The sequence below is a fragment of the Stenotrophomonas sp. Steno-Z10-BAI genome (assembly GCF_056393115.1).
Map to the genome: position 1 here is coordinate 57,672 of NZ_JBWJOZ010000009.1, position 56,066 is coordinate 113,737.

General features: G+C 68.0%; 57 protein-coding genes (2 of these 57 cut by a window edge). 47 read left to right on the top strand and 10 right to left on the bottom strand.

All coding sequences use genetic code 11. From position 1 onward, the window contains the following. From AC06E9_RS18020 to AC06E9_RS18070, 11 genes are all read left to right on the top strand, one after another. Positions 1–462, top strand: the 3' portion of a protein-coding gene (locus tag AC06E9_RS18020; RefSeq protein ID WP_019185613.1) for a ParA family protein. The gene continues 336 nt to the left of window position 1, outside the view; only the last 462 of its 798 coding nucleotides appear in the window; the start codon falls outside the window, past its left edge; it ends in the stop codon at positions 460–462. After that, the gene (locus tag AC06E9_RS18025) at positions 462–1,385 is read left to right on the top strand and encodes a ParB/RepB/Spo0J family partition protein (protein ID WP_121040956.1); all 924 of its coding nucleotides are present in this window, start codon (positions 462–464) and stop codon (positions 1,383–1,385) included. The genes AC06E9_RS18020 and AC06E9_RS18025 overlap by 1 nt, the downstream gene beginning before the upstream one ends. A 35-nt stretch (positions 1,386–1,420) precedes the next feature. Next, complete coding sequence (locus AC06E9_RS18030) at positions 1,421–1,729, top strand: helix-hairpin-helix domain-containing protein (protein WP_019185615.1); 309 nt, start codon at positions 1,421–1,423, stop codon at positions 1,727–1,729. A gap of 86 nt (positions 1,730–1,815) precedes the next feature. Further along, positions 1,816–2,781: an SDR family NAD(P)-dependent oxidoreductase gene (locus AC06E9_RS18035; RefSeq protein ID WP_121040953.1), complete on the top strand. Its 966-nt coding sequence runs from the start codon at positions 1,816–1,818 to the stop codon at positions 2,779–2,781. Positions 2,782–2,868: 87 nt separating this feature from the next. Continuing rightward, a complete protein-coding gene (locus AC06E9_RS18040) occupies positions 2,869–3,591 on the top strand; it encodes a glycosyltransferase family 2 protein (protein ID WP_152152068.1) in 723 nt (240 codons plus the stop codon). Next, a complete protein-coding gene (locus AC06E9_RS18045; protein ID WP_121040949.1) occupies positions 3,591–3,932 on the top strand; it encodes a lipid-A-disaccharide synthase N-terminal domain-containing protein in 342 nt (113 codons plus the stop codon). The genes AC06E9_RS18040 and AC06E9_RS18045 overlap by 1 nt, the downstream gene beginning before the upstream one ends. Before the next feature lie 84 nt (positions 3,933–4,016). Further along, complete coding sequence (locus AC06E9_RS18050; protein ID WP_121041343.1) at positions 4,017–5,804, top strand: DUF885 domain-containing protein; 1,788 nt, start codon at positions 4,017–4,019, stop codon at positions 5,802–5,804. Between the two features lie 99 nt (positions 5,805–5,903). Further along, the gene (locus AC06E9_RS18055) at positions 5,904–6,284 is read left to right on the top strand and encodes a DUF2946 family protein (RefSeq protein WP_121040947.1); all 381 of its coding nucleotides are present in this window, start codon (positions 5,904–5,906) and stop codon (positions 6,282–6,284) included. Between the two features lie 54 nt (positions 6,285–6,338). Continuing rightward, complete coding sequence (locus AC06E9_RS18060; protein WP_478056552.1) at positions 6,339–7,619, top strand: TolC family protein; 1,281 nt, start codon at positions 6,339–6,341, stop codon at positions 7,617–7,619. After that, on the top strand, positions 7,616–8,605 hold the full coding sequence (locus AC06E9_RS18065) for an efflux RND transporter periplasmic adaptor subunit (protein WP_121040943.1): 990 nt from the start codon (positions 7,616–7,618) through the stop codon (positions 8,603–8,605). The genes AC06E9_RS18060 and AC06E9_RS18065 overlap by 4 nt, the downstream gene beginning before the upstream one ends. A gap of 35 nt (positions 8,606–8,640) precedes the next feature. Then, positions 8,641–11,823 (top strand): efflux RND transporter permease subunit, encoded by a 3,183-nt coding sequence (locus tag AC06E9_RS18070; protein ID WP_478056553.1) that lies wholly within the window; start codon positions 8,641–8,643, stop codon positions 11,821–11,823. Positions 11,824–11,907: 84 nt separating this feature from the next. Here the strand turns inward: AC06E9_RS18070 and AC06E9_RS18075 are convergent, their stop codons facing one another. Next, complete coding sequence (locus AC06E9_RS18075; protein ID WP_478056554.1) at positions 11,908–13,122, bottom strand: glycosyltransferase; 1,215 nt, start codon at positions 13,120–13,122, stop codon at positions 11,908–11,910. Positions 13,123–13,319: 197 nt separating this feature from the next. On the opposite strand from AC06E9_RS18075, the gene AC06E9_RS18080 reads away from it, so the two are divergent. From AC06E9_RS18080 to AC06E9_RS18145, 14 genes are all read left to right on the top strand, one after another. Further along, positions 13,320–13,805 (top strand): hypothetical protein, encoded by a 486-nt coding sequence (locus AC06E9_RS18080; RefSeq protein ID WP_121040937.1) that lies wholly within the window; start codon positions 13,320–13,322, stop codon positions 13,803–13,805. Further along, complete coding sequence (locus AC06E9_RS18085) at positions 13,802–15,529, top strand: hypothetical protein (RefSeq protein ID WP_121040935.1); 1,728 nt, start codon at positions 13,802–13,804, stop codon at positions 15,527–15,529. The genes AC06E9_RS18080 and AC06E9_RS18085 overlap by 4 nt, the downstream gene beginning before the upstream one ends. Continuing rightward, positions 15,526–15,729 carry a hypothetical protein gene (locus AC06E9_RS18090; protein ID WP_121040933.1) on the top strand — a complete coding sequence of 68 codons (204 nt, stop codon included), beginning with the start codon at positions 15,526–15,528 and terminating at the stop codon, positions 15,727–15,729. The genes AC06E9_RS18085 and AC06E9_RS18090 overlap by 4 nt, the downstream gene beginning before the upstream one ends. Beyond that, positions 15,726–16,274: a hypothetical protein gene (locus tag AC06E9_RS18095; protein ID WP_282262203.1), complete on the top strand. Its 549-nt coding sequence runs from the start codon at positions 15,726–15,728 to the stop codon at positions 16,272–16,274. The genes AC06E9_RS18090 and AC06E9_RS18095 overlap by 4 nt, the downstream gene beginning before the upstream one ends. Before the next feature lie 4 nt (positions 16,275–16,278). Then, positions 16,279–17,835 carry an AAA family ATPase gene (locus tag AC06E9_RS18100; protein WP_121040929.1) on the top strand — a complete coding sequence of 519 codons (1,557 nt, stop codon included), beginning with the start codon at positions 16,279–16,281 and terminating at the stop codon, positions 17,833–17,835. Positions 17,836–18,062: 227 nt separating this feature from the next. Next, complete coding sequence (gene rpmB, locus AC06E9_RS18105; protein ID WP_019185625.1) at positions 18,063–18,299, top strand: 50S ribosomal protein L28; 237 nt, start codon at positions 18,063–18,065, stop codon at positions 18,297–18,299. Positions 18,300–18,309: 10 nt separating this feature from the next. Further along, on the top strand, positions 18,310–18,477 hold the full coding sequence (rpmG, locus tag AC06E9_RS18110; RefSeq protein ID WP_172407465.1) for a 50S ribosomal protein L33: 168 nt from the start codon (positions 18,310–18,312) through the stop codon (positions 18,475–18,477). 161 nt (positions 18,478–18,638) lie between these two features. After that, positions 18,639–20,057: a cardiolipin synthase gene (gene cls / locus AC06E9_RS18115; RefSeq protein ID WP_121040927.1), complete on the top strand. Its 1,419-nt coding sequence runs from the start codon at positions 18,639–18,641 to the stop codon at positions 20,055–20,057. 36 nt (positions 20,058–20,093) lie between these two features. Further along, a complete protein-coding gene (locus tag AC06E9_RS18120; protein WP_478056568.1) occupies positions 20,094–21,485 on the top strand; it encodes an FAD/NAD(P)-binding protein in 1,392 nt (463 codons plus the stop codon). 63 nt (positions 21,486–21,548) lie between these two features. After that, entirely contained in the window at positions 21,549–23,738 is a 2,190-nt protein-coding gene (gene uvrD / locus AC06E9_RS18125) for a DNA helicase II (RefSeq protein WP_478056555.1), read from the top strand. A 120-nt stretch (positions 23,739–23,858) separates the two neighbouring features. Further along, complete coding sequence (locus AC06E9_RS18130; RefSeq protein ID WP_478056556.1) at positions 23,859–24,413, top strand: hypothetical protein; 555 nt, start codon at positions 23,859–23,861, stop codon at positions 24,411–24,413. A 330-nt stretch (positions 24,414–24,743) separates the two neighbouring features. Further along, positions 24,744–25,001: a hypothetical protein gene (locus tag AC06E9_RS18135; protein ID WP_282264097.1), complete on the top strand. Its 258-nt coding sequence runs from the start codon at positions 24,744–24,746 to the stop codon at positions 24,999–25,001. A gap of 49 nt (positions 25,002–25,050) precedes the next feature. Further along, positions 25,051–25,620 carry a sugar O-acetyltransferase gene (locus AC06E9_RS18140; RefSeq protein WP_121040917.1) on the top strand — a complete coding sequence of 190 codons (570 nt, stop codon included), beginning with the start codon at positions 25,051–25,053 and terminating at the stop codon, positions 25,618–25,620. Between the two features lie 75 nt (positions 25,621–25,695). Beyond that, the gene (locus AC06E9_RS18145; RefSeq protein WP_121040915.1) at positions 25,696–26,142 is read left to right on the top strand and encodes a universal stress protein; all 447 of its coding nucleotides are present in this window, start codon (positions 25,696–25,698) and stop codon (positions 26,140–26,142) included. A gap of 40 nt (positions 26,143–26,182) precedes the next feature. Here the strand turns inward: AC06E9_RS18145 and AC06E9_RS18150 are convergent, their stop codons facing one another. Together AC06E9_RS18150 and AC06E9_RS18155 are read right to left on the bottom strand one after the other, a co-directional pair. Next, entirely contained in the window at positions 26,183–26,422 is a 240-nt protein-coding gene (locus AC06E9_RS18150; RefSeq protein WP_282264101.1) for a hypothetical protein, read from the bottom strand. Positions 26,423–26,505: 83 nt separating this feature from the next. Beyond that, on the bottom strand, positions 26,506–26,787 hold the full coding sequence (locus AC06E9_RS18155) for a DUF2782 domain-containing protein (protein ID WP_070470027.1): 282 nt from the start codon (positions 26,785–26,787) through the stop codon (positions 26,506–26,508). A 97-nt stretch (positions 26,788–26,884) separates the two neighbouring features. Between AC06E9_RS18155 and polA the strand changes: the two genes are divergently transcribed. Together polA and AC06E9_RS18165 are read left to right on the top strand one after the other, a co-directional pair. After that, the gene (polA, locus tag AC06E9_RS18160) at positions 26,885–29,659 is read left to right on the top strand and encodes a DNA polymerase I (RefSeq protein WP_478056557.1); all 2,775 of its coding nucleotides are present in this window, start codon (positions 26,885–26,887) and stop codon (positions 29,657–29,659) included. 358 nt (positions 29,660–30,017) lie between these two features. Further along, positions 30,018–30,491 (top strand): DUF421 domain-containing protein, encoded by a 474-nt coding sequence (locus AC06E9_RS18165; RefSeq protein ID WP_176987812.1) that lies wholly within the window; start codon positions 30,018–30,020, stop codon positions 30,489–30,491. A gap of 48 nt (positions 30,492–30,539) precedes the next feature. On the opposite strand, the gene hemF is transcribed toward AC06E9_RS18165, so the two are convergent. The 6 genes from hemF to AC06E9_RS18195 form a co-directional block, all read right to left on the bottom strand. Then, complete coding sequence (gene hemF, locus AC06E9_RS18170; protein WP_121040905.1) at positions 30,540–31,436, bottom strand: oxygen-dependent coproporphyrinogen oxidase; 897 nt, start codon at positions 31,434–31,436, stop codon at positions 30,540–30,542. Between the two features lie 52 nt (positions 31,437–31,488). Continuing rightward, a complete protein-coding gene (locus AC06E9_RS18175; protein ID WP_478056558.1) occupies positions 31,489–32,175 on the bottom strand; it encodes a hypothetical protein in 687 nt (228 codons plus the stop codon). A gap of 6 nt (positions 32,176–32,181) precedes the next feature. Beyond that, a complete protein-coding gene (locus AC06E9_RS18180) occupies positions 32,182–33,126 on the bottom strand; it encodes a hypothetical protein (protein WP_478056559.1) in 945 nt (314 codons plus the stop codon). 51 nt (positions 33,127–33,177) lie between these two features. Continuing rightward, on the bottom strand, positions 33,178–33,684 hold the full coding sequence (locus AC06E9_RS18185) for a hypothetical protein (protein ID WP_121040901.1): 507 nt from the start codon (positions 33,682–33,684) through the stop codon (positions 33,178–33,180). Between the two features lie 123 nt (positions 33,685–33,807). Then, a complete protein-coding gene (locus AC06E9_RS18190; RefSeq protein WP_478056569.1) occupies positions 33,808–34,227 on the bottom strand; it encodes an NUDIX hydrolase in 420 nt (139 codons plus the stop codon). Between the two features lie 28 nt (positions 34,228–34,255). Further along, positions 34,256–36,622 (bottom strand): S9 family peptidase, encoded by a 2,367-nt coding sequence (locus AC06E9_RS18195; RefSeq protein ID WP_478056560.1) that lies wholly within the window; start codon positions 36,620–36,622, stop codon positions 34,256–34,258. A gap of 438 nt (positions 36,623–37,060) precedes the next feature. Between AC06E9_RS18195 and AC06E9_RS18200 the strand changes: the two genes are divergently transcribed. After that, positions 37,061–38,458: a cytochrome ubiquinol oxidase subunit I gene (locus AC06E9_RS18200; RefSeq protein WP_152152101.1), complete on the top strand. Its 1,398-nt coding sequence runs from the start codon at positions 37,061–37,063 to the stop codon at positions 38,456–38,458. Between the two features lies 1 nt (position 38,459). Then, positions 38,460–39,473, top strand: a complete 1,014-nt coding sequence (gene cydB / locus AC06E9_RS18205) for a cytochrome d ubiquinol oxidase subunit II (RefSeq protein ID WP_478056561.1) — start codon at positions 38,460–38,462, stop codon at positions 39,471–39,473. Positions 39,474–39,738: 265 nt separating this feature from the next. On the opposite strand, the gene AC06E9_RS18210 is transcribed toward cydB, so the two are convergent. Next, complete coding sequence (locus tag AC06E9_RS18210; protein ID WP_478056570.1) at positions 39,739–40,752, bottom strand: chorismate transformation FkbO/Hyg5 family protein; 1,014 nt, start codon at positions 40,750–40,752, stop codon at positions 39,739–39,741. 135 nt (positions 40,753–40,887) lie between these two features. Here AC06E9_RS18210 and AC06E9_RS18215 point away from each other — a divergent pair, with 135 nt between their 5' ends. The 18 genes in view from AC06E9_RS18215 to AC06E9_RS18300 are tightly spaced (at most 42 nt apart) and all read left to right on the top strand, a layout consistent with a single transcriptional unit that may run on beyond the window. After that, positions 40,888–41,622, top strand: coding sequence for a beta-ketoacyl synthase chain length factor (locus tag AC06E9_RS18215; protein ID WP_461769688.1), 735 nt, complete (start codon positions 40,888–40,890; stop codon positions 41,620–41,622). Next, the gene (locus AC06E9_RS18220) at positions 41,615–42,418 is read left to right on the top strand and encodes a lysophospholipid acyltransferase family protein (RefSeq protein WP_121041337.1); all 804 of its coding nucleotides are present in this window, start codon (positions 41,615–41,617) and stop codon (positions 42,416–42,418) included. Before AC06E9_RS18215 ends, AC06E9_RS18220 begins: the two co-directional genes overlap by 8 nt. Continuing rightward, positions 42,405–42,665 carry a phosphopantetheine-binding protein gene (locus AC06E9_RS18225; protein ID WP_019185497.1) on the top strand — a complete coding sequence of 87 codons (261 nt, stop codon included), beginning with the start codon at positions 42,405–42,407 and terminating at the stop codon, positions 42,663–42,665. Before AC06E9_RS18220 ends, AC06E9_RS18225 begins: the two co-directional genes overlap by 14 nt. A 20-nt stretch (positions 42,666–42,685) precedes the next feature. Then, entirely contained in the window at positions 42,686–42,943 is a 258-nt protein-coding gene (locus AC06E9_RS18230) for an acyl carrier protein (RefSeq protein ID WP_019185496.1), read from the top strand. Positions 42,944–42,965: 22 nt separating this feature from the next. Next, positions 42,966–43,517: a COG4648 family protein gene (locus AC06E9_RS18235; RefSeq protein ID WP_152152108.1), complete on the top strand. Its 552-nt coding sequence runs from the start codon at positions 42,966–42,968 to the stop codon at positions 43,515–43,517. Next, the gene (locus AC06E9_RS18240; RefSeq protein WP_121040887.1) at positions 43,510–45,195 is read left to right on the top strand and encodes an ApeI family dehydratase; all 1,686 of its coding nucleotides are present in this window, start codon (positions 43,510–43,512) and stop codon (positions 45,193–45,195) included. The genes AC06E9_RS18235 and AC06E9_RS18240 overlap by 8 nt, the downstream gene beginning before the upstream one ends. Beyond that, positions 45,188–45,973 carry a glycosyltransferase family 2 protein gene (locus AC06E9_RS18245; protein ID WP_121040885.1) on the top strand — a complete coding sequence of 262 codons (786 nt, stop codon included), beginning with the start codon at positions 45,188–45,190 and terminating at the stop codon, positions 45,971–45,973. Before AC06E9_RS18240 ends, AC06E9_RS18245 begins: the two co-directional genes overlap by 8 nt. Beyond that, positions 45,970–46,917 carry an LpxL/LpxP family acyltransferase gene (locus tag AC06E9_RS18250; protein ID WP_121040883.1) on the top strand — a complete coding sequence of 316 codons (948 nt, stop codon included), beginning with the start codon at positions 45,970–45,972 and terminating at the stop codon, positions 46,915–46,917. Before AC06E9_RS18245 ends, AC06E9_RS18250 begins: the two co-directional genes overlap by 4 nt. Continuing rightward, positions 46,907–48,463, top strand: a complete 1,557-nt coding sequence (locus AC06E9_RS18255) for an HAL/PAL/TAL family ammonia-lyase (RefSeq protein WP_478056562.1) — start codon at positions 46,907–46,909, stop codon at positions 48,461–48,463. The genes AC06E9_RS18250 and AC06E9_RS18255 overlap by 11 nt, the downstream gene beginning before the upstream one ends. Beyond that, positions 48,450–48,872 carry an acyl-CoA thioesterase gene (locus AC06E9_RS18260; RefSeq protein ID WP_121040879.1) on the top strand — a complete coding sequence of 141 codons (423 nt, stop codon included), beginning with the start codon at positions 48,450–48,452 and terminating at the stop codon, positions 48,870–48,872. The genes AC06E9_RS18255 and AC06E9_RS18260 overlap by 14 nt, the downstream gene beginning before the upstream one ends. Further along, positions 48,869–49,489: a LolA family protein gene (locus AC06E9_RS18265; RefSeq protein ID WP_121040877.1), complete on the top strand. Its 621-nt coding sequence runs from the start codon at positions 48,869–48,871 to the stop codon at positions 49,487–49,489. Before AC06E9_RS18260 ends, AC06E9_RS18265 begins: the two co-directional genes overlap by 4 nt. Beyond that, on the top strand, positions 49,482–51,827 hold the full coding sequence (locus AC06E9_RS18270; protein ID WP_478056563.1) for an MMPL family transporter: 2,346 nt from the start codon (positions 49,482–49,484) through the stop codon (positions 51,825–51,827). The genes AC06E9_RS18265 and AC06E9_RS18270 overlap by 8 nt, the downstream gene beginning before the upstream one ends. A 42-nt stretch (positions 51,828–51,869) precedes the next feature. Next, entirely contained in the window at positions 51,870–53,111 is a 1,242-nt protein-coding gene (locus tag AC06E9_RS18275; protein WP_121040873.1) for an NAD(P)/FAD-dependent oxidoreductase, read from the top strand. Further along, on the top strand, positions 53,099–53,650 hold the full coding sequence (locus tag AC06E9_RS18280) for a DUF3261 domain-containing protein (protein ID WP_121040871.1): 552 nt from the start codon (positions 53,099–53,101) through the stop codon (positions 53,648–53,650). Before AC06E9_RS18275 ends, AC06E9_RS18280 begins: the two co-directional genes overlap by 13 nt. After that, positions 53,647–54,834, top strand: a complete 1,188-nt coding sequence (locus AC06E9_RS18285) for a beta-ketoacyl-ACP synthase (RefSeq protein ID WP_121040869.1) — start codon at positions 53,647–53,649, stop codon at positions 54,832–54,834. Before AC06E9_RS18280 ends, AC06E9_RS18285 begins: the two co-directional genes overlap by 4 nt. Positions 54,835–54,836: 2 nt before the next feature. Continuing rightward, a complete protein-coding gene (locus AC06E9_RS18290) occupies positions 54,837–55,292 on the top strand; it encodes a hotdog family protein (protein WP_226956608.1) in 456 nt (151 codons plus the stop codon). Beyond that, positions 55,289–56,020, top strand: coding sequence for a 3-ketoacyl-ACP reductase FabG2 (locus AC06E9_RS18295; protein WP_121040865.1), 732 nt, complete (start codon positions 55,289–55,291; stop codon positions 56,018–56,020). The genes AC06E9_RS18290 and AC06E9_RS18295 overlap by 4 nt, the downstream gene beginning before the upstream one ends. After that, positions 56,020–56,066, top strand: partial view of a beta-ketoacyl-ACP synthase gene (locus tag AC06E9_RS18300; protein ID WP_121040863.1) — the 5' end (the start) only. The gene runs 1,195 nt beyond the window's last position; the window shows 47 of its 1,242 coding nt (coding positions 1–47); it begins with the start codon at positions 56,020–56,022; its stop codon lies off the right edge, out of view. Before AC06E9_RS18295 ends, AC06E9_RS18300 begins: the two co-directional genes overlap by 1 nt.

Genomic DNA, 56,066 nt, shown 5'->3' on the forward strand with positions numbered 1-56,066 from the left:
CCGATCCGTGACGAATACGACTACATCCTGATCGACTGCCCGCCGGCGCTGTCGCTGCTGACGCTCAACGCGCTGGCCGCCGCCGATTCGGTGATCGTGCCGATGCAGTGCGAGTACTACGCGCTGGAAGGCCTGAGCGCGCTGGTGGAAACCATCGAAGCGCTGCGTGCCAACCTCAATCCCGCGCTGGAGATCGAGGGGGTGCTGCGGACCATGTTCGATGTGCGCAACAACCTGGCCAACGCCGTGTCGGCCGAGCTGACCGAGCACTTCGGCGAGCAGGTGTTCCGCACCATCGTGCCGCGCAACGTGCGCCTGGCCGAGGCGCCCAGCCATGGCCAGAGCATCGTCGGGTACGACCGTGCCTCGCGCGGTGGCGTTGCCTATCTCGGCCTGGCCGGCGAGATCATCCGTCGCAACAACCAACGCAAGAAGGCCGACAAGGCCATGGAGACCGCCTGATGAGCACCAAGCCTGCCCTCGGCAAGAAACGCGGCCTCGGCCGTGGCCTCGACGCGCTGTTGGGGCCCAAGGGGGCGGTGACACAGGTGCAGGCGGCGGCCGTGGTCGAACCGCTGCCGGGTGAACGCCTGCGCAAGCTGCCGGTCGGTCATCTGCAGCCGGGCAAATACCAGCCGCGCCGCGACATGGACGAGACCAAGCTTGCCGAGCTGGCCGAGTCGATCAAGGCGCAGGGCGTGATCCAGCCGATCCTGGTCCGCCAGCTGGGCGCGGACAGCTTCGAGATCGTGGCCGGCGAACGCCGCTGGCGCGCGTCGCAGCTGGCCGGTCTGGATGAAGTACCGGTGGTGGTGCGCGAGCTGGAAGACCGCACCGTCATCGCGATGGCGCTGATCGAGAACATCCAGCGCGAAGACCTCAATCCGCTCGAAGAAGCTGAAGCGCTGCAGCGGCTGATCAGCGAGTTCGCCCTCACCCATGCCGAAGCCGCCCAGGCCGTCGGCCGCTCGCGCGCGGCGGTGTCCAACCTGCTGCGCCTGCTGGAGCTGCCGATCGCGATCCGCCTGCTGCTGGAAACCCGCCGGCTGGAAATGGGCCATGCCCGCGCGCTGCTCACCCTGGCACCGGAACTGGCCAGCAAGCTGGCCCAGGAAGCGGCCGACCAGGGCTGGTCGGTGCGCGAAGTGGAACACCGCGCGCAGCAGTTCGCTGCTGGCAAAGTGCCCGGCGCGCTGCGCAAGAAGCCCACCGCCGCCGCGCCGCAGGCCGATATCGCTTCGCTGGAAACCGAGTTGTCCGAGTCGCTGGGCGCCCGCGTGGCGATCGCCCATGGCCGTGGCGGCAAGGGCAAGCTGATCATCCATTACACCGACCTGGACACGCTGGATGGCGTGCTCGACCGACTTCGCGCACAGAAGGGCTGAGTCCCCCGCAGGCGTCAGAGGATTTCCCCCAACCAATGAACCCCACCAAGGTCGACCGCAACCATCTGTTGCGTCTGACCGACCTGCCGAATGTCGGGCCGGCCTGTGAGAAAGATCTCCGTCTGATCGGCATCCGCGTGCCAGCGCATCTGCGCGGTCGCGATGCCTACGACATGTACGCGCAGCTGTGTCTGCGCACCGGGGTGATGCACGACCCCTGTGTGATCGATGTATTTCTGTCGGTGCTGCGTTTCATGCAGGGCGAGGCGCCGCGGCCGTGGTGGGATTTCAGCAAGGAACGCAAGGCCACCTTGGCCAAGGAAGCGCCGCTCAGCCTCTGGTGAGGCGGGCCACCGGGATGCGCGGATCGCCACGCGTGCGTCCCGGCAAAACACTGTATTGATACGTGGCTGCATGACGGACAGACCCCATGACGATTCTCGTGACCGGCGCCGCCGGTTTCATCGGCGCCAACACCTGCAAGGCCCTGCTTGAGCGCGGTGAGCGCGTCGTCGGCCTGGACAACTACAACGATTACTACGATCCGCAGATCAAGCGCGATCGCGTGGCTGCGCTGTGCCCGGAGGCGGACATCCGCGTGCTCGACCTGACCGACCGCGACGGCCTGGCCGCGCTGTTCGACGAGGTCCAGCCGACCCGCGTCATCCACCTGGCCGCACAGGCCGGCGTGCGCTATTCGCTGGAAAACCCGCATGCCTACGTCGACAGCAACCTGACCGGCTTCGTCAACATGCTGGAACTGTGCCGCCATCGCGGCGTGGCCCATCTGGTGTACGCCTCGAGCAGCTCGGTGTACGGCGATTCGGCGACCCCGCCGTTTTCCGAAGACCAGCGCATCGACAAGCCGCGCTCGCTGTACGCCGCGACCAAGGCCGCCAACGAGCTGATGGCCTACACCTATGCCCAGCTGTATGGCCTGCACGCCACCGGCCTGCGCTTCTTCACCGTGTACGGCCCGTGGGGCCGCCCGGACATGGCACCGCTGCTGTTCTCGCGCGCGGTCCTGGCCGGGCGGCCGATCGACGTGTTCAACGACGGAAAAATGCAGCGCGACTTCACACATGTCTCCGACATCGTGGATGGCATCCTCGGCGCGCTGGCGCATCCGTCCAGCGAAACGGTGCCGCACCGGGTGTTCAACCTCGGCAACCACACGCCGATCGAGCTGGAGCACTTCATCGGCGTCATCGAGGCGGCGGCCGGACGCCCGGCGCAGAAGGTCTACAAGCCGATGCAGCCCGGCGACATGGTCCGCACCATGGCCGATACCACGCGTGCGCATGACGCTTTCGGCTATGAACCGGCGATGCCGATCGAGCGCGGTCTGCCGCCGGTGGTGGCCTGGTGCCGCGAGTATTTCGGCGATCACGCCTGACACACACGCGCCGATTCATCTTCGGATAACCTCGGGTGCGGAAAATGCGCGCTCTTTTTCGATCCTGGCCATTCGCAGAGCCCGACCATGAGCCAACCCCAGTTGTCGGTCGTCGTCCCGGTCTTCAATGAACGCGACAACGTCACGCCCCTGATCCACGAGATCACCACCGCACTGCGCGGGCAGGTCGATTTTGAAATCGTCTATATCGACGACCACTCGCGCGACGACACCCTGGCGGTGCTGCAGGCCCTGAAGGCCACCACGCCGGAGCTGCGGGTGCTGCACCACGTCACCCAGAGCGGGCAGAGCACCGCGGTACGCAACGGCGTCAAGCACGCGCGCGCGCCGTGGATCGCCACCCTGGATGGTGACGGCCAGAACGACCCGGCCGACATCCCCAAGCTGCTTGCGGCCCGTGCCGCGGCCGCCACCGAGGTCAAACTGTTCGCCGGGTGGCGGGTGAATCGCCAGGATTCGGGCAGCAAGCGCTGGGCCAGCAAGTGGGCCAACGCGATCCGCGCGCGCATGCTGCGCGACGATACCCCCGATACCGGCTGCGGCATCAAGCTGTTCGAGCGCGCTGCGTTCCTGGAGTTGCCGTACTTCGACCACATGCACCGCTACCTGCCGGCGCTGATGCAGCGGGCCGGCTGGAAGACCACCAGCGTGCCGGTCAATCACCGGCACCGCACCGCCGGGGTCTCCAAGTACAACAACCTCGGCCGTGCCCTGGTCGGCATCCGTGATCTGCGCGGGGTGGCCTGGCTGATCACGCGCAGCAAGCGCACCGTCGTGGAAGAACGCTGATGGAACTGCACTGGCTCGATCAGCCGCTCACCTGGCTGTACTGGACCGGCCTGCATGTGACCGGCTGGAAGCTGATCGGCTACACCGGCGCGCTGATGTTCGGCGGCCGCTGGCTGGTCCAGTTCGTGGCCTCGCGCCGCGCCGGCAAGCCGGTGATCCCGCGCCTGTTCTGGTACATGAGCGTGGTCGGCAGCCTGATGACGCTGAGCTACTTCCTGTTCTCGGCCAAGCAGGACTCGGTGGGCGTGCTGCAGAATCTGTTCCCGGCCTTCACCGCGTTGTACAGCCTGAAGCTGGATATCGCGCACCGTGGGTGGAAGCGGGACAAGGCGACGCACTAGGGTCGGGCAGGACCTTTGATCCATGCACCGCCCGCCGGCTTGGTGCCATGATCGAAGTTTGCCGTCCCTCGGGAACCCTTGACCGTGAAATCACCGCTCGTTGCTGCGCTGCTGCTCGCCCTGGCCCTTCCCGCCGGCGCTGCCCTGGCTGCTCCTCCGGCTGCCCCGGCTGCCGCCCCGGCCAGCCTGGCCACTGAAAGCCCTGCCGATGCGCAGTTCCGCGCAATCTACGAGAAGGAATGGGCCTGGCGCGAAGCCGGCGGCGGTGAGGCCAGCGAAGACGGTGACGGCCCGGCCAATGCCACCCGCATGCCCGATGTCGGCGCCGCCGCGCAGCAGGGCCGGTTGAAGGTCTGGGACGACGTCCTGGCCCAGCTGGACAAGCTCGACACCCAGGCGCTCTCGGCCGAGAACCGCATCAACTACGCGATCTACCGCGACCAGGTGTTCAACCTGGCTGCCGAGGTGCGCCTGCGCGCCTACGAAATGCCGTTCAACGCGGACTCCTCGTTCTGGTCCAACCTGTCCTTCATGGCCCGGCGCGAGATGAAGACCGCGCAGGACTACCGCAACTACATCGCACGCCTGAACGATGTGCCGCGCTACTTCGAGCAGCAGACCGAGAACATGCGTGCCGGCCTCAAGCGCGGTTTCAGCGTGCCGCGTGCGGTGCTCGATGGCCGCGAGGTGTCCATCGCCACCGTGTCCGAACTGAAGGACCCGACCCAGTCGCCGCTGTACGCCCCGTTCAAGAAGCTGCCGGCCAGCATCCCGGCCGCCGAGCAGGCACAGCTGCAGGAACAGGCCCGCCAGGCCATCGGCGGCAGCGTGGTGCCGGCGTTCGCCAAGCTGCGCACCTTCTTCGTCAGCGAGTACGTGCCGCGGGCGCGCACCACCCTGGCCGCCGAGGCGATGCCGGGCGGCAAGGCGTACTACAAGCAGCAGATTCACGAATACACCACGCTGGACCTGACCCCGCAGCAGATCCACGAGATCGGGCTGAAGGAAGTCGCACGCATCCAGGCCGAGATGAACGGCATCATCCAGCAGGTCGAGTTCAAGGGCAGCTTCGCCGAGTTCCTGACCTTCCTGCGTACCGATCCGCAGTTCTACGCCAAGACCCCGGATGAGCTGCTGCATCGTGCGGCGTGGATCTCCAAGCGCGTGGATGGCGTGATCGGCAAGTACATGACGCTGCCGCGCGCGCGCTTCACCATCGTGCCGGTGCCGCCGGACATCGCCCCGTTCTGGACCGCCGGCCGCGGCGGCATGGGCACCTACTGGCTCAACACCTACAACCTGCCGGCGCGGCCGCTGTACAACCTGCCGGCGCTGACCCTGCATGAGTCCGATCCGGGCCATGCCCTGCAGGGCGCGCTGGCGGCAGAGCAGGGCGAGCAGCCCGCGTTCCGCCGCAACAACTACATCTCCGCCTATGGCGAAGGCTGGGGCCTGTACTGCGAGAAGCTCGGCGTGGAGATGGGCATCTACGAAACGCCGTACGAGGATTTCGGCCGCCTGACCTACGAAATGTGGCGCGCCGCGCGTCTGGTGATCGATACCGGCGTGCACCACAAGGGCTGGACCCGCGAGCAGGCGCTGTCCTACCTGCGCGACCACACCGCGCTGAGCGAGCACGAAGTGACCACCGAAGTGGATCGTTACATTTCCTGGCCGGGTCAGGCGCTGAGCTACAAGCTCGGTGAGATCGCGATCGTGCGCCTGCGCGCGCAGGCCGAGCAGGAGCTGGGCGACCGCTTCGACGTCAAGGCCTTCCACGACGCCGTGCTCAGCCAGGGCTCGGTGCCGCTGCCGGTGCTGGAGGCGCAGATCCAGGCCTTCATCGCCCAGCGCAAGGCCGCCGCCAGCTGAGGTGCGCGGGGCCGGCCATCGTGCCGGCCCCGGCCAACGTGAACCAAGCGGCCGGGCTGCGATTGTGTAACGGCTTCACGCCCGGCTACCCTGCGGGCCATGTTCCGTCGTGCCCGCCCGCGTCCGTCCCTGCTGCTCCGCCTGCTGATGCTGGTGGTGGTCGGTGTGGGCGTGTTCGGCAGCTCGCTGGCCTCGGCCCTGGCCGATATCCACCTGACCGTGCACGCAGACAGCAGCGAGCTGCACGGCACGGCCGATGACACGGCCGGCGCTGCATCCAGCGACGACGACGGCAACGAAGACTGGCTGCATGCCCTGGTGCATTGCGGCCACTGCCATGGCCATGGCGGCGTGCTGCCGATGGCCGCGATGGCCTGGAGTCTGCCGGCGGCCCCCAGCCATGGGGTCCCTGCCGGGTTGATCGCGCAACTGCGCACCCAACCGCCCGAGAACCTGCTGCGTCCTCCGATAGCGATCTGATGCCCTGCGGCCGCGCGCCGCCGTTTGCCCTCTGATCGCTTTCTGGAGACTCCCATGTGGATGCGTCTGGCAGCCTTGGCTGCCATTGCGTTCGTGCCGTGCGTGTACGCACAGGGCACGACACCTGCTGCACCGTTGACCCTCGACGACGCCATCGCGCGCGTCGCCCAGTACCACCCCGACCTGCGCCTGGCGCAGGCCCAGCGCCCGGTGTGGGAAGCCCGCCGTGACGCGGCCGGCCTGTCGCCCCCTTTGACCGTGGGCGTGGAGCTGGAGAACGCACTCGGCAGCGGTGATACCCGCGGCTTCGATGCCGCCGAAGTCACCGTCACCCTGGCCGGCGTGCTGGAACGCGGTGGCAAGCTGGATGCCCGCCGCGCCGTGGCCCAGGCCAACCTGGACAGCCTGGCCCCGCAGCGCGAAACCGCGCGCCTGGACCTGATGGCCGAGGTCGCCCGCCGCTACCTGGCAGTGACCGACGCGCGCCAGCAGCTGCGCATTGCCGAGACCGATATCGAGCAGCGCAGGCGCGCCGTCGCCGCCGCGCGGCTGCGCCTGCAGGCCGGCGCCTCGCCCGAATCGGTGCTGCTGACCGCGCAGGCGATGTTGGCCCAGGCCGAACTGGACCGCGATCGCGCCCAGCAGATGGATCAGTCCGCACGTGCGTCGCTGTCGGCGTTGTGGCGCCAGCGCGAGCCCGGTTTCGACGTGGTCACCGGCGATCCGATGCAGCTGCCCGCGCTGCAGGACTTCGCCGTGCTCGCCGAGGAACTGCAGCGCACCCCGGAACTGGCGGTGCTGGCCGGTGAGCGCCGCATCCGCGAAGCGCAGGTGCAGCTGGCCCGCACCCAGGCACGGCCCGATGTCAGCTGGCAGGTGGGCGTGCGCAACAGCCGCGATACCCGCGACACCTCCCTGGTGGCCGGTTTCAGCCTGCCGCTGGGCAGCGTGCGCCGTGCCGACCCGGAGATCCGCGCGGCCGAGGCCGAACTGGCACTCAACAGCGTCGAGCGCGACGCGCGCGCGCTGCAGCTGTACGCCACCCTCGCCGAAGCGCACGGCCGCTACCTGACCTCGCGGCTGGAAGTCACCCGCATGGCGCGCGACGTGCTGCCGCAGCTGCAGCGTGCCGAGAACGCTGCCGAGAAGGCCTGGCGTGCCGGCGCGATCAGTTACATGGAATGGGCGCAGCTGCAGGCGATGCGGATCGACGCACGCCAGCGCCAGCGTGAGGCGGCCATCGCCGCACAGACCGCCCTGATCGAACTCCAGCGCCTGACCGGCCAGAGCATGGTCGCCGCAACCGACACCGTGTCCCCGGAGGACCGCCGATGACCCTTTTCCAGACCCGTACCGCGCTGGCCGCCAGCCTGTTGATCGCGCTGATGGCGCTCACCGGCTGCGGCAGCAGTGACCCCGCTGCGGCGCCGGCCGAGGCGGCCGCGACGGACGCCGGCCATGGCGAGGCCGGGCATGACGATGATCATGACGATCACGATGCACCGGAAAGCACCACCATCACCGCGGCCATGGCCGAGCAGGCGGGCATCCGCGTGGCACCTGTCGTCGCCGGCACCATTGCCGACGAGCACGACGTGCAGGGCCTGCTGACCCCGGTCGATGGCCGCGTCGCGCAGGTGATGGCGCGCTTCCCCGGTCCGATCCGTTCGCTACGCGCCAATGTCGGCGACCGCGTGCGCGCCGGTCAGGTGCTGGCCAGCATCGAGAGCAACCTGAGCCTGACCACCTACACCGTGACCGCACCGATCGGTGGCGTGGTGCTCGCGCGCCAAGCGCAGGTGGGTGGAGTGGCGGGCGAGGGCACGCCGTTGTTCGAGGTCGGCGATCTGTCCACGCTGTGGGTGGACCTGCATATCTTCGGCAACGACACCCAGCACATCACCGCCGGCGTGCCGGTCACTGTGTCACGCATGACCGACGGCGTGAGCCAGGCCACCACGCTGGAACGCGTGCTGCCCGGCACCGCCACCGCCAGCCAGAGCACGGTCGCCCGCGCCACGCTGCGCAACGATGACGGCCAATGGCGGCCCGGTGCCGCGGTCAAGGCGCGCATCGTGGTGGCCACCACGCCGGCCGCACAGGTGGTGCCGCTGAGCGCGTTGCAGACGATGGATGGCAAGGACGTGGTGTTCGTGCGCGAAGGAGATACCTACACCGCGCGTGCGGTGACCCTGGGTGCGCGCGATGCGGGCAGGGTCGAAGTACTCAGCGGCCTGACCGTCGGCGAAGACGTCGTGGTCGAGCAGAGCTACGTGGTCAAGGCCGACATCGGCAAGGCAGGGGCATCGCATGAACATTGACGTGCTGCCGCGCCCCGCATCCGGAGGGCGCCACCATGCTTGAGCGCATCATCCGCGCCGCCATCGCCCATCGCTGGTTGATGATGGCCCTGACCCTGGTGCTGATCGTCATCGGCAGCTGGAGTTTCACCCAGCTGCCGATTGACGCCACCCCGGACATCACCAACGTCCAGGTGCAGATCAATACTGCGGCCCCCGGCTACTCGCCGCTGGAAACCGAACAGCGCATCACCTACCCGGTGGAGACGGTGATGGCCGGCCTGCCGGCGATGGAGCAGGCACGCTCGCTGTCGCGCTACGGGCTCTCGCAGGTGACCGTGGTCTTCAAGGACGGCACCGACATCTACTTCGCCCGCCAGCAGGTCGCCGAACGCCTGCAGCAGGTCAAATCGCAGATTCCCGAGGGCCTGGATCCGCAGCTGGGACCGATCTCGACCGGCCTCGGCGAGATCTTCATGTACACCATCGATGCCGATCCCAAGGCACGCAAGGCCGATGGCACGGCGTACACCGCCACCGACCTGCGCACCCTGCAGGATTGGGTGATCCGGCCGCAGCTGCGCAACGTGCCCGGCGTGACCGAGGTCAACACCATCGGTGGCTTCCAGCGCCAGGTGCACATCACCCCGGATCCGGCGCGGCTGCGCGCGCTGGGCTTCACGTTGGAGGACGTGGCGCAGGCGGTGGAGACCAACAACCAGAACGTCGGCGCCGGCTACATCGAACGCAACGGCCAGCAGTTCCTGGTGCGCATTCCCGGCCAGGTCGCCAACCTGGAGGAGATCGGCAACATCGTGCTGGCCCGCCGCGAAGGCGTGCCGATCCACGTGCACGACGTCGCCCAGGTGCAGGACGGACCGGAGCTGCGCAGTGGTGCGGCCACCCAGAACGGCCATGAAGTGGTGATGGGCACCGTGGTGATGCTGATCGGGGCCAACAGCCGCGACGTCGCCCAGGCCGCGGCGGCGCGTCTGCAGCAGGCACAGGCCAGCCTGCCGGAGGGCGTCACCGTCACCGCCAGCTATGACCGCACCGCGCTGGTCGACCGCACCATCGCAACGGTCGCAAAGAACCTGATCGAAGGCGCCTTGCTGGTGATCGTGGTGCTGTTCCTGCTGCTCGGCAATTTCCGCGCGGCGTTGATCACGGCCGCGGTGATTCCGCTGGCGATGCTGTTCACGCTGACCGGCATGGCCCGTGGCGGCGTCTCGGCCAACCTGATGAGCCTGGGGGCGCTGGATTTCGGCCTGATCGTCGACGGGGCGGTGATCATCATCGAGAACTGCCTGCGCCGCTTCGGCGAACGCCAGCACGCGCTCGGCCGCGACATGACCCGCGATGAACGCTTCGCCGAAACCGCCAGCGCCACCGCGGAGGTGATCCGCCCGAGCCTGTTCGGGCTGGGCATCATCACCGCGGTGTACCTGCCGATCTTCGCGCTCACCGGCGTGGAAGGAAAAATGTTCCACCCGATGGCGATCACCGTGGTGCTGGCCCTGACCGGTGCGATGGTGCTGGCACTGACCTTCGTACCCGCCGCGATCGCGCTGTTCCTCGGCGGCCGCGTGCAGGAGAAGGAAAACCGCCTGATGGCCTGGGTGCGCCGGCGCTATGAACCGATGCTGGCCTTTGCCCTGCGGCGCGGCCGCTGGATGGTCGCCGGTGCGCTGGTGCTGGTGATCGGTTGTGGACTGCTGGCCACGCGGCTGGGCAGTGAGTTCGTGCCGAACCTGGACGAAGGCGATGTCGCCATGCACGCCATGCGCATCCCCGGGACCAGCCTGACCCAGTCCATCGAGATGCAGAAACAGATCGAGAACCGGCTGGTGCAGTTCGCCGAGGTGGACAAGGTGTTCTCCAAGATCGGCACGCCGGAGGTCGCCTCCGACCCGATGCCGCCATCGGTCGCTGATACCTTCATCATGATGAAACCGCGCAAGGCCTGGCCGGATCCACGCAAATCGCGTGCGGCACTGCTGGCCGAGCTGGAGGAGGCGGTCGAGCAGCTCCCCGGCAACAACTACGAGTTCACCCAGCCGATCCAGATGCGCACCAACGAGTTGATCTCCGGCGTGCGTGCCGACGTGGCGGTGATGCTGTTCGGCGACGATCTGGACACGCTGCTGTCGGTCGGCAAGCGGATCGCGGCGGTGGTCGGCACGGTGCCGGGCGCGGCCGACGTGCGGGTGGAGGAAACCAGCGGCCTGCCGCTGCTGACCGTCACCCCCAACCGCACCGCGTTGGCCGGGTATGGCTTGAACCCGGGCCAGGTGCAGTCGACTGTGGCCACCGCGGTGGGCGGCCAGGTGGCAGGGCAGTTGTTCGAAGGCGACCGTCGTTTCGACATCGTGGTACGCCTGCCTGAAGCACTGCGCCAGGATCCGGCCGCACTGGCGGACCTGCCGGTGTCGCTGGAACCCGCGCTTGCGGATGCGGCCGATGAATCCAGCAGAGCAGGCAGCTGGACCAGTGGCAGCGCACGCACGGTGCCGTTGCGTGAGCTGGCGACCTTGAGCAACAGCGAAGGGCCGAACCAGATCAACCGTGAGAACGGCAAGCGCCGGATCGTGGTCACCGCCAACGTGCGCGACCGCGACCTCGGCGGGTTCGTCGGCGAGCTGCAGCAGACGATCGGGCGCGATGTGCAGGTGCCCAACGGCTACTGGATCGAGTACGGCGGCAGCTTCGAGCAGCTGATCTCGGCCAGCCAGCGCCTGTCGATCGTGGTGCCGGTGACGCTGGCGATCATCTTCGCACTGCTGTTCTGGGCGTTCGGCTCGGTCAAGGATGCGGCCATCGTGTTCAGTGGCGTGCCGCTGGCGCTCACCGGCGGCGTGCTCGCGCTGGCCCTGCGGGGCATTCCGCTGTCGATCTCGGCCGGCGTGGGCTTCATCGCGCTGTCCGGTGTGGCGGTGCTCAACGGTCTGGTGATGATCAGCTTCGTGCGCAGCCTGCGCGAGCACGGCATGCCGTTGCCGCAGGCGGTGCGCGACGGTGCCCTGGGCCGGCTGCGCCCGGTGCTGATGACCGCGCTGGTGGCCTCGCTCGGCTTCGTGCCGATGGCCTTCAACGTCGGCGCGGGCTCAGAGGTGCAGCGTCCGCTGGCCACCGTGGTGATCGGCGGCATCGTCTCGTCGACGTTGCTGACCCTGCTGGTGCTGCCGGTGCTGTACCGGTGGCTGCACCGGAAGGACGCCGCCGCACCGGTCGCTGGGTAGCACGGGGTCGTCGGGCGCTGCCCGACCGTTGGTCGGGTGAACCCGCAGGCGGCACGCCATCCGCCGTGCACGCCATGGTCGCGGTCATCGAGGTGACAGATACGCCTCGATCGCCGCGACGCCAGCGGCCACGCCGTCTTCGACCGTCATCGCCCGGCCAAGCGCGACGGCACGCGAGCGCGTGTCGGCCCGCTCGGCAACGGCAATGGCACTGGCCAGCCGGGCGGCGTTCAACCGCTTCGGCGACAGTGCTGCCGGTGCCACGCCCAGCACGTGCAGCCGATCTGCCCAGAAGAACTGGTCGGCGGCGAACGGCATCACCAGCGAGGGCGCACCGGCACGGCAGGCCGAATGCGTGGTGCCGCTGCCGCCGTGATGGATGATCAGCGCGCAGCGCGGGAACAACGCCTCGTGCGGGGTCGGCCCGATCACGAACACGTTGGGCGGCAGGGGAGCACTGGGCAGCCCGGCCCAGCCGGGGAACAACAGCACCCGCCGCGGCGCCAAGGCCGCCAGCAGCGCGGGTAGCACCTGGTCGCGATCAAAGCCGGTCATGCTGCCGAAGCCGAGGTAGACCGGGGCGGGGCCGGCGTCCAGGAAGGCCTGCAGATCCGGCGGCGGCTTCCAGCCACGCTCGGGTGCGCGCCACTGGCCGCAGATCTGGTGGTTGTCCGGCCAGTCCGGCGGCGGTGGCAGCAGCCTGGGCGAGATGCCGTACAGCATCGGCAGATCCCGCCAGGGGGAGGCGCGCCTCGGCATCCCCAGTGCCTTGCGGGCCGCGTTGATCGGGCGGCGGAAGGTACGCCACACCGCGTGGTTGACCAGGGTGTAGCTCAGCCGGTTGAGCCCCCCCGGCAAGCGCAGCCGGGGCAGGAACGGGGAGGGGAAGCTGGCCGTTGGGGTCAGCGGGATCATCCCGGTGCCGATCACCGGCAGCCCGTGGTGCTCGGCCACGGTCAGGCCGACGAAAGCGGCCAGCCCGCCGGTCAGCACGGCATCGCATCCGGCGGCAGCGGCATCGGCCTGACGCATCCAGCCGGGCACGTGCCGTTGCGCCATCCGCGCCAGACCCCGCGAGGCGGCGAGACGGGCGTTACCGCGCGAGACCAGCGCCACCACCTCGTCATGGATGTCGCCCTCCAGCGCGGCATGCGGGACGCCCAGCTCGCGCGCGCTGCCCAGCGTGCCGCGCTCGGCCAGCAGCAGCACCTCATGGCCCGCGGCGATCAATCCATGGCAGAGCATCACCAGCGGGCGGGTGTCGCCTTCGGTGCCGTAGGTCAGGGCGAGCAGCTTCATGGGCGGTGCTTCGGGAAGACGGCATGCCAGGTCATTGCGGGGATCTTCATGCGGGCTGTCCTTCTCAGGTGCCCAGCCTAGCGCAGGCACCGGTGACGACCGCATCGTTCACGCGCGCATCGCATTGGAACGGCACGGCATCTCTGCTACTTTCCGCCTCGGAACGACCGCGCTCGCGGTGTCGCAGGAAGCAGGGAATGGCTCGCAATCTGTTGTTTGGCAAGGAGGCCGCTACCGCGGGCCTGTCTGTCGCCACGCGCTCTCAGGCACGCACCACCACGCTGGGTGCGGCCTCGCTCGACAGCCGCCTCCGGCAGAAGCGATCGCCCGCGTACGTGCAGGCCATGACCAGGGTCGATGTCGGCGGTCACGTGCACGATCGCGACGCATTGGCGGCGCTGAAGCAGCTGGTCGCCGCGGAGCTCGGCGAGATCGCCCTGGAGGATCGCCTGCTCGGCATCGTCAGCCGTTGCATGCTGGGTCATCCCTATGAGGTCCATACACTGGACATGACCGGGCAGATCATCGAGCACTTCAAGATCGGCCACACCCTGCCGCTAACGCTCGAACGGGCACGCGCGCTGGCCCTGCATCCGTCCTACGCCTTCATCGAGGTGTACGCGAACCGGATGGTCACCGTCAGCGACTCCGGCCAGACCGCCGTCATCGAAGGAACGACATGAGCACACAACGCATCATCCATATGGCGGACCTGTCCGCCATCAACAGCAGCCTGCGCTCGCTGGGGCAGGATCTGGACGCTTTGCATACCCAGGCCCACGCGATCCAGAGCGATGTGGGTGCCACCCGCAGCGAACTGGCGCGCCTGGAAAAGGCGTTCATGGATTTCGTCGCGGCGGACCTGAAAGCCAAGGAACTGTCGCTGGCCGAAACCCGGCAGGTGAAGATCCGCCAGGAGCTGGAAAACCGGTTCGGCCACTACGCCGAGGTCCGCCGCCAGACCACCGGCATCCTGCAGGCGGCCGACATCAGCCTGGTCCGGCAGGACACCATCCGTGCCGCCAGTGAGAACCTCATGCTGGCGGCGCCCGGCTACTGGCTGGCCCCGGCACTGGTGGCGCTGGCCGCGTGGCTCAATGACCAGCAGGATCTGGCGCAGCGTGCGCTGGCCGAGGCCATCCGTCGCGATGACGAGAAAACCAGCCTGCTGTTCTCTCTCGTCAGCCGCCGCGCGGGTCGCCTGTCGGCCGCCCAGCAGTGGATGGACCGTTATCTGGGCATGCAGAACCCGGTGGAACTGGACCGCCAGACCGTGGTGCTGATCGACGCGATCGCCGGCGGTGTGTTCGGCGTGGAGACCGCCCGCATCTGTGTGGCCCGCACCAATGAATGGATCGAAGAACTGGCCCAGCGGGCCGGCTTCGTGGAGGCCCAGCGCAGCCAGTGGATCGACGCGCTGCGCTCCAAGACCCCCAATGGCGACGACAGCGCCCGCTACCCGCACCTGCAGCGCTTCAGCCCGACCTGGCCGGCCCTGCAGGACTCGCTCAATGCCACGGCGACCCACGCGGCCGTCACCCGGCATTTCCAGAGTGTGTTCAGCGGCGATGTACGTGCCACGGCCGGGCTGGCGGCGGATGTGGATGCGCTGCTGACCAAGCTGGTCTCGCACTTCGATGCCGAAGAGCTGCCGCTGCGGCGCGATGAGGCCCTGTGCAAGCTGATCATCGATGAGAACGGTGACCGCCCCGTGGCCGACCGTCGCTTCCAGCTGCAGGACCCGGCACTGGAGCACCGCATCAGCTTCACCCAGTTGCTCACCAACGCTGCGATGCATCCGGAAACCTCGCAGGCCTCGCGCGCCACCCAGCGCTTTGCCACCGCCCAGTCGCGCAGCTGGATTCTGGAAGCGCACCAGGATCTCACTGCCAGCATCCGCCAGGCGATCCCGACCGAGGTGGAGGTCACGCTGGATGCCTGGCAGGGCAGCACCCGCGATGGCAGCAACCAGGTTGAATTGGAGACCTCGCTCAATGCGCACGTTGACACCGGGCTGGCCCAGGCGCTGGCCGGCGTGAAGCTGCGCTTCCAGCATTGGGCTGTCCTGGTGCTGGGTGTCCTGCTGCTGGTGATGACCATTGGCAACGTCATCGGCATGGTGATCGCCGCGCTGATGCTGCTCTGGGTCGGGATGGCCTACAAGAATCTGGAAAAGACCCGCGAAACGGTCCGTGCCGACTTCGCGCGCCAGCGTGAGCAACTGCAGAACGCGCTCAAGGCCTGCATGGCCGAAGTCGTGGAAGTGCGGCGTGATCTCGCCGCGCGCGATGCCCAGTCTGCCGAGTTGACCGCGTTGCTGGAGTCGATCACGCCCGAGCAGTTCACCCTTGGCGGTCATGACACTACCCGCCGCATTCTTGCCGCCACCGCTGAGGCCCGACCATGACCCGTTCCCTGCTCGATGCTTCCGCCGTGCCGCCGCCGCTGCCCGCCCAGGACGCCCTTCCACCGCCGCTGAACAACGCCGCGGTGGCCGCGCCGCCAATCACCGTTGCCGCCCCGGATGCGCTCGCCGGCGCCCTGCCTGGCTGGGACCTGCTGCCGAAGACCGGTTTCGTACGCCGCAAACGCGCCTCGCACGGATGACACTGCCGGTTCCGCGGACCTATGCCGAATGGAGCCAGGTCCTGGATGCGTTCAGCGAAGGGGGGCGCGAAGCCGAGGCGCTCGCGGCCATGGCAGCCGGGCGGCTGGACTGGACGCCCGGCGTGGCGCAGTTGTTCACCGACCGGGTGACCACGCTGCTCGACCTGCGGCTGAAGCAGTGCAGCGCTCGTCTGCAGCGCGATCTGGGGGCTCGGGCCGATGAAGTGACCCTGGTGCGCGCGCTGCTGGACGCGCGTCGGCATTTCAGCGTGCTGCATCAGCTGGCCTCGCTGGCGACGCTGCCTGAATCGCTGCGCGCGTTCCTGCGCGATGAACTGGTCCGCATCACCGCCAGGATGCAGGCCGACCTGGAAGCCAACGCACGCACGCTGCGCTGCGACCGCACCCTGCGCGCGGTGCGCTACAACAGCCTGTGCCACTACCGGCCAGCCGCGCTGGATGCTGCCGCGCCGCCGCCACTCCCGTCTGCTTCACCTGCCGATGGCCCCGCTGTAGCGGGCCGCCGGCGAACCTTGATGATCTGAATCCATGAGCGATACCCGCGAGTTCCATGCCACGCTGACCCGCTACCTGAAAGCGCGCGTGCCCTTCATCTCCATCCGCAGCACCGAACGCGCGCGGGTGCTGGATATCCTGCGTGATGTGGCCGGTGCGCTGAGTGCGCCGTTCTACGTACACACGCTCTCGCAGGGAACGCGCGAGCTGGCGACAGGGCGGATCGTCAACGAAGACCGCTCGGTCATCGGCGCGGTCGACTTCGCCAGCCAGCAGATGGCGCAGCGGCAGAACCTCAGTTTCGTGTTGACCGAAGTGTCCGACCTGGAGGACGACACGCCCTCGGCGCGGCAACTGATCGATGTGGCGATGCTGGCGGCCGACCACGGCGGCTCGCTGGTCGTGGTCACCAGCAAACCGGTGTTCGGCCAGCTGCAGCGCCTGGGGATGTCGCTGGTGCTGTCGCCGCCCACCGAAGACGAGATGGCGGCGATCATTCACGAACAGATCGATCCGTACCGCAGCCAGTTCCAGATCGAGTGGGACGACGCCGACATCCGCCAGGCGGCGGCCATCCTGGCCGGCATCTCGCGGTTGGAGGCGGAGAACATCATCGCCACGCTGCTGGTCAACGGGCGTATCGACAAGAATGATCTGGTCGAGTTGATGCACGCCAAGGACCGCATCTTCGCCGACATTTCCGGCATCGAGCGCGTGCCGGTGCGCGGGGGCGATCTGAGTGTGGGTGGCCTGGGTGGCCTCAAGAGCTGGCTGGCACGCGAACGGCCGTTGCTGACCGCTGATCTGCGCGAGCGCGGCATCCGTCCGCCGCGAGGCGTGCTGCTGGTCGGCGTACCGGGCTGCGGCAAATCGCTGTCGGCCAAGGCCATTGCCCAGGACTGGCAGTTGCCGCTGTACCGCCTGGACCTGTCCACCATCCACGGCCAGTACCTGGGCCAGAGCGAAGGCCGCCTCAAGGAAGCGCTTGCCACGGCGGATCACGTGGCGCCCTGCGTGCTGTGGATCGACGAGATCGAAAAGGGCCTGGCCGGTGCCACCGGGGGCGGCGACGGCGGCACCTCGACCCGTCTGGTCGGCCAGTTCCTGTACTGGCTGCAGGAAGCCCGTACTCGTGTGTTCGTGGTGGCAACCGCCAACGATGTGTCCAAGCTGCCCCCGGAGCTGCTGCGCCGGGGCCGGTTCGACGAGCTCTTCTTCGTCGACCTGCCGACCGCGCCGGAACGCCGCGACATCATCGGCATCTACGCCCGCCGGGGCCTGCAGCAGCGCGAACTGGCGCCGGCGCTGCTCGACGAGCTGGTCGAACTGTCCGAGGGCTTTGCCGGTTCGGACCTGGAATCGGCGGTGCGTGAGGTGGTGAAAGAGGCCTACCTGAAGGGCGATGCCGTGGTCACCGATGCGCTGTTCCGGCGCAGTTTCCAGAACGTGGTGCCGTTGTCGCGGACCGCACCGGAGCAGATCGAGAACATCCGCGCCTGGGGCCGTGAACGGGCGGTGCCGGCCTCGGGCGAGCCGATCGCGGCCAGCACCCCGGCCGCCGGGCGGCCGCGCCGCGCCGTTCTGGCATGAGCGACCGGGCCGGCAGGCCCTGCCGGCCTCGGTTGCGCCATCAGGGCCAAGCGGGCATAATGCGCGGCTCGCTGTGTCCAAAAACCTTTGGATCGGCGGCCGGGAACACGTCATCCGGCCCGCCCTCGACAGCGTAACCCTTTGATTCTCATGACGTGTGGCGGGAAACCGCCGAGGCCGCCGTCGCCCGGGCTATGGGCTGACAACTACTTTTATCGAGGTGCGCAATGTCCCGCGTATGCCAAGTTTCCGGCAAGCGAGTGCAGACGGGTAACAACGTCTCGCACGCCAACAACAAGACCCGTCGTCGTTTCCTGCCCAACCTGCACGAGCGCCGCTTCTGGGTTGCCAGCGAAAACCGCTGGGTCAAGCTTCGTGTTTCCGCGCATGCCCTGCGCACCATCGACAAGAACGGTATCGACTCCGTTCTGGCTGAGCTGCGTTCGCGCGGCGAAAAGGTCTGAGGAGTAAACGATCATGGCAGGCAAGCGCGATAAGATCCGTCTGATTTCGACGGCCAACACTGGCCACTTCTACACGACGGACAAGAACAAGAAGAACACCCCCGGGAAGATGGAATTCCTGAAGTACGATCCGGTCGTGCGCAAGCACGTCCTGTACAAGGAAGGCAAGATCAAGTAATCCGCAAGGGTTCTTGAGCTTCCCGACGAAAAACCCGCCCTCGTGGCGGGTTTTTTGTTGCCCCGGCGCTGCACGGTGCCGGGCCGCAGCGGCTGCACCGGTCACCCCGGCGGCACAGCCGCCCATGGCAGAATGCGGTTCCCCTCCCGACGGGCGACGCGATGCTGTTCGAGTGGCTGCTGGGTTCGTGGTTGTTGATGCTGGATTGGCTGATCCGGCTGGCCGCGCTGTTGTGGATTCCCAGCCGCACCACGCCCGGTGCCGCGCGCAGCTGGTTGCTGCTGGTCGGCTTCGTGCCGCTGCTCGGGCTGCCGCTGTATCTGCTGTTCGGCCACCCGTGGCTGTCGCGCCAGCGCGTGCAGCGCCAGGCCGAGGCCTCCCAGGTGATCCGCGAGGAGCAGGCCCTGCAGCCGCCGCTGCGCTGGACGCCCCCACCGGAGACGGCCACCGCCGAGATCGTGCCGCTGATCGAGCGCCAAGGCGATTTCATGCCCATCCACGGCAACGCGGTGGATCTGCTCAATGATTACGACGCCTCGCTGCAGGCCCTGATCGAAGACATCGACCAGGCACGCGAGCGTGTGCACCTGCTGTACTACCTGATGTTCGACGATGCCGTCGGCGAGGCCATCGTGCAGGCGCTGCAGCGGGCCGCCGCACGCGGGGTGCACTGCCGCGTGCTGCTGGATGCAGTGGGGGCCAAGCGTGGGCTGCGCCACTACCGCCACCGTCTCCAGGCCCTCGGCGTAGATGTGCGCGCGATGCTGCCCGGTGGGCTGCGCTGGCGCCGCAGTGGCCGCATGGACCTGCGCAACCACCGCAAGATCGCGGTGATCGACAACCGCGTCGGCTACATCGGCTCACAGAACCTGGCGCGCGCGCAGTTTGTCGCCGGGTTCCCGAACAAGGAGCTGGTCGCGCGCGTGCGCGGGCCGGTGGTGGCGCACCTGGAAGCGGTGTTCGCCAGCGACTGGTACATGGAAACCGGGCAGCGCCTGGATGTGCTCACCGCGGTGCCGGTATGTTCGGCCGATGTGCCGACCCAACTGCTGCCCAGTGGCCCGGCGTACCCCTTCAGCAACGCGCGCGATGCGGTGAACGCGCTGATCCATCTGGCGCGCCGGCGCATCGTGCTGGTCACGCCGTACTTCGTGCCGGATGAGGCGACCCTGAGTGCGCTGCGCATCGCGGCGCTGTCCGGCGTGCAGGTGCAGCTGATCCTCTCGGCCAGTACCAACCAGCGGTTGACCTCCTGGGCGCAGGAGGCCTACTACGATGAGCTGCTGCGCAGCGGCGTGCGCATCGCGCTGTACGAGCCTCACTTCCTGCATGCCAAGCACCTGACCGTCGATGAAGACATCGCCCTGGTCGGCTCGATCAACCTGGACATCCGCTCGTTCGCGCTCAATGCCGAGATCGGCATGCTCTGTTACGACGCCGGCATGGTGCGCCAGCTGGCGCAGATCGAAGCGGACTATCTGGAACAGTCCCGTCCGCTCGATCTGGCGACGTGGCGCCAGCGGCCGGCGTGGAAGCGCAGCCGCGAAGGCATCGCACGGCTGGCCGATGCGTTGATGTAGCCCGCTGTGACGCACGTGGACAGCCGGTCCACGCGCATCGCCTACAATCGATGCATGACTGCGTCCGATACCCACCGCCAGTGTGATCTGGCCATCGTCGGCGGCGGCGCTGCCGGCGTCCTCGTCGCGCTGCAGGCCCTGCGCCATGCTGCGCGACCGTCACGCATCGTGCTGTTCGAGCCGGCTTCGGCGCTGGCCGAAGGCATCGCCTACGCCACGCCTTGGCCTGAGCACCTGCTCAACGTGCCGGCCGGCAAGATGAGCGGGCTGCCCGATCAGCCTGCGGATTTCCTGGATTACCTGATCGACAGCCAGGCGATTGCCGAGGTACCGCGCGAGGTGCTGGCGGACCAGTTCGTGCCGCGCCGCCATTTCGCCGCTTACCTGCGTGAGCGCCTGGAACAGGCGTGCGAGCGCAGCGTGGCGGCGCTGGAGGTGGTCGAGCAGCCGGTGTTCGGGCTGGAGCCGACCGGCCACGGCGTACAGCTGCGGCTCGACGATGACGTGACGTGGCGCGCGCAGCGCGTGGTGTTGGCCTGTGGCAACAGCATGCGTCCGCTGCCGGTACCCGGTGCCGACGCACTGCCGCCCGCGCAGGCGGTGGAGGCCTGGGACTACGACGGCGTGCGTGTGCTGGCCGGCGACGACGACCTGGCCATCGTCGGCTCGGGCCTGAGCATGGCCGACAGTGTGGTCGCCCTGGCCGCCGCCGGTCACCGCGGGCGCATCTACGTGCTGTCGCGCCATGCGCTGCTGCCGTTGCCACACGCCCACGGCGCGGCGGTCACCTTCGATCCGCAGCCGCTGCTGCCGATGTCGCTGCGCCAGCGCGTGCGGGAGCTGCGCGCGCAGGCCGATGCCGCCGTGGCACAGGGAATCCCCTGGCAGAGCGTGATGGACCGCATCCGGCCGATGGGCCAGGCGTTGTGGCTGAGCCTGGGCGAGGCCGACCAGCGCCGTTTCCTGCGTCACGTGGTGCGCTATTGGGACGTGCACCGCCACCGCATCGCCGAATCGGTGCATGCCCAGGTCAGCGAACTGGAGCGCAGCGGCCAGCTGCAGCGCCACCGGGCCCGGCTGGATACGCTGCTGGTGCAGGAAAGTGGGTTGCAGCTGCACGGCCGCAGCCCGGACGGTGGCCTGCCGCCCCTGACCGTTGGCGCGGTGATCAACGCCACCGGGGTGGAGACCCGCGCGCTGTCCATGCGCAATCCGCTGATCCAGCAGCTGCTGGCGGACGGGCATGCCCGCCCGGGCCCGCACGGCCTTGGGCTGGAGACCACGGTGGACGACGGTGCCCTGATCGATGGCCATGGCCAGCCGCAGCCCGCGATCCGGGTGATCGGCAGCCTGCGCATCGGCACCCTGTGGGAGAGCCTGGCGATTCCGGAACTGCGCGTGCAGGCCGAACAGGCCGCACGCGGCTGAACCCGTTCGATCCGGGCGCCGGGTAACGGCCCGGAGCGCCCCGCCCGAGGGTAAAATGGGGACATGGATGTTTCCCACTTGCTCGACGGGTTGAACCCCGCCCAGCGCGAAGCTGTGTCCGCCCCGCCCGGCCACCATCTGGTGCTTGCCGGTGCCGGTTCCGGCAAGACCCGCGTGCTTATCCACCGCATCGCCTGGCTCAATGAAGTCTGCGGCGTGCCGACCCATGGCATTTTTGCGGTGACCTTCACCAACAAGGCCGCCGGCGAGATGCGTCACCGCATCGACCTGCAGCTGTCGCAGGGCAGCCGAGGTGCCTGGATCGGCACCTTCCACGGCCTGGCTCATCGCCTGCTGCGCCTGCATTTCCAGGACGCCAAGCTGCCCGACAGCTTCCAGGTGATGGATTCGGACGACCAGCTGCGGCTGGTCAAGCGCGTGGTCCAGCAGCTGGAGATCGATGACGGCAAGTTCCCGCCGAAGCAGATCGCCTGGTGGATCAACGAGCAGAAGGACGAGGGCCGTCGCCCGCAGCATATCCAGCCCGAGCCGCATGACGCGTGGCTGGAAACCATGCGCCAGGCGTATATCGCCTATCAGGAGCGCTGCGACCGCGCCGGTCTGGTCGATTTCGCCGAGCTGCTGCTGCGCGCGCATGAACTGCTGCGCGACAACCCGGCGCTGTTGGCGCACTACCGCTCGCGCTTCCGCGAAATCCTGGTGGACGAGTTCCAGGACACCAACGCCATCCAGTACGCCTTCGTGCGCGTGCTGGCTGGCGATACCGGTCACGTGTTCGTGGTCGGCGACGACGACCAGGCCATCTACGGCTGGCGCGGCGCCAAGGTCGAGAACGTCCAGCGCTTCCTGAAGGATTTCCCGGGTGCGCAGACCGTCCGCCTGGAGCAGAACTACCGTTCCACCGCCAACATCCTCGGTGCGGCGAATGCGGTGATCGCGCACAACCCGGACCGTATCGGCAAGGAGTTGTGGACCGACAGCGGCGACGGTGATCCCATCGATCTGTACGCGGCCTACAACGAGATGGACGAGGCGCGTTACGTGGTCGAGCGCGCGCGCCAGTGGGTGCGCGATGGTGGCAGCTACGGCGACGTCGCCGTGCTCTACCGCAGCAATGCACAGTCGCGTGCCTTCGAAGAAGCGCTGCTCTCCGAGCAGGTGCCGTACCGCGTGTACGGCGGCATGCGCTTCTTCGAACGTGCCGAAATCAAGGATGCGCTGGCGTACCTGCGGTTGATGACCAACCGCAACGATGACGCCGCCTTCGAGCGTGCGGTCAACACGCCGGCGCGTGGTATCGGCGACCGCACCCTGGATGAAGTGCGCCGCTTGGCCCGTACCCACGCGATCTCGCTGTGGGAGGCCACCATGCTGACCACCCAGGGTAATACGCTCGCTGCACGTGCACGCAACGCGCTGGCCGGCTTCCTGGTGCTGGTCAACCAGCTCCAGGCCGAAGCCGACACGATGACCCTGGCCGAACGCATCGACCACGTGCTGATGCGCTCGGGCCTGCGTGAGCACTGGTCCAAGGAAAGCCGCAACGCGCTGGATTCGGAATCGCGCGCCGACAACCTGGACGAACTGGTCTCGGTGGCCTCGCGCTTCGTGCGTCGCGAAGATGACGTCGAAGAAACCCAGGACATGAGCGAGCTGGTCGCCTTCCTCGCCTACGCCTCGCTGGAGGCCGGCGAAGGCCAGGCCCAGGCCGGCGAAGAAGGCGTGCAGCTGATGACGCTGCATGCCGCCAAAGGCCTGGAGTTCCCGCTGGTGTTTCTGGCCGGCATGGAAGACGGCCTGTTCCCGAGCGCGCGCTCGCTCGAAGAAAGCGGCCGGCTGGAAGAAGAACGTCGCCTGGCGTACGTGGGCATCACCCGCGCGCGCCAGAAGCTGGTGCTCTGCTACGCCGAATCGCGCCGTATCCATGGCCAGGACAACTACAACGTGCCCTCGCGCTTCCTGCGCGAGATCCCGCGTGAGCTGGTGAACGAAGTGCGCCCCAAGGTGCAGGTCTCGCGCGGCACCTCGCTGGGCGCCAACCGGGTGATGGGCCACGCCGCGCTGGAAGCACCGCCACTCAAGCTCGGTGCGATGGTCAACCATCCCAAGTTCGGCGAAGGCATGGTCACCGACTACGAAGGCAGCGGCCAGCACGCCCGCGTGCAGGTCGAATTCATCGAGGCCGGCAGCAAGTGGCTGGTGATGGCGTATGCCAATCTGACGGTGCTCTGAGCAGCGCTCGTCATCCGGTAGTGCCGGCCGCTGGCCGGCAGCTGCCTGCTGCGGCGTTGTCGGGAGCCGGCCAGCGGCCGGCACTACAATGGCGCCATCCTCTTCGAGCACGCCCCCGCCATGACCGATTCGCCGCTGCACCTCACCGTCAAGTTGAACGCCAAGCTCCAGCCCGAGCATCGCCATGAGCTGTTCGAAGATCCGCTGGATGCGCTGCTGGGCAGTGCCGAGCTGGGCGAGATCACGGGCGGTGGCACCGCGCTGACCGAAGACGGCGAAGTGGACTACGGCGATATCGAGGTCGCGTTGAACGATCCGGCCTCGCTGCCTGGCGTGATCGAACTGCTGGAGCAGCTGGGTGCGCCGAAGGGTTCGCTGATCCAGCGCGGCGGCGCTCCCGATCAGCCGTTCGGCGTCACGGAAGGCCTGGCGTTGTATCTCAACGGCACCGACCTGCCCGATGAGGTCTACGAACAGTGTGATTCGAACTATGTGTTCGAACAGATTGTCGAGCGCATCGACGGCCACGGCGAGATCTGCAGCTGGTGGCAGGGCCCGACCGAGACGGCGCTGTATCTGTATGGCGCCTCGTTCGACACCCTGCACGCGCGCATCGCCGATCTGCTGGCGAGCTACCCGCTGTGCCAGGGCGCGCGTGTGGTGCGTACCGCCTGATCAGCAGTCTGGCGCGTGGCCTGCTGCATAGCGCAGGCCACGGCGCAGCTGCGCCCGCACATTCGGGTCGGCATACACCGCGGCATCGTGGCCCAGCCCGGTGTGCCAGCTGCGGCCGCCATCGAAGGGCCGGCACGGTGTCCGTGTCCGTCCTGCGCTGCAGCACAGGCAGCGCATGCCTGCGCTATCCGCGTTGTGGTGGGCCAGGGCGTCTCGCTTCATCCCCGATCGCCCCCGGCTCATCCCGGATTTCACACAGTTCGTCGCGTGCCGCTTGTCGCTGCCCCGGCCGGCGCCCAGAGTCTGCCCCTGTCCGCTGGGAGCGCACTCGTGAACAAGGGAATTCCGTATCTGCTTGCTGCACTGGTTCTGCTGACATGGTCGGCAGGCTGGGCCGAGCCGGTGCTGGCCCTGGTCCAGCACGCGCAGACCTGCCTGGCCGACGGTGGCGACTTCGATCTGCTGCGCCTGCGCTGCCAGCCGCAGCCCAGCGGGGTGTGCATCGGCCAGGCAACGCTGTGGTTCTGGCTGAGTGGCATCGTCTTCGCACTGGTGGCGCTGTTGGGCACGCGACGCGGCATGCACTGACACGCGAGCGGCCAACCGGCATCATCACCCTCTGTCTGAGGGAGGCCACATGGGTCCGAGCGAAAAGGAAAAAATGTTGTCCGGGCTGCCCTACCGCCCCGGTGATCCGGCGCTGCAGGCGGACATGGCCGCGGCCAAGGTGTGGATGGTCCGTTACAACGCCGCCCTGGCCGAAACCCCGGCCGTGCGCCGCGCGCTGTTGCGCGAGCAGCTCGGTGCGGTCGGCGAGGGTGCGGTGATCCGGCCGCCATTCCACTGCGATTACGGCTACAACATCCGCCTGGGGCAGGGCGTGTTCCTCAACTACAACTGCGTGATCCTGGACGTGGCCGAGGTCAGCATCGGCGATGGCACCCAGATCGGTCCGGCAGTGCAGCTCTATGCCGCCGATCATCCGCGTGATCCGCAGGCACGGGCTGAAGGCCTGGAGTCGGCCAAGCCGGTCCGGATCGGGCGCAATGTCTGGATCGGGGGCGGCGCGATCGTGTTGCCCGGCGTCACCATCGGCGATGACGCGGTGGTGGGTGCGGGCAGTGTGGTCACCCGCGATGTGCCGGCGGGCGCGACCGTGGTGGGCAATCCGGCGCGGAGGGTGCCTGCGCGCGCCCACGGCGATTGATCCAACTCAAGGCACCGCGTCCACATCGGGTGTGCAATGGTGATGTTCCCATTGCCCACCCCAAGGAGCTCTGCCATGTACAAGCGCATCCTGATTGCCACCGATGGTTCGGAGCTGGCCGAGAAAGGCCTGGCCAAGGGCCTGGAGCTGGCCAAGGACCTCGATGCCGAGGTCGATATCGTGACCGTCTCCGAGCCATGGGCCGTCGGTATGTACGACGCGATGGGCTGGAGCGTGGGCTACATGAACACGCCCGAATACAAAGCCGACCGCGAAGAGACCGCGCAGAAGGTGCTGCAGCCGGCCAAGGCCGCCGCGGAAGCGCAGGGCCTGCGTACGGCGACCGTGCACGTGTTGGACCGCTACGCCGCGGACGGCATCATCGATACCGCCACCGAACGCGGCAGCGACCTGATCGTGATGACCTCGCATGGCCGCCGAGGCGTGACCCGCGTGCTGCTCGGCAGCCAGACCGCCGAAGTGCTGGCACGCAGCACGGTACCGGTGCTGGTCATCCGATAACGGGAAAGCGGTAGTGCCGGCCGCTGGCCGGCAATGCCCCTCAATCGCGCAGTTTCAACGTCTGCGATTCATCCAGCGTGCCGTCGGGCTGCAGCACCACATAGCGCTCACCCTGACGGTCGAACAGGACCGGGATCGGATCGCGGAACAGCGGGCGGCGCACGAAGCGCAGCTGCCAGCCGAAATGCTCAAGCGTCTCCACTGCCTGGCGCTGCTCTGCAGTGAGGCCGGCGCGCAGTTCAGCCGGATTCGGATCGTGGCGGCGTTCGGGTGTCGTCATCGAGCGTGGGCAAGCGGGGACGGGGGGCAGCGCCTTGCCGGCCCCGTGCGGTCACGGGGCAGCAGTGCGGTCGACGCCCGGGATCACCAGCTGTAGAGCTTCCAGTACACCGGCGAGACGCCGTCCTTGTCGCTGTCCATGCGGCCATCGCCGTTCTGGTCGTACATGTAGAACGGGGCACCGCGCGACGGGGTCACCTTGACCATCCGCAACTGGCCGCCGACCCGGTATTCCTCGATGGTGTCGCCGTTGTCCTGCACCGTCTTGACCACATCGGCGCCAGTGACATCGACCGGGGGCCTGCCGCCGCCACCGGTGGCACAGCCAGCCAGCGCGAGCACGCCTGCGAGCAACAGAATCTTCATGGGCCGGGAGTCCTTGGGCGAAGAGGGCCTGATTATGCCCGATGGATCGTGAGGCCGGTGCCGACGACGGTCAGGGCCGGGCGCGTAGAATCGTCATATGAGCCGATTAGTCCTGATTGACGGGTCCAGTTACCTGTATCGCGCGTTCCACGCGCTTCCGCCGCTGACCAACGCACACGGTGAACCCACCGGCGCGCTGTTCGGTGTGGTCAACATGCTGCGCGCCACCCTGAAGGAGCGCCCCGAGTACGTCGCCTTCGTGGTCGATGCGCCCGGCAAGACCTTCCGTGACGACCTGTATGCCGACTACAAGGCCAACCGCCCGCCGATGCCCGACGACCTGCGCCCGCAGATCGAGCCGATGTGCCGCATCGTCGAGGCGCTGGGCCTGAGCATCCTGCGCATCCCCGGCGTGGAAGCCGATGATGTGATCGGCACGCTGGCCCTGCAGGGTCACCGCGATGGCCTGCAGGTGACCATTTCCACCGGCGACAAGGACTTCGCCCAGCTGGTCCGCCCGGGTATCGAGCTGGTCAACACCATGACCGGCAGCCGCATGGATTCGGACGCGGCGGTGATGGAGAAGTTCGGCGTGCGCGCCGACCAGATCGTCGACCTGCTGGCACTGATGGGCGACGCTGTGGACAACGTGCCCGGCGTGGAAAAGTGCGGCCCTAAGACCGCCGCCAAGTGGTTGGCCGAATACCAGCACCTGGATGGCGTGATCGCCGCGGCCCCGACCATGAAGGGCAAGATCGGCGAGAACCTGCGCGCGGCGGTGGAGCGCCTGCCGCTCAACCGCGAGCTGGTCACGATCCGCACCGACGTACCGCTGGAGGTGTCGGCGCAGACGCTGCCGCTGCGCGAGCCGGACGTGCCGTCGCTGAGCGAGCTGTACCTGCGTTACGGCTTCACCCAGGCGCTCAAGGAGCTGGGCGGCCCCGTGCCGGCCCCGGCCGCTGCCAGCGATGCCCCCCCGGTCAGCCTGCGTGGCACCGCGGCCGGCTACGCGCGTGCTACGCCGGATGAGGCGGTGGTGCCGGTCGACCCGGCGCTGTCCGCCCCCGGCGAGTACGAGATGGTGCTGACCAGCGAGCAGCTCGACGCCTGGGTGCAGCGCCTGGCCGATGCCGAGCTGATCTCCTTCGATACCGAGACCGACGCGCTGGACGCCATGCGCGCCAACCTGGTCGGCATCAGCCTGGCGGTCGAGCCGGGCCGGGCCGCCTATATCCCGGTCGGCCACGATTACCCCGGCGCGCCGGCCCAGCTGCCGCCTGAGCAGGTACTGGCGGCGTTGCGCCCGGCGCTGGAAGACCCCTCCAAGAAGAAGCTTGGCCAGCACGGCAAGTACGACCTGCACGTGCTGCGCCGCCACGGCGTGAACGTGCAGGGGTACCACGACGACACCATGCTGGAGAGCTTCGTGCTCAATTCCACCGCCACGCGCCATGACATGGACTCGCTGGCGATGCGCTACCTGGGCTACACCACGATCAAGTTCGAGGAGGTGGCCGGCAAGGGCGCCAAACAGATCTCGTTCTCGCAGGTGGGCCTGGACGAAGCCTGCCGCTACGCCGCCGAAGATGCCGACGTGACCCTGCGCCTGCACCACGCGCTGCAGCCACAGCTGCAGGCCACGCCCTCGCTGGACAGCGTCTACCGTGACATCGAGATGCCGCTGGTGCCGGTGTTGACCCGCATCGAAGCCAATGGCGTGCACATCGACATGGCCGAGTTGCGCCGGCAGAGCCAGGACCTGGGCTCACGCATGCTGGCCGCCCAGCAGAAAGCCACCGAGCTGGCCGGGCGCACCTTCAACCTGGATTCGCCCAAGCAGCTGCAGGCCGTGCTGTTCGACGAGCTGCAGCTGCCGGCGCTGGTGAAGACCCCCAAGGGCCAGCCCAGCACCAACGAAGAGGCACTGGAGGCGATCGCCGAGCAGCACGAGCTGCCGCGGGTGATCCTGGAGTACCGCGGGCTGGCCAAGCTGCGCAGCACCTACACCGACAAGCTGCCGGAGATGATCAACCAGGACACCGGGCGGGTACACACCAGCTACCACCAGTCCGGCGCCGCCACCGGCCGGCTGTCCTCCTCGGACCCGAACCTGCAGAACATCCCGATCCGCACCGAGGATGGCCGTCGCATCCGCCGCGCCTTCGTGGCCCCGCCGGGCCGCAAGATCCTGGCCTGCGACTACTCGCAGATCGAGCTGCGGATCATGGCCCACCTCTCCGAGGACCCCGGCCTGGTGCGGGCCTTCGAGCAGGGCGTGGACGTGCACCGGGCGACGGCGGCGGAAGTCTTCAGCCGCTCCCTGGAGGAGGTGACCTCCAACGAGCGCCGGGCCGCCAAGGCGATCAACTTCGGCCTGATGTACGGCATGAGCGCGTTCGGGCTGGCCCGCAACCTGGGCATCGACCGCGGCCAGGCCCAGGATTACGTGGCGCTGTACTTCAGCCGCTACCCGGGCGTGCGCGATTTCATGGAGCGGATGCGCCAGCAGGCCCGCGAACAGGGCTATGTGGAAACCCTGTTCGGCCGCCGCCTGTACCTGAACGACATCAACGCCCGCAACCAGGGCCTGCGGGCCGGTGCTGAACGGGCCGCGATCAACGCCCCGATGCAGGGCACCGCGGCGGACATCATCAAGCGCGCCATGGTGAAGGTGGACAGCTGGCTGGAGGATCACAGCGACCAGGCCAAGATGATTCTGCAGGTGCACGATGAACTCGTCTTTGAAACCGAAAGTAGTTTCCTCGATACCTTGCGTTTGAAAGTCGTGGAACTGATGTCCTCGGCCGCCGAACTGCGTGTGCGGCTGGTGGTGGATGCGGGCGTGGGCGACAACTGGGATGAGGCGCATTGAGGCCTGAATCACAGTCAAAAGGCTGAATTGGTTCAGTGCGCCACGATAATCTGACTGTTGGATGAATGTTTCTGGGAGGAGGTCCGGATTAATTGGGCCCCTTCACGAACTATCAATGTTCGGAGTGCTTTTATAGACCTCGACAGGCGCAATGCCTGTTGTGGATCTCTCCCATCCCCTGGAGCAGATCTCGGAACGGGGGCTCCTCCCCAAGCGCCCGTTCCCCGGCCCCGCTAACCTCCCCCTGGTTGGCGGGGCTTTTTATTTGTGGCGCCGGAAAACGGCCATCCACGCCGTCAGGCCATTGCCTCGCGCCGGGTGCCGGCCCATGCTGGCCGGACCAGTTCGGGGAGAGGCAATGAGCGACCTGTTTGCATTGGCCATGCCGTGGTGGGAATTCATCCTGCGCGCGGTGGTGGTGTACGCGGTGGTACTGGGGATGGTCCGGCTCTCCGGCAAGCGTGCGCTGGGCCAGATCACCCCGTTCGATGTGTTGCTGATCGTGCTGCTGGGCAACGCGGTGCAGAACGCGCTGCTCGGCGAAGACACCTCCCTGGGCGGCGGGCTGCTGCTGGCGGCGACCCTGATTTCGATCAACTACGGCGTGGGTTGGCTCAGCACGCGCAGCCGGCGCGTGGAAACGCTGGTCGAAGGCGAGCCGATCCTGATCGCCCGCGATGGCAAGGTGCTCGATTCCGTGCTCAAGCGTGAGCTCGTCACCCCGGCCGATCTGGACGCAGCGATGCGTCAGCAGGGCTGCCTGTCCATCGACGATGTCGCCCTGGCGGTGCTGGAGATCAACGGGCACATCACGATCGTGCCGAAGAAATAACGGGGACGGAGGTAGTTAAGCGCGTGCGCTTAACTACCTCCGTCCCCGTTAGAGCCAGTCGCGCGGGACGAGGTAATCCGCCAAACGCGCCTCATCGCTGCCGGCCTCCGGCTGGAAGCCATACTCCCAGCGCACGCGCGGGGGCAGGCTCATCAGGATGCTCTCGCTGCGCCCACCGCTCTGCAGCCCGAACAGGGTGCCGCGGTCGTAGACCAGGTTGAACTCGACATAGCGGCCGCGCCGGTACAGCTGGAACTCGCGTTCGCGCTCGCCGTACGGCGTGTCCTTGCGGCGCTCGACCAGCGGCAGATAGGCATCCAGGAAACCATCGCCGACCGCACGCAGATAGGCGAAATCACGCTCGAAATCGCCATGCAGGTCGTCGAAGAACAACCCGCCCACGCCACGCGTCTCATTGCGGTGGCGCAGGAAGAAATACTCATCGCACCAGCGCTTGTGCGCCGCATAGCGCTCTTCGCCGAAGGGCGCGCACAGATCGTGCGCCACCTGATGCCAGTGCCGCACGTCGTCGTCGATCGGGTAGAACGGGGTGAGGTCGAAGCCACCGCCGAACCAGGACGCCACCGCCACGCCATCGCGCTCGGCGCGGAAGTAACGCACGTTGGCATGGGTGGTCGGGAGGTAGGGATTGGCCGGATGGAACACCAGCGAGACGCCGGTCGCGCGCCATGACGCACCGGCCAACTCCGGCCGGTTCGCCGAGGCCGATGGCGGCAGGCGCGTGCCGGCCACATCGGAGAACCCGATCCCGGCCTGCTCGAACACGGCGCCATCGCGCAGGATGCGGGTCCGGCCACCGCCGCCCTCCGCGCGCTGCCAGAGATCTTCGGTGAAGCGGGCCTGGCCGTCGGCGGTTTCAATCGCCGCACAGATGCGGTCCTGCAGGTCGGTCAGATACGCGCGGACGCGGTCGAAGTCGTTCATGGGCGCTACTTTACCGCAGGCCGGTGCACGGCCTGCGTGTGCTCACTGGCGCTCAGTGGCCGCTTTTGCGGGTGCTGCTCTTGCTGTTCTTCGCCGGGGCGGGCGCCTCGGCCGGTGCTTCGTCGCCTGCCTCGGCATCGGGCTCGGCTGCCATGCGTTCGGCGATCTGTTCCAGGCCGGCACTGACCTGCATCAGCCCCCAGTTGCGGGTCGCGTGCACATCGCAGGCCACGTGGGTGCCTTTGCCATCCTTGGCACAGATCGAGGCCATCTGCGCGGGCAGCTGCTCGTCACCGGTGTGCTCGTAGACGGTGGCCAGGTTCTCGCAGCCTTCGCGTACGCCGGCGGTGCACAGCGTCCTGTAGAACGGCGCCGCCTCGGCCCAGCGATTGCGCAGCGCCAGCTGATGACCGGCGGCATTGCAGCCCTGCAGCTTGCCCGCCGCACAGCACGCCTGGGCACCGCCCTCGCGGCCCAGCGTCGGGCAATCCTGCGGCAGCGGGGTTTCGACGAAAACCACCGGTGCACTGCACTGCTGGGCTTCGCCGGTGCGCTCGTAGTAGCTGAAGCGGTTCCAGCTGTCCATGCCGATCAGGTTGCCGTTGGCCAGGCGCTTGAACACGAAGTCGTCGCCCTGGTCATGGCGCACACGGATGTCGCCATCGACCAGCCGCGCGCGCAGCTTGCCGCCGAAGCCGCTGTCGATCATGCCGCCATCGCCGAACGGCAGATGGTCCATCAGGCCCTAGCTGGCGACATAGCTGCCGCAGGGCAGGGCGGTGGCTGCCACCGGGGTCAGTGCCCTGGCATCCAGCGTGGTCAGCGGCGCTGCACGCTCACAGGCGCGCGGGTCCTTGCCCACGGTGCACGCCCGCTGCAGTGCATCGCGGGCCGGGATCAGGCGGCTGGCGTCCCACAACGCCTCGGCAGCGTTGGCGCAGAACGTGCCGCCGGTCTGTGCCCGGCACAGGGTGGTGATCTCATCGAGCTGCGCGGCCGGCAGCGGTGACGCCTTGGCTGCGCTGAGCCCGCCAAGCAGCGCCTTGGCCAAGGCTTGCCCCATGGCATCGCGCGCGGCCTCCAGACAGGCGGCCTGGTCGTACGCCGCGGACGCGGGTTTGCAGACCTCCGGCTCAGGCAGCTCCGGAGCATCGTCCTGGGTCGCCGCCACCGTCCTGGCCTCGCGCGCCTCGGATTGGAAATTGGCCAGCAGACGCTTGCAGGCGGCCGGCACATCCTCACGGCACCACTGCCGCAGGCGGTCGTTGCTGGCGAAGAGCGTGTCGTTCAGGCAGGTACCGATCTCGGCCCGGCACGATCCGGGCGGGAACATCGCGGCGGGGCGACAGCTGGCCGCCTTCTGCAGGCGGTACGTATTGAAGCGATCGCTGAGCCGCCGACCGCTGTCTTCCAGGGTCAGCGAGCCGACGCCGCCGTTGTCCAGGTCGGCCAGCTTCAGCTCGTCGCCGAGGCGGCTGAGCACGTACGGCTCCGGTGCCCGCCCGGGAATCTGCCGCACGCCCTCGTTCGCGCTGTGCAGGGTCAGCGTGGTGCCGGTGTCCTCGGACACGAACATGCCGCACACCATCGTCTGCGTGGCCGCGGCCGCCGGCAGGCTGACCGCCGTGAGCAGGGTGAACAGGGTCGTGCGCCAGCCGTGGCGGCGCAGAAGGGGGAGGGAAACAGTCACACGATCATCCTTGCAGGTCGTGCAGCGCACCGTGGCGCTGCGGGAAATATCTCAGCGGCGGAACAGTGCACGCACATCGGGCGCGCACAGGCGCACGATCAGCCAGCCATGCAGCACGGCGAACGCTGCAGCGGTCAGGCCCATCAGTACGCCCCAGATCACGCGCAGTACCCGCAGGTCTCTGCGCAGTTGCAGTATCTCCAGCGAATAGGTCTCCGCCGGAAGCTGCGCCAGCAGGTGGCGGAAGGCATCGTCGACGCCCCAGACCACCACCCCATTGAGCACGGCCGTGATGGCGAGCAGCGCCACGAACGATCCCCACGCCCAGCGCCAGCGCCGCAGCATGCCCCAGCACGCCAGGACGCCCACCAGGCTCGATACGCACAGCAGCACGTTGGCGAGCACCGGGTGGGTGAGCAGCCAATGCACCCAGCCGGGCAGCCAGTGCAGGTTTTCATCGGTCAGCAGCGCCTGCAGCGCCTCCGAGCCCGACAGGGGTATCGCAATCAGTGCCAGCACCGCCCACAGCGCGGCCGTGACCAGGCAGACCAGCAGCACGGACTTGAGCAGGGGGGCGAGAAATCCAGGCGCACCCTCCCCGCTGGGGTGTGGCGTGCAGGAAGGCAATGGCGGGGGAAGCGACGCTGACATCCGGTGTCCTGGTTGGGCAGGCCGCGACGTCTAGGTCGCAGCCACCGCGGTCGCGGCCGCGGGCAGGATATGGTCTGCGCTCAACGGTGCCAAGCGCAGGCCATGCGGCGGGCGCAGCGGCACCCACGCAAGTTCGGCGATTTCCGCGTGCGCGCGCGGCGAACCGGTGACCGTCACCAGGTAAACATTGGCCCGCACGCGGTGCCCGGTTTCGTGCACCGCCCAGGCCTCGAACCGGCCCAGCGGCACGGCAGTGGCCGGGTCCAACGTGACCCCGAGTTCCTCCTTGAGCTCGCGCGCCAAGGCAACCAACGGTGCTTCACCGGGCTCGGGCTTGCCGCCGGGTTGGATGAAGGTCTCCGAGCCCTGTTTGCGCACCACCAGCACGCGGCCGCCGGCATCGAAAACGACCGCGGCGACGATATCGATCGTCGCCGCGGCGTGCTGCACGTCAGTGGGGACCGACGTCATCGCTGGATTACTTCAGGTTCTCTTCGAACAGCTTGAGGATGCGCTTGTACTGGTCCAGCCAGGAATCGGCACGCACATAGCCGTGGCGTTCCAGCGGGTACGGCGCGATCGTCCAGTTGTCCTTGTGCAGCTCGATCAGCTTCTGGGTGAGGTTGACCGAGTCCTGGAAGAACACGTTGTCGTCCATCATCCCGTGCGCGATCAGCAGGTGATCCTGCAGGCCGTCGGCGTATTCGATCGGCGACGACTTGCGGTACGCCTCCGGGTCGATGTCCGGGGTGTTGAGGATGTTGGCGGTGTAGCCGTGGTTGTACTGGTGCCAGTCGACCACCGGGCGCAGCGCGGCGCCGGCCTTGAACGTGCCCGGCGAGCGGAACAGCGCCATGAAGGTCATGAAGCCGCCGTAGGAACCGCCGTAGATGCCGGCGTGGTCACGGTCGCCCTGCTTGGTGGCGACCAGCCAGTCCAGGCCGTCCTTGTAATCTTCCAGTTCCGGGTGGCCCATGTTGCGGTAGATCGCCGTGCGCCAGTCACGGCCGTAGCCGGCGCTGCCGCGGTAATCCATGTCCAGCACCACGTAGCCCTTCTGCACCAGCAGGTTGTGGAACATCTGCTCGCGGAAGTAGGCCGGGTACTGCTGGTGCACGTTCTGCAGATAGCCGGCGCCGTGCACGAACATGGCGATCGGGTACTGCTTGCCCGGCTCGAAGGTCTCCGGGCCGTAGTACTTGGCCCAGACCACGCCGGCGCCGTGCTTGGACGGTACCTGCACCAGCTTGGGCTGGATCCACTCGCGCGCCTTGAACTCGGCGGTGCGGGTGTCGGTCAGCACCTTGGCCTGGCCACCGGCGGCGGGCACCACGGCCAGCTGGGTCGGCAGGTAGGCGCCGGAGTAACGCACCAGCAGCTGCTGGCCGTCCGGGGACAGCGAGAAGTCTTCCACGCCGTTGAGCGCGGTCAGCTCACGCACCTGCTTGCTGGCGGTGTCCACCGCGCACACTTCGTAATCGCCCGGCGATTGCTGGTTGCACAGGAAGTAGAAGCCGCGGCCGTCGGCGCTGGGCACCGGCATCGAGGTTTCCCACTTGCCACCGGTCAGTGCCTGCGGCTTGGCCGTGCCCTGCTGGGTGTACAGGTGCGAATAGCCGGATTCTTCGGACAGCAGCCACAGCGTACGGTTGTCGTTGGACCAGCCGAAATCGTTGAAGCTCCAGTTGATCCAGGCGCTGTCGGTCAGGCGATGACGCGTCTCCAGCTTGGCGCTGGACGGGGTCACGCTGGCGATCCAGCGGTCCTTGTTGTCGTTGGCGCGCAGCATGATCGCGGCCTGCTGGCCATCGGCGCTCCAGCGGATGCCGGGCGCGCCAGGGCCACCGAGTACTTCCACCGGGCGGTTGCCCTTCAGGGCGTCCTTGCCGGCGGCCTTGCGCAGCGCGGCCAGCGGGTCAGTGCCGATGCCCGGCAGGCCGTCCAGCGACAGCGGCCTGACCGTGCCGGCCACGGCATCGACCAGCCACAGCGCGTTCGGTTCCGGGTCGTTGCGGCCCACGCGGGTGCGGGTGTCCTCGAACTCTTCGTAACCCGATTCGGTCACGTACTTGGGCATCTTGCCGCCGCGGCCTTCATCGAAGCTCTTCGGCTTGGTGACCACGATCAAGGTGCGCGCATCGGGTGAGAGCACGCTGTCGACGATCTCCACATCCGCGCCCAGATACACCGGGCCCGGCGCGCGGGTGCCATCGGCGCGACGCCAGCTGGCTTCCTGCGCCTTGAGTGCCTCGCGCTGGGCGCGGTCGTTGCGCAGCGTGGCCAGGGTGCGCAGCTGCTGCTCGCGCAGGGTATCGGCCTTGGGCGCGTCGTCCGGATTCTTCTCGGCCTTCAGGCTGGCGACCTGCTGCACGCCGGCGGCGGCGGTCCAATGGAACCAGTTCTGGCCGGTGCGCCAGATCACGCCGCCGTCGCGGGCGAAATTGACCGCGCCGGACTTCTCGGTGCTGCGGGTCAGCTGGCTCAGCGCGCCGCTGCGCAGGTCGCGCACGAACACATCGCCATTGCGCACGAAGGCCGAGCGCTGGCGCGCGCTGTCGTAGACCGGGCTGTCCACATCCAGGGTGCCGCGCTGGTCATCGCCAACCTGTGCGGCCACACCGCCGGCGACCGGCTGGCGGAAGGTATCGCGCACCGGGCTGCCGTTGCGCTTGAGCTGGTACTCGACCTGCTGGCTGTTCCAGGACCACCACGCGCTCTCGACCGGCGGACCGATCCAGTCCGGGTCGGCCATGGCCTGCTCGATGGTGATCGGCGTCGGCGCCGCATGGGCAGCACCGCCGAGGGCGGCGAGCAGCAACAGGGACAACGGCAGCGTTCTGGGCATTGCGGGCGGCACCAATGAGGAAAACCCGGCAAGCGTAGCAGCCGCAAGGGTCGCGGGAAGGGGCCACAGGTCATGGCACCGGCCCATGGCCGGGATCGGCAAAGTCGTCCCGCCAGTGATGCTTCCACGCGCGGCGAAGGGCGATCCCGACCTGCGCCCGGACGGCGCAGGCCTTGCGCTGCCTTGCCCCGCCCCCCGCAGGGCAGCAGCGCGTCGACAGCCCGGAACCGGCTCTACGGTGGCCATGAACCCCGGGGTTCACGGGAGACATCCCTTTCAAGGAGCGATTCGATGTTCAAGACGATCACGCGCGTGACCGTGCTGGCCGGTGCCGCCGCGCCTGCGACAAAGTGAAGCAGCGCGTCACCGGGTCGCATGTGCCTTTCACGGATACAGGCCCAGACTGGTGCGGATTTCAGAGCCAGTCGGAGGCGTCTCTTGGACGCGTTGTTGTTGTCCCGGATCCAGTTCGGGTTCGTCATCAGTTTCCATGTGCTGTTCCCGGCCTTCACGATCGGTACCGCCAGCTGGCTGGCCTTTGTCGAATCGCGCTGGCTGCGCACCGGCAATCCGGTCTGGCGCGAGCTGTATTTCTTCTGGCAGAAGATCTTCGCGGTCTCCTTCGGCATGGGCGTGGTCAGCGGCATCGTCATGGCCTTCCAGTTCGGCACCAACTGGCCACGGCTGAGCGAGGTCGCCGGCACGGTGATCGGCCCGCTGCTGACCTATGAAGTGCTCACCGCGTTCTTCCTGGAAGCCAGCTTCCTGGGCGTGATGATGTTCGGCTGGGGCAAGGTCTCGCCGCGCCTGCATTTCTTCTCCACCTGCATGGTGGCGCTGGGCACGCTGGTCTCCACATTCTGGATCCTGTCCTCCAACAGCTGGCTGCAGACGCCGGCCGGTTACGCGATGGTCGATGGCATCGTGCACCCGCAGAACTGGTGGCAGATCGTCTTCAACCCGTCCTTCCCGTACCGCTTGGCGCACATGGCCCTGGGCTCGTTCATCACCACCTGCTTCGTGATTGGCGGTGTGGGCGCGTGGTACCTGCGCAAGGACGTGCACCGCGAAGCCGGGCGCAAGATGCTGCTGGCGGCGGTGGGCTTCGCCGCGCTGACGGTGCCGGTACAGATCTTCGTCGGCGACATGCATGGCCTGAACACCCTCAAGCACCAGCCGATGAAGATCGCGGCGATGGAAGCGCACTGGCATTCCGAAGGCGAGGGCAAGGGCGTGCCGCTGGTGGTGTTCGCGGTGCCCAATGAAAAGGCCGAGCGCAACGACTACGAAATCGCGATCCCGCGCCTGGGCAGCCTGATCCTCACCCATTCGCTGGACGGCACCTTCGATCCGCTCACCTCGGTGCCTGCCAGCGACCGGCCGCCGGTGGTGCCGGTGTTCTTCGCGTTCCGGGTGATGGTCGGGCTGGGCACGCTGATGCTGCTGCTGGCCTGGGTCTCGGCGTTCCAGTGGTGGCGCGGCAAGCTGCTGCAGTCGCGCTGGTTGATCCGCGGCTGGAACTGGATGCTGCCCAGCGGCTTCATCGCGCTGATTTCCGGCTGGTTCGTGACCGAGATGGGCCGGCAACCGTGGGTGGTCTATGGTGTGCTGCGCACGGCCGACGCCGTGGGTCCGCAGAGTGCGTGGATGACGGCGCTCTCGCTGGGCGTGTACATCGTCGGCTATGCGTTCGTGTTCGGCTGGGGCGTCTGGTACCTGGTGAAGATCATCCGCACCGGTCCCAAGCCGCATGACCCGGCCCCGGCGCTGGATGCCGGCAGCCACACCCCGGCGCGGCCGCTGTCCGGTGCCGATGAACCGCTGGAGGAGCGCTGAGATGGAGATGACGATCTGGCTGCCGGTGGCATGGTTCGCGGTGATCGGCTTTGGTGTGTTGATGTACGTGGTGCTGGATGGCTTCGTGCTCGGCATCGGGATCCTCGCGCCGATGGCCGAGGATGAGGAGCAGCTCGACATCATGATGAATACCGCCGCCCCCATCTGGGACGGCAACGAAACCTGGCTGGTGCTGGGCGGGGCCGGGCTGATGGCCGCCTTCCCGAAGGCCTACGCCGCGCTGCTGTCGGCGCTGTACCTGCCGGTCCTGTTGCTGGTGGTCGCGCTGGTGTTCCGCGGCGTGGCTTTCGAGTTCCGCTTCAAGGCGCACCGCTCGCGCAAGCTGTGGAGCGTGGCCTTCGGCCTGGGTTCGCTGCTGGCCGCCTTCGCGCAGGGCGTGATCCTCGGCGCACTCGTGCAGGGCCTGCAGGTCGTGGATGGCCGTTATGTGGGCGGCGCGTTCAGCTGGTTCAGCCCGTTCTCGATGTTGACCGGCGCAGCCGTGGTATTCGGCTACGCGCTGCTCGGCAGTACCTGGTTGATCCTCAAGACCGAGGGCCGCGAGCAGACCTTCGCGCGCACCTTGACCCGCCCGCTGGTGGTGGCGGTGATCGTGTTCATGGGCCTGGTGAGCGCATGGTTGCCGTTCCTGGATTCGCGCTTGATGGCGCGCTGGTTCAGCGATGGCAACTTCTGGTGGCTCTCGCCGGTGCCCTTGCTGACGTTGGCCGTGGCCACCGCGCTGTGGCGCAGCGCGATGCACCCCAAGCGCGATCTGCCGCCGTTCCTGTTGACGCTGGCCCTGTTCGTGCTCGGCTTCATCGGCCTGGTGCTGGGCATGTGGCCGTACCTGCTGCCGCCGAGCATGACGTTGTGGCAGGCCGCTGCGCCGGCATCGTCGCTGAGCTTCAGCCTGGTCGGGCTGGTGATCCTGCTGCCGGTGATCCTGGGCTATACGGCGTGGTCGTACCGGGTGTTCCGCGGCAAGGTGCGGGCGGATGTGGGGTATCACTGAGGAAAGCGCGGTGGCTATTCCCGGTTCCGTGTGGGCGAGGGCGGTCAGACCCTGCTCGGACGCGCCGTAAACCCATCCATGGGGGCTCGTGAGCGGCATCCATGCCGCTCCAACGGTCCCTGCAGGGTCTGACCGCCCTCGCCCGGCAGAGTCTGCGTCGTCGGTTGGAAAAAGCCAACCGTAAAAGAAGGGTCAAAGGCAGCCGACCAGCGGTCGGCACTACAGGGGCCTGCAGCCGGCGAAGGGAACGACAGCCGCCGCGAACTCAGCCGTGCAGCCCCTCGATCTCCACCAGCAGCTCCGCACGGCACACTTCGGCGTGCAACACCACGAACGGCGGCGCCGTCGGCAGCGCCGCCATCTGCGCCGCCACCGCCGCCATATCCTCCGCGCGCCGCACATACACCTTCAGCACCGAGGTCGAACCCAACGCCGGCGACAGCGACGGCCGCTGACCGCGCGCCGTATCCACCAGACTCTGCAGATTCCTCAGCGTCTCCCGCAACTGCTCATCCACCGCCCCCGTGTGCTGCGACACATGCCCCACGATCGCCGCCGTTCCCGACTGCAGCAACGGCAGGCCTGTGGCCAACGGCGGCAGCAACGCCCGCGAAAAACTCGGCGACTGCGGCCCGTACTGGCGTGGATAACGGAACGCGCTCACCTGGCGCGGATTCTCCAGCGGCTGGCCCGGCTCGCGCGCCGCCAGCCAATACACCTGCAGCCGGCGCTCACCGTCGAAACGACCAATGCAGGTCGCCGCCGGCAGTGCGGCTTCATCCAGTTCACGCAGGCCCCGCACGCGGCCCACGCAGAAACGTCGGTAGCGTTCATCGTCGCCATCGCCCTCGGTCACCGCGTCCAGATAGTTCCAGGTGCGCAGCAGATGCGGATAGCCGCAGCGCGACAGGAACGCGCTCATCCGCGCATAGGCCTCGGCCGCGGCCGACTCGATATCGCTGTCGACCTCGTCAATCTCCAGCACCCCGAACAGCAGGCTGTCGGTGTGCGACCAGCGCACCCCCTCGGTGGTGCCGTGCGCGACCGGCGTGCCGCCACGCCAGACCTCGATCTGCGCCGGGCCCTGCTCGGCCAGCGGTACCTGCAGCCAGCGCGGGTCATCCAGCGCGGCGTGGGGCAGGCCGAAGCCGAACACGGCCAGCGTCTGCGGGTCGGCCAGCGCGGCATCGCGCTGCGCGGCCGGGACGTAGGCCACATGGAACAACGCAGGTCCGGAGGAGGGAATAGCGACTGCCGGAGCTGTTGCGTTGTCGATCATGTTGCTCATTTCAGGATGTGAATGCTGCCAGTGCCGAGAGTGTCATGATAGCGTGCGCTCCTTTCTCGGTACCGCCACCGGTGCCAGGCGATGTCGACGGCCTTCTCTTGGTACCCATCCATCACGTTGGCGGGAATGATTGAGTTTTCTGTAATTGATTGGGCGGCGTGGGCGCCGGGCATCACCACCCGCGAGCAGTGGCAGGCGTGGGCGAAGGCCCCCTGGCTGCCAACCGGTGAGGACACCCCGGCACTGTCCGAAGTGCCGGCCATGCAGCGTCGCCGCATCGAGCGGCTGGGGCGCATGGCGATCCAGACCGCCTGCTGGTGCGAGCAGCCTGACGACGGTGGCCAGGTGCCACTGGTGTTCGCCTCGCGGCATGGCGACGTGGCCCGCTCGATGGAACTGCTCAATACCCTGAGCGCGGACCAGCCGATGTCGCCGACCGGCTTTGGTCTGTCGGTGCACAACGCGATCGGCGCCCTGTATTCGATCGCCCGTGGGCATCGGGGAAACTATCTGGCCCTCGCCGCCGGCCGCGCCACCGTCGAGACCGCCTGCATCGAGGCCTTCGGGCTGCTGGCCGATGGCGCGCCGGAGGTGCGTCTGGTGGTCTATGAATCCGCCTTGCCGCCGGTCTACGCGGGTTTCGCCGACGAACCCGACCCGTTCTTCGCGTGGTGCTGGCGGCTGGGGCCGGCCGACGGTCCGGGCACCCGGCTGTCGCTGGGCTGGGGCGACGGTGGTGCAGACCGCCCCTCCGAGGCGCTGCCGCATGGCCTGGACGTGCTGCGCTTCCTGCTGGCCGGTGCACCGGCGCTGGCGCTGGACGCCGATGGCCAACGCTGGGCCTGGCAACGCCATGGCTGAGCGCTGGCCGGCCCGGATCAACCATGCCTGGCGGGTGCTGGGGACAGGGCTGAGCTTTGCCGCCTTCGGGATCGGTGGGCTGGTGCTGGGCGGCCTGTTGTTCCTGTCGTTGCTGCTGATCCGCGAGCCGGTGCGCCGGCGCGTGTTGGCACGCCGCCTGGTCCAAGGCAGCTTCGCCACCCACGTCGGCCTGATGCACCGGCTGGGGCTGATGACCTATGAGATCCGCGGGGGCGAACGCCTGCAGCGCAACGGCCTGCTGATCCTGGCCAACCACCCGACCCTGATCGACGTGGTGCTGCTGATCGCCCAGCTTCCCAATGCCGATTGCGTGGTCAAGCAGGCCGTGGCGCGCAATCCGTTCATGCGCGGCCCGGTCCGGGCCGCCGGCTACGTCTCCAATGATGACGGGGCGGGGCTGGTGGATGACTGCATCGCCGCGGTCCAGGCCGGCGGCAACCTGGTGATCTTCCCGGAGGGCACGCGCACCGTGCCGGGCCAGCCGCTGCGCCTGCAGCGCGGGGCGGCCAACATCGCGGTGCGGGGCCGGCTGGACATCACCCCGGTCCGGATCACCTGCACCCCGCCGACCCTGACCAAGGGCCAGAAATGGTATCGTGTGCCATCACGGCGATTTCACGTTCAGCTGGAAGTCGGGGAGGATCTCCCGATTGCCCCGTTTCTGAACGAGATCGGCGATGCGCCCAGGGGGGATGCCTTGGCCGCCCGGCGTGTGACCGATCATCTTGCCCATTACTTCGACTTCGCTGGAGACCCGACCCGTGCAAGCACTTGAGCACGAGATCAAGGAATTGATCATTTCATCGCTTTCACTGGAAGACATCACTCCCGAAGACATCGATTCCGCCGCGCCCCTGTTCGTTGAAGGGCTGGGCCTGGATTCCATCGACGCGCTGGAACTTGGATTGGCCCTGCAGAAAAAGTACGGTGTCAGCCTGTCAGCCGATTCGGAAGAGACCCGTCGCCATTTCTCCAGCGTGCGTGCCCTGAGCGAGTTTGTCGCCGCACGCCAGCCGTCCTAACGGCGCGTCAGGATTTACCCATGACCAAGAACGAACTTTTCGAGCGCATCGTCAAGATCCTCAAGGACAGCTTTGAGATCGAGCCGAGCCGTATCACGCCCGCGGCGCGGCTGTATGACGACCTGGACATCGACAGCATCGACGCGGTCGACCTGATCGTGCAGCTCAAGCCGCTGCTCGGCCGCAATCTGCAGCCGGAAGCGTTCAAACAGGTGCGCACCGTGCAGGACATCGTGGATGTGGTGCACGGGCTGTTGCCCGGTCAAGCGGCCGCCTGACGGCCATCGCTGAAGACTGACCATGGTCCGGGTACGCGTCGCGGCGTTTGCGTTGCTGTCGCTGGCATACCCGCTGGTGGTCTACCTGTCGCTGGGCCGGTTCGAGCCGCGCTGGTTGTCGCTGCTGCTGTTCACCCTGGCCGCGCTGCGCGCGCTGACCACCCGCCAGGCGGTGTGGTGGGTGGCCGCACTCGGCACCGGTGTACTCGCCCTGGTGGCCACGGCCTTCAACGAGGCGCTGCCGCTGAAGCTGTACCCGGCGCTGGTGAACGCGGTGATGCTGGTGATCTTCGCCACCAGCCTGCGCTTCGGGCCGAGTGCCGTGGAGCGCCTGGCGCGGCTGAGCGAGCCGGATCTGCCGCCGTTCGCCGTGATCTACACCCGCCGCGTGACCTGGATCTGGTGCGGGTTCTTTGTTCTCAACGGAAGTCTGGCCCTGGCCACGGCGCTGTGGGCGTCCAACCAAGTGTGGGCGTTCTACAACGGAGTGTTGGCGTACGTGATGATGGGGGCTCTGTTTGGCGGGGAATGGCTGGTCCGGCGACGGGTCAAGGCGGCGCATGCCCATGGCTGAGTGGATCGCACTGGACCGGCTGGCGCTGGCCCCGCGGCCGGGCCGCATCGTCGGCATCGCCGGCGACACCGTGGTGGAGCACCCGCAGTTCCGCGCGCAGGTGCTCGGCTGGCAGCAGGCGTTCGCGCGTGCGCCCGGCACCGACTGGGCCCTGTATTTCGATGACACGCTGAGCTTCGCCGCCGCTCTGCTGGGTGCCTGGCATGCCGGCAAGCGGGTGTTCCTGGGCGGCGACAACCTGCCGGCCACGCTGGAAGGGCTGAGCCCGTGCGTGGCCGGGTTCGCCGGCGACGTGCCGGCCCGGTATGCGCCGCTGCAGCCCGATGCGGCGGCCGATCCGGATCAGGTGCTGCAGCCGTTGGACGAAGCGGTGCTGGAGCTGGTGGTGTTCACCTCCGGCAGCACCGGCGCGCCGAGCGCCATCGTCAAACGCATGCGCCAGCTGACCCGCGAGGTGGATGCGCTGCAGGCCGCCTTCGGCGAGCAGCTCGACGGTGCGCAGGTGCAGGGCACGGTCTCCCACCAGCACATCTACGGGCTGCTGTTCCGGGTGCTGTGGCCGCTGGTGGCCGGGCGCGCGATCCAGCCGCGCCGGTTCTTCCACGAAGACCTGATCAGCGCGCTGGGCGGCCAGCCATCAGTGCTGGTGGCCACCCCGGCCCATCTCAAACGCCTGCCCGAGCAGCTGGACTGGTCCTCGCTGGACGGTCAGCTGCGCGCGGTGTTCTCCTCTGGGGGTCCGTTGCCGACCGAGGCGGCGCTGCAGGTGCGCGCCTTGATGGGCGTGGCCCCGACTGAAGTCTTCGGCAGCAGCGAGACCGGTGGCGTTGCGTGGCGGCGCTGGAGTGCAGCGCGGCCGCAGTGGCATCCGTTGCCCGGCGTCGCCTGGCGGATCGACGAGGGCTGCCTGGCGGTCCGCTCGCCGCACCTGGCGAGCGAGGACTGGTGGCTGACCCAGGACCGTGCCGTGGCCGACGACGGCCACAGCTTCCGCCTGCTCGGGCGCGCCGATCGCATCGTCAAGATCGAAGAGCGCCGCGTCTCGCTGGATGCCCTGGAGCAGCAGCTGCGTGCGCACCCGGCGGTGCAGGACGTGCGCGTGCTGGTGCTGCCGGGCGCGCGCGAGCAACTGGCCGCCGTGGTGGTGCCGCAGGCGACCGGGGTCGCGCAGTGGGACGACGCCGAGCGCCGCCGCCAGGCGCAGCAGCTCAGCGCGCATCTGGCCCGCAGCCATGACGCCGTGACCCGGCCGCGCCGCTGGCGCTTCATCGACGACCTCCCCGTCAACGCGCAGGGCAAGGTCACCGCCGCGGCACTGGCGGCGCTGTTCCGCCCGTTGATGCCGACGGCCGAGTGGCAGCAGCGCGATGACACCATCGCGTCGCTGCAGTTTGTTCTGGATCCTGACCTGGTAGCGTTCGACGGGCATTTCCCGCAGGCGAAGATCCTGCCCGGCGTGGTTCAGCTGGACTGGGCGATCCACTACGGCCGCAGCGCCTTCACGATGCCGCCGCGGTTCGTACGGATGGACGCGGTGAAGTTCCAGCATGTGGCGCGCCCCGGCGACTGCCTGCAGTTGAGTCTGGGCTGGGATGCGGCGAAATCGGCAATGAGCTTCCGCTATGTCTCCGACCATGGCGTGCATGCCAGCGGCCGGGTGGTGTTCGGCGATGCGTGATGACACGGGCAGTGGCATGAGCAGGCCTGCCTTCGCCCCGTTGGTGGTGATTCCGGTCTACGACCACGCGCACGCGATCGGCGCGGTGGTGCAGGGCGTGCTGGCCAGTGGCCTGCCATGCCTGCTGGTGGACGATGGTTCGCATCTGGACTGCGCGCAGGTGCTCGATGCCCTGGCGCGCGCGCACGCACCGCAGGTGACGCTGCTGCGGCTGGCGGTCAACCAGGGCAAGGGCGGCGCGATGCTGGACGGGTTCGCCGAGGCCGCGCGTCTGGACTACAGCCATGTGCTGCAGATCGATGCCGATGGCCAGCACGACACCGGCGATATCCCGCGCTTCGTCGCGCTGTCGCAGGCGCAGCCGGAGGCGGTGATCTGTGGCACGCCCGCCTACGATGCCAGCGTGCCCAAGGCGCGCCTGTACGGCCGCTATGCCACGCACATCTGGGTCTGGATCAACACGCTGTCGCTGCAGATCCGCGATTCGATGTGCGGCTTCCGCCTGTATCCGCTGGCACCGGTGACGCGCCTGATCGGTGAGGAAACCATCGGCCGGCGCATGGATTTCGACAGTGAGATCCTGGTGCGGCTGTTCTGGCGTGGGGTGAAGGTGATCAATGTGCCGACCGCGGTGACCTATCCCAGCGATGGCGTCTCGCACTTCGATGTGTGGCGCGACAACGTGCGCATCAGCCGCATGCACGCGCGCCTGTTCTTCGGGATGCTGTGGCGCGCGCCGCGGCTGCTGTGGCAGCGCATCGCAGGTCCTCGCGCATGACCACGCCTGCACCTGAGAGCGCGCCGCACTGGGCCGACATCGGCGAGTCGACCTCGGCCGCCGGCGTGCTGTTTCTGTGCTGGGTGCACCGCTGGTTCGGGCGCTGGCCGTTCCGCCTGTGCGTCTACCCGGTGGTGCTCTGCCACTGGTTGACCAACCGGGTTGCACGCCAATCCTCGCTGCAGTACCTGCAGCGTCTACAGGCGCATACCGGCGTGTTTTCCGCACCGCCGGGCCGCTGGCAGAGCCTGAAGCACTTCGCGCTGTTTGCCGACACCATGCTCGACAAGCTGCTGGGCCTGGGCGGTCGCTACCCACCCGAGCGCATCTATCTGCAGCGCGACCTGGTGCTGGACAAGATCGCGCGCCGTGAAGGCGGCCTGATCCTCACCGCGCACATCGGGTGCCTGGAGTTGTGCCAGGTGCTGGCTGAGCAGGTGCCCGGCTTCCACATCACCGTGCTGGTGCACACCGCGCACGCGCAGCGTTTCAACCGGCTGATGCAGCGGCTCGATCCGCTGGCCTCGGTGGAACTGCTGCAGGTCACGGACATGGGCCCGGCCACCGCGGTCGAGCTGCAGCGCCGGGTCGAGGCGGGTGGCTTCGTGGCCATCGTCGGCGATCGCGTGCCGCTGCGCGGCGGTCGCACGGTACCGGCTTCGTTCCTCGGCCACACCGCGCAGTTCCCGATCGGCGCCTACGTGCTGGCTGCGGCGCTGGCGTGCCCGGTCTACACCATGGCCTGCCTGCACCACGGCGCAGGCTACCGCGTGCGTTTTGAGCACTTCACCGAGCGCATCGTATTGCCGCGCGGTTCGCGTGACGCCGCGCTGACTGCGCAGGCTGAAGATTTCGCCCGGTGGCTGGAAGTTCAGGTCACCCAGGCACCCTTGGACTGGTTCAATTTCTTCCCCTTCTGGGATCAGGCATCGCATGGCAAGTAAGGCCGATCAGACACCCTCCGTCCGCTTCGGCGATGCGCCGCTGACCATCGAAGACGTGGTCGCGCTCTCGCAGCGGCAGGCACAGGCCGTCGTCACCGACGATGCGGCATTCACCTCGCATATCCAGCGCGGCGCGGATTTCCTTGATCGCCTGCTGCGCGAAGATGGTGTCATCTACGGGGTGACCACCGGCTACGGCGATTCGTGCACGGTGAACATTCCGCCGGCGCTGGTGGCCGAGCTGCCGCATCACCTGTTCACCTACCACGGTTGTGGCCTGGGCCGTTTCCTGGATCCGCAGGAGACCCGCGCGGTGATCGCTGCACGCCTGGCCTCGCTGGTGCGTGGCATGTCCGGCGTCAGCCACCCGCTGCTGCAGGGCCTGGCCACCCTGCTGCGCCACGACGTGCTGCCGCTGATTCCGGTCGAGGGTTCGGTCGGTGCCAGTGGCGATCTGACCCCGCTGTCCTACGTGGCCGCGGTGCTGTGCGGCGAGCGCGAGGTGATGTACCAGGGGGCGCGCCGCCCGGCCGCCGAGGTGCTGGCCGAGATTGGCATGGCCCCGCTGCGGCTGCGCCCCAAGGAAGGCCTGGCGATCATGAACGGCACCGCCGTGATGACGGCGCTGGCCTGCCTGGCGTATGACCGCGCCGACTACCTGACCAGGCTCGCCACGCGCCTGACCGCGTTCAACGTGCTGGCCAGCGACGGCAACGCACACCACTTCGATGAGATGCTGTTTGCCGCCAAGCCGCACCCGGGCCAGATGCAGATCGCCGCGCGCCTGCGCCAGGACCTGCACAGCGACCGCCCGCCGCGCAACGAACAGCGCCTGCAGGACCGTTACTCGCTGCGCTGCGCGCCGCATGTGATCGGCGTGGTGCAGGACGCGTTGCCGTTCTTCCGCCAGCTGATCGAAACCGAACTCAACAGCGCCAACGACAACCCGCTGATCGACGTCGAGGGCGAGCGCATCCTGCATGGCGGGCACTTCTATGGCGGCCACATCGCCTTTGCGATGGATGCCCTGAAGAACACCATTGCCAACCTGGCCGATCTGCTCGACCGGCAGATGGCGCTGGTGGTGGACGCGCGCTTCAACCACGGCCTGCCGGCCAATCTGTCGGCCGCCACCGGTGAGCGTGCAGCGATCAATCATGGCCTGAAGGCGCTGCAGATCAGCGTGTCGGCCTGGACCGCCGAAGCGCTCAAGCAGACCATGCCGGCCTCGGTGTTCTCGCGGTCCACCGAATGCCACAACCAGGACAAGGTCAGCATGGGCACCATCGCCGCGCGCGATTGCCTGCGCGTGATCGAACTGACCGAACAGGTCGTCGCCGCGCTGCTGATCACTGCCCGCCAGGGCGTGGCGCTGCGCGAGCGCGTCGGCATGAAGGCGACGTTGCACGGCGATCTGGCTGCGATGTACCAGGACCTGTCCGAGCGCATTGCCCTGATCGAGGAAGACCGCGCGCTGGATGGCGAGCTGCGCGCCCTGCTGGATGACATCCGCGCACAGCGCTGGGAGTTGTATGTCGACGCCTGATCTGAGCTTCGAGGTAACGCTGTCGCCGGCCTTCCATGACTGCGACGCCATGGAAGTGGTCTGGCACGGCAATTACTTCAAGTATTTCGAGATCGCGCGCTGCGCACTGCTGCAGCGCCACGATTATGACTATCCGCAGATGCGTGATTCCGGCTACCTGTGGCCGGTGGTTGATGCGCGGGTGAAGTACATCCGGCCGCTGCTGTACGGCCAGGCGCTGCGCGTGCGCGCCACGATCACCGAGTGGGAAAACCGCCTGAAGATCGCCTACGACATCCTGGATGCGGACAGCGGTACCACGCTGACCCGCGCCCACACCATCCAGGTCGCGGTCGACGCGGCCACCAATGAAATGCTCTACCTGTGCCCGCCGGTGCTGTGGGAGCGTCTGGGAGTGCAACCGCAATGAACCGTTTCCTGCGCACGCTGTGCGTGCTGGTGATGCTGGCCATGGTCGCCCCGGCGCTTGCCGCCACCGATGTGGAGGCCGTCAAACAACGCGTAGCCAAGGTCGACGTGCTGCGTGGCGAGTTCTCCCAGGAGAAGCAGGTCGCCGGCTTCAAGAACCCGCTTCGCTCGCAGGGCCGCTTCGTGCTGGCCCAGGATCACGGCGTGATCTGGACCACGCTCAAGCCGTTCCCGTCCGAGGTGGTGGTCACCCGGGACCGCATCCTCAGCCGGCAAAGCGATGGCAGCAGCCGGGTCGAACTGGATGGCCGTCAGCAACCGGCGATGCGCTCGGTCAACGCGATCATGTTCGCACTGATGAGTGGCGATGCGCAGGCGCTCTCGGCGCAGTTCACGGTCAAGGTCGAGGTGCTGCCCGGCAACGCCTGGAAAATGCAGCTGACCCCGCGCTCGGCGATGCTCGGCAAGGTGTTCGCGCAGCTCACCCTGAGCGGCGACCGTTACGTGCGCGAGGTCCAGATCAACGAGGCCAACCAGGATGTCACCCGCATCCAGTTTGCCGGCATGAGCGATACGCCGGCCACGCTCAGCACCGACGAGGGTCGCAGGTTTGAATGACGTGCTGACCTCGAACGGCCGACTGCAGCGCATCTGGCGCTGGCTGGCCATCGCCTGGTTGCTGGTGCTGGTCGGCCTGGGCGTGCAGCAGTGGCAGCTGTGGAAGAGCGAATCGCGGATCGACACCGACATCCTCGCGCTGTTGCCGCAGGACGCGCATGACCGTCTGTTGTCCGATGTCACCCGGCGCATCGCCGATGCCAATGCGCGCCAGATCGTGGTGCTGCTGGGCAGCACCGATGCCGCGCAGACCAAGGCGGCCGAGGCGACCTTCCGCGCCACCCTGCGCGACAGCGCCGACGGCAAGGCCCTGCTCCAGGAGAGCGGCTCGATCGAGGGCTGGTTCGATCAGGCCCGTGCGTTTTACGCACCGTATCGCGATCGCCTGCTGACCAGCGCACAGCGCGAGCGGCTGCAGAACGAACCCACCCAGGGCCTGGCCGAGTCGGCGCTGGCGGCGCTGTACGGCCCGATGGGCGCACCGCGCCTGACCGAGTGGCGCCAGGATCCGCTGTCGCTGTGGCCGCAGTGGTGGCAGGAACGCGCGCTGGGCTCGGGCCTGCAGATGGGCGACGACGGCCTGCTGGAGGCCGATGGCAAGCACTGGTCGATCGTGCAGTACGACACAGTCGGCTCGGCGTTCCAGCTCGATGGCGAGCGCCATATCGATCTGCTGCTGGATACCGCCGCCGAGGCCGCCGCCAGGCAGGCGCCGGGGCTGGAGGTGCTGCGTGCCGGTGTGCCGCTGCATGCCGAGGCCGCTGCGGTGCAGGCCAACTGGGAAATCAACACGATCGGCTGGGGCTCGCTGGTCGCGGTGCTGCTGCTGGTGTGGCTGGCATTCCGCTCGCTGCGCCCGATCCTGCTGGTGGCCGCCTCGCTGCTGATCGGCTGCGGTGTCGCGCTGGCGGTGACGGTGCTGGCGTTCGGCAAGGTGCACGTGCTCACGTTGGTGTTTGGTGCGTCACTGGTCGGTGTTGCCGAGGACTACGGCATCCACTGGTTCGCCTCGCGCCAGGCCGAGCCGGCCGACCGTCGCTGGAAACTGCTGCGGCATCTGCTGCCGGGCCTGTGTCTGGCGTTGCTGACCAGCGCGCTGGCGTATCTCGCGCTGGGCCTGGCCCCGTTCCCGGGGCTGCGCCAGATGGCGCTGTTCTCGGTGGTGGGCCTGGCGGCCGCGTTCCTGACCGTGATCTTCTGGTTCCCGTGGCTGGATGGCGGCGAAATCCGTCGCACCGGCTTTGCCCGCTGGCTCGGCGCCACGCTGGAGCGCTGGCCGCGCCTGCATGGGCGCAAGGCGGCGATGTTCCTGGGCGTGGTGACGTTGCTGTCGGCGATCGGCATCGCGCGCCTGCAGACCAACGACGACCTGCGCAGCCTGCAGTCCTCGCCACCGGAGCTGATCGCCCAGCAGATCCGCATCAGCCAGATGCTGGGCATGCCCAGCCCGGCGCAGTTCTATCTGGTCCAGGGTGACACCGCCGAGCAGGTGCTCGAGCGCGAAGAAGCGCTGATCGACCGCCTGCGCGTGCTGGAAGCAGACAAGCAGATCGGCGGCTACCGTGCGATCAGCGATTGGCTGCCTTCGCAGAAGCGCCAGCAGGCCGATGCCGCGCTGACGGCCAAGGTCGAGCCGCAGGTGCTGGCCCAGGTCGGTGAGGCCGTGGGTGAGCCGCTGCTGCGCCCCGCCTATGCCGCGCAGGATCTGCAGGCCGAAGCCTTCCTCGCATCGCCGGCGGCGATGCCGTTCCGCCACCTGTGGCTGGGCACGGTCGGGCAGGGCGTGGCGTCGGTGGTGATGGTCGATGACCTCTCCCGCGCCGATGCACTGGCCCTGCTGGAAGCACAGGCCAAGGGCATCGATGGTGTGCGCTGGGTCGACCGTACCGCCGATTTCTCGCAGTTGCTCAAGCACTACCGCAAGCTGATGAGCGGCCTGCTGCTGATCGGTATCGCGCTGGTGTTCGCGGTGCTGTACTGGCGCTACCGCGGGCAGGCCTGGCGCGTGCTCGCCCCGACCCTGGTTGCCGGTGCGCTGACGCTGGCCCTGCTGGGCCTGTTCGGGCAACCGCTGCAGCTGTTCAACGTGCTCGCGCTCATGCTGCTGCTTGGCATGGGCATCGACTACGGGATCTTCCTGATCGAGCACCGCGGCGATGCCAGTGCCTGGTTGGCCGTGTGCGTTGGCGCGGCCAGCACCTGGCTGTCGTTCGGCCTGCTCGGGCTGTCGGCCACGCCGGCGCTGCGCGCGTTCGGCTTGACCCTGCTGTTCGGCATCGGCCTGGTCTGGCTGATTTCGCCGCTGTTCCGCCCCCCGCCGCACGACGCCCCACACTGAGCGACCGCGTTTTCCTCACCTGATCTGATCAAGGATGTACCGATGAATCCGCACGTGGAACGTACTGAAATCCTGGTCATCGGCGCCGGTCCGGCCGGTTCCGTGGCCGCTGCGATGCTGCGCCAGCAGGGCCGCCAGGTGCTGATCCTGGAGCGCCAGCAGTTCCCGCGGTTCTCGATCGGCGAGAGCCTGCTGCCGCAGAGCATGGAGTACATCGAGGCCGCCGGGCTGCTGCAGGACGTGGTGCAGGCCGGGTTCCAGTACAAGAACGGTGCCGCGTTCGTGCGCGGCGAAGCGACCACCGAGTTCGATTTCCGCGACAAGTTCTCGCCGGGCTGGGGCACCACCTACCAGGTGCAGCGCGCCGACTTCGATGATGTGCTGGCGCGCGGTGCCGAGCGCATGGGCGCCACGCTGCGCTTCGGCGATGAAGTGCTCTCGGTACAGCCTGGCCGCCCGGCACAGGTGCAGGTGCGCCGCCCGGATGGCAGCGAATACACCATCGAGGCCGGTTTCATCCTCGACGCCAGTGGTTTCGCCCGGCTGCTGCCGCGCCTGCTGAAACTGGAGTCGCCGTCGAACTTCCCGGTGCGCGGCGCGATCTTCTGCCACGTGCGCGACCACATTCCGGCCGGCGCGGGGTTTGACCGCAACAAGATCCTGATCACCACCCATCCTGAGCACGTGGACGTGTGGTACTGGACGATTCCGTTCTCCAACGGCTGCTGTTCGCTGGGCGTGGTCGCCGAGCCGAGCTTCTTCGAGCGCTACGCCGGTACCGATCTGGAGAAGCTGCAGGCCATCGTCGGCGAAGACCCGAACCTGACCCGCCTGCTCAGGAACGCCGAATGGGCGGTGCTGCCGGTGCGCACCATCACCGGGTATTCGGCCAACGTCTCCTCCTTGTGGGGTGAGGGCTATGCGCTGCTGGGCAATGCCGGCGAGTTCCTGGACCCGGTGTTCTCCTCGGGCGTGACGATTGCCTTCAAGTCGGCGCAGCTGGCCAGCGCGTGCCTGGCGCGCGAGCATGCCGGTGAGACGGTCGATTGGGAGCAGGCGTTCTCGGTGCCGCTGCGTGCCGGGGTGAAGACCTTCCGTCGTTTTGTCGAAGCCTGGTACGCCGGTGGCTTCCAGAAGATCATCTACCATCCCGATCCGCAGCCGGAGGTGCGGCGCATGATCTCCTCGATCCTGGCCGGCTACGCCTGGGATACGCAGAACCCGTATGTCGCCGATGCCACGGGCCGGCGCCTGCGCGTGCTGGAGGAACTGTGCAGCGCCTGATCCTGACCCTGTTGCTGAGCCTGCTGCTGGCCGCGTGTGCCAGCACCCGCATGCCCACACCGCTGGTGCAGCTGCCCACGCTGCAGCTGGCGCCATCGGCATTGCCGCAGCCGGTGCAGCTGCAGCAGCGCCTGCAGTTCCGCTTCGGCAGCCACGCGCGCGAGCTGGATGCGCTGCTGGAAGTGGACGCCGAGCAGGTGCGGCTGGCCGTGCAGGCGATGGGCCAGACCGGCGTGCGCATGGTCTGGGACGGGCAGCACCTGGAGCAGACGCGCGCGCCATGGCTGCCACCGCAGGTGCGCGGCGAACGCGTGCTGGACGACCTGCAGTTCGCGTTGTGGCCGGCGGCGGCGATCCGCGCCGCGCTGCCCGCCGGCTGGACCCTGCAGGAGACCGATGGCGTGCGCAGCCTGGTGCAGGGCGGCACGCCTTGGCTGGTGCGCGACACGCTGCCCGATGGCCGCGTGCGCCTGCGCAACCTGGCCGAGGGCTATGAACTGGTGATCGAATCGATGGACATGGGGCAGGGCCAAGAGTGAGCAGCAGCGCGGTCTATCTGAACGAGCTGGGCGTGATCTGCGCGCTGGGTGCCGACCGCGCCCAGGTGCGCGACGGCCTGTTCGCGGCGCAGCCGGGTGGCCTGCGCGACAACGCTGCGATCCTCCCCGGGCGCACGCTGGCGCTCGGCGAAGTGCATGCGCCGCTGTCGGACCTGTCCGCCCTGCCGGTGGCCCTGCGTGGCCGTAACAACGGCCTGCTGGACGCGGCGCTGGAGCAGATCCGCGCGGGCGTGGCTGCTGCGGTGGCGCGCTTTGGTGCCGCGCGTGTGGCGGTGATCATCGGCACCAGCACCTCGGGCATCGGCGAATCGGAGAACGCACTGCGTACGCATCACCGCGACGGCGTGTGGCCGGCCGATTTCCATTACGCCCAGCAGGAAATGGGCACCGCCGCGCGCTTCGTGCGCGAGCGGATCGGCAGCACCGGCCCGGCGTGGACGATCTCCACCGCCTGTTCGTCCAGCGCCAAGGCGCTGATGTCGGCCGCGCGCCTGCTGCAGGCCGGCGCGGTCGATGCCGTAGTGGCCGGTGGCGCCGATTCGATGTGCCGGTTCACCGTGGCGGGTTTCAGCGCATTGGAGTCGGTCTCGGCGGCGCGCTGCAATCCGTTCTCCGTCAACCGCAACGGCATCAACATCGGCGAAGGCGCGGCGCTGTTCCTGATGACCCGTGAGCCGGGCCCGGTGCGGCTCTCCGGCTGGGGGGAATCCTCCGATGCGCACCACATGTCCGCGCCGGATCCGCAGGCACGCGGGGCGATCGATGCGATGCAGCAGGCGCTGGAACGGGCCGGCCTGACGGCCGCGCAGATCGACTACGTGAACCTGCACGGCACCGCCACCGGCCACAACGATGCGATGGAAAGCCAGGCGGTCGCCGCTGTGCTCGGCACGCAGGTGCCGGCCAGCTCGACCAAGCCGCTGACTGGGCACACGCTGGGTGCGTCCGGCGCGATCGAAGCGGCCCTGTGCTGGATGACACTGGCCGACAACCCCGACCAGCAGTTGCCCACCCACTGGTGGGATGGGCAGGCCGATGACGCGTTGCCGGCACTGGCGCTGGTGGCGCCGGGGACGCGTGCCGCGCAGCCGCTGCAGCACGTGCTCAGTCACTCATTCGCCTTCGGCGGCAGCAATGCCGTGCTGGCACTGGCCAAGGGATGAGCATGCCGCTGCCCCCCGACATCAACGCCGTGCTTCCGCACCGCGACAGCATGCGCCTGATCCACCGCGTCGTGGCCTGGCAGGACGAGTCCATCGCGGTCGAGGTGGACGTCCCGACGCAGGGCCTGTTCTGCACCCCCGACGGCGTGCCCGCCTGGGTCGGGGTCGAATACATGGCCCAGGCGATCGCCGCCTGGGCTGGGTGCCGCGCCTGGCAGACCGGTGCGGAACCCTCGATCGGCTTCCTGCTCGGCAGCCGTCGTTACACCGCCCACCAGCCGTACTTTGCCGCCGGCAGCTGCCTGCGGGTGGAGGCGAACTGCGAGCTGTTGGGCGAGAATGGCCTTGGCATGTTCGCCTGCCGGATCCTGGCGGGCGATATCGAAGTGGCAGTTGCCAACGTTTCCGTGTTCCAACCTACGGATGCAGCGGCTTATCTGGAGAGTGGAGAGGCATGACAGGGAATTTGACCGTGCTGGTGACCGGCGCCAGCCGTGGCATCGGCCGTGCCGTGGCGCTGCGTTGCGCGCGCGACGGCTTCGACGTGGTGGTGCATTGCCGCAGCCGCATCGAAGACGCGCAGGCTGTGGTGACCGAGATCCAGGCGCTGGGCCGGCAGGCCCGGGTGCTGATGTTCGACGTGAGCGACCGCGATGCCGCGCGCACTGCGCTGGAAGCGGACATCGCCGAGCACGGTACGTATTACGGGGTGGTCTGCAACGCCGGCATCGCCCGCGACGGCGCCTTCCCGGCGATGCCGGCCGAGGATTGGGATGCGGTCATCCACACCAACCTGGACAGCTTCTACAACGTGCTGCACCCCCTGGTGATGCCGCTGGTGCGCCGGCGCAAACCGGGCCGCATCGTGACCTTGTCCTCGGTGTCCGGCCTGGTCGGCAACCGCGGCCAGACCAACTACAGTGCGGCCAAGGCCGGCATCATCGGTGCCACCAAGGCGCTGGCGCTGGAGCTGGCCAGCCGCGCGATCACCGTCAACTGCGTGGCCCCCGGGCTGATCGAGACCGAGATGGTCAATGAAGAAGTGGTCGAGCACGCGCTCAAGCTGATTCCCGCCAATCGCCTGGGCCAGCCAGAAGAGGTCGCTGCGGCGGTGTCCTTCCTGCTCTCCGAATCGGCCGGCTACATCACCCGCCAGGTGATTTCGGTCAACGGAGGCATGGTCTGATGGCCCGCCCCGATCGTCGTGTCGTGGTCACCGGCGCCGCTGCCAT

Bases quoted from the DNA above. Each gene is read 5' to 3' on its own strand.
- AC06E9_RS18060 (WP_478056552.1), top strand. From the start codon at position 6,339: ATGTGGATGCGTCTGGCAGCCTTGGCTGCCATTGCGTTCGTGCCGTGC.
- AC06E9_RS18070 (WP_478056553.1), top strand. From the start codon at position 8,641: ATGCTTGAGCGCATCATCCGCGCCGCCATCGCCCATCGCTGGTTGATG.
- AC06E9_RS18175 (WP_478056558.1), bottom strand. From the start codon at position 32,175: ATGGACCATCTGCCGTTCGGCGATGGCGGCATGATCGACAGCGGCTTC.
- AC06E9_RS18095 (WP_282262203.1), top strand. From the start codon at position 15,726: ATGACACTGCCGGTTCCGCGGACCTATGCCGAATGGAGCCAGGTCCTG.
- AC06E9_RS18295 (WP_121040865.1), top strand. From the start codon at position 55,289: ATGACAGGGAATTTGACCGTGCTGGTGACCGGCGCCAGCCGTGGCATC.
- AC06E9_RS18065 (WP_121040943.1), top strand. From the start codon at position 7,616: ATGACCCTTTTCCAGACCCGTACCGCGCTGGCCGCCAGCCTGTTGATC.
- AC06E9_RS18235 (WP_152152108.1), top strand. From the start codon at position 42,966: ATGGTCCGGGTACGCGTCGCGGCGTTTGCGTTGCTGTCGCTGGCATAC.
- cydB (WP_478056561.1), top strand. From the start codon at position 38,460: ATGGAGATGACGATCTGGCTGCCGGTGGCATGGTTCGCGGTGATCGGC.
- AC06E9_RS18255 (WP_478056562.1), top strand. From the start codon at position 46,907: ATGGCAAGTAAGGCCGATCAGACACCCTCCGTCCGCTTCGGCGATGCG.
- AC06E9_RS18290 (WP_226956608.1), top strand. From the start codon at position 54,837: ATGCCGCTGCCCCCCGACATCAACGCCGTGCTTCCGCACCGCGACAGC.
- rpmB (WP_019185625.1), top strand. From the start codon at position 18,063: ATGTCCCGCGTATGCCAAGTTTCCGGCAAGCGAGTGCAGACGGGTAAC.
- AC06E9_RS18275 (WP_121040873.1), top strand. From the start codon at position 51,870: ATGAATCCGCACGTGGAACGTACTGAAATCCTGGTCATCGGCGCCGGT.
- AC06E9_RS18250 (WP_121040883.1), top strand. From the start codon at position 45,970: ATGACCACGCCTGCACCTGAGAGCGCGCCGCACTGGGCCGACATCGGC.
- AC06E9_RS18130 (WP_478056556.1), top strand. From the start codon at position 23,859: ATGACCGATTCGCCGCTGCACCTCACCGTCAAGTTGAACGCCAAGCTC.
- AC06E9_RS18025 (WP_121040956.1), top strand. From the start codon at position 462: ATGAGCACCAAGCCTGCCCTCGGCAAGAAACGCGGCCTCGGCCGTGGC.
- AC06E9_RS18215 (WP_461769688.1), top strand. From the start codon at position 40,888: ATGATTGAGTTTTCTGTAATTGATTGGGCGGCGTGGGCGCCGGGCATC.
- AC06E9_RS18165 (WP_176987812.1), top strand. From the start codon at position 30,018: ATGAGCGACCTGTTTGCATTGGCCATGCCGTGGTGGGAATTCATCCTG.
- uvrD (WP_478056555.1), top strand. From the start codon at position 21,549: ATGGATGTTTCCCACTTGCTCGACGGGTTGAACCCCGCCCAGCGCGAA.
- AC06E9_RS18075 (WP_478056554.1), bottom strand. From the start codon at position 13,122: ATGAAGCTGCTCGCCCTGACCTACGGCACCGAAGGCGACACCCGCCCG.
- AC06E9_RS18150 (WP_282264101.1), bottom strand. From the start codon at position 26,422: ATGACGACACCCGAACGCCGCCACGATCCGAATCCGGCTGAACTGCGC.
- AC06E9_RS18195 (WP_478056560.1), bottom strand. From the start codon at position 36,622: ATGCCCAGAACGCTGCCGTTGTCCCTGTTGCTGCTCGCCGCCCTCGGC.
- AC06E9_RS18100 (WP_121040929.1), top strand. From the start codon at position 16,279: ATGAGCGATACCCGCGAGTTCCATGCCACGCTGACCCGCTACCTGAAA.
- AC06E9_RS18245 (WP_121040885.1), top strand. From the start codon at position 45,188: ATGCGTGATGACACGGGCAGTGGCATGAGCAGGCCTGCCTTCGCCCCG.
- cls (WP_121040927.1), top strand. From the start codon at position 18,639: ATGCTGTTCGAGTGGCTGCTGGGTTCGTGGTTGTTGATGCTGGATTGG.
- AC06E9_RS18040 (WP_152152068.1), top strand. From the start codon at position 2,869: ATGAGCCAACCCCAGTTGTCGGTCGTCGTCCCGGTCTTCAATGAACGC.
- AC06E9_RS18045 (WP_121040949.1), top strand. From the start codon at position 3,591: ATGGAACTGCACTGGCTCGATCAGCCGCTCACCTGGCTGTACTGGACC.
- AC06E9_RS18220 (WP_121041337.1), top strand. From the start codon at position 41,615: ATGGCTGAGCGCTGGCCGGCCCGGATCAACCATGCCTGGCGGGTGCTG.
- AC06E9_RS18210 (WP_478056570.1), bottom strand. From the start codon at position 40,752: ATGATCGACAACGCAACAGCTCCGGCAGTCGCTATTCCCTCCTCCGGA.
- hemF (WP_121040905.1), bottom strand. From the start codon at position 31,436: ATGAACGACTTCGACCGCGTCCGCGCGTATCTGACCGACCTGCAGGAC.
- AC06E9_RS18035 (WP_121040953.1), top strand. From the start codon at position 1,816: ATGACGATTCTCGTGACCGGCGCCGCCGGTTTCATCGGCGCCAACACC.
- AC06E9_RS18140 (WP_121040917.1), top strand. From the start codon at position 25,051: ATGGGTCCGAGCGAAAAGGAAAAAATGTTGTCCGGGCTGCCCTACCGC.
- AC06E9_RS18230 (WP_019185496.1), top strand. From the start codon at position 42,686: ATGACCAAGAACGAACTTTTCGAGCGCATCGTCAAGATCCTCAAGGAC.
- AC06E9_RS18090 (WP_121040933.1), top strand. From the start codon at position 15,526: ATGACCCGTTCCCTGCTCGATGCTTCCGCCGTGCCGCCGCCGCTGCCC.
- AC06E9_RS18085 (WP_121040935.1), top strand. From the start codon at position 13,802: ATGAGCACACAACGCATCATCCATATGGCGGACCTGTCCGCCATCAAC.
- AC06E9_RS18080 (WP_121040937.1), top strand. From the start codon at position 13,320: ATGGCTCGCAATCTGTTGTTTGGCAAGGAGGCCGCTACCGCGGGCCTG.
- AC06E9_RS18030 (WP_019185615.1), top strand. From the start codon at position 1,421: ATGAACCCCACCAAGGTCGACCGCAACCATCTGTTGCGTCTGACCGAC.
- AC06E9_RS18055 (WP_121040947.1), top strand. From the start codon at position 5,904: ATGTTCCGTCGTGCCCGCCCGCGTCCGTCCCTGCTGCTCCGCCTGCTG.
- polA (WP_478056557.1), top strand. From the start codon at position 26,885: ATGAGCCGATTAGTCCTGATTGACGGGTCCAGTTACCTGTATCGCGCG.
- AC06E9_RS18260 (WP_121040879.1), top strand. From the start codon at position 48,450: ATGTCGACGCCTGATCTGAGCTTCGAGGTAACGCTGTCGCCGGCCTTC.
- AC06E9_RS18145 (WP_121040915.1), top strand. From the start codon at position 25,696: ATGTACAAGCGCATCCTGATTGCCACCGATGGTTCGGAGCTGGCCGAG.
- AC06E9_RS18240 (WP_121040887.1), top strand. From the start codon at position 43,510: ATGGCTGAGTGGATCGCACTGGACCGGCTGGCGCTGGCCCCGCGGCCG.
- AC06E9_RS18155 (WP_070470027.1), bottom strand. From the start codon at position 26,787: ATGAAGATTCTGTTGCTCGCAGGCGTGCTCGCGCTGGCTGGCTGTGCC.
- AC06E9_RS18265 (WP_121040877.1), top strand. From the start codon at position 48,869: ATGAACCGTTTCCTGCGCACGCTGTGCGTGCTGGTGATGCTGGCCATG.